Here is a 57,671-nt window from a genome sequence, read left to right as displayed (position 1 = left end):
CCACGACCACCAGCCCATTGATGGACGCCATGTCCACGATGGTTTTTAACAGCTTGTACTGCTTGGGCTGGGTCAGTATTTGCTGGGTCAGGGAACGGTCAATTTTGATAATGTCCACCGGGAGATTGGACAGGTAATTCAGGCTGCTGTATCCAACGCCGAAATCATCCAGCGCGATATGGGCGCCGGCCTGTCTCAGCTTCTCCAGCGTCTTTGACGCCCGGTCGATGGACTGGATCAGGATGCTTTCCGTGATTTCCAACGTAATCCTGTTGAGGTCCACCCCGGTAGAACGGATCAGTTCCAGCAGATGCCCGGCGCTGTTATCCAACAACAGCTGCTGCACCGAGAGATTGATACCGATACGCTGAACGCCTAATCTATCCCCCTGCTCCTTCATGAAAGCGCAGGCTTTCGTCAGCACGTAATCGCCCAGTTCTTCCACGATTCCATTGCGCTCGGCCAGTGATATAACCTGGCCCGCGGAAAAATATCCGCCCTTTCCGTCCGGCAGGCGCACCAGCGCTTCCGCCGCGCGGTACCGACCTTCTTCCAGCAGCATGATCGGCTGATACCAGACCTCCAGCGTCCCGTTCCCAATGGCTTCTTTCATCCTGCGCAGAATATCGGCTTCCGTGCGTATGATCTCCTCCAGCCGCTCATTATAGATGGCGATCAACTGATCCGACTCCTTGGCAAAGCGCAGGGCCGACTGGATATGGTCCAGAAGAGTCCCCGGCGTTTCCCCGTGTTCCGGATAAAGGCAGGCCGCGATGCGCACCTGCAGAGGGAAGGACAGACTCCCCACCATAATGGGAACGGCAAACAATTTTTGCAGCCGCAGGACAAAGGACTCCGCGCCTTCATTGGATAGTGACACGCCCAGGAACACGTCTCCGTTGATACGATAGACGTACGCTCCAAAAGGACGCGACAGCCGGCGCAGCACCTCATGCAGAATCTCATCCCCTATGTTGGCGCTGAACAGTTCGTTATACTGGCTGAAGGAACAGATATCCAGGCAATACAGGCTGAACCGCCTCTTCTTATCATAGGAAATCAGCATATTGGCATCCCGGAGAAACTTCGGCCTGTTACCCACATGGAACATGGGATCGGTATAGGCCAGCTGTTCCACTTGTTTGCGGTACTGGTTAAAGGTCTTGGACAGCTCCATCATATCCATGTCCGTATACTCGTCAAACGTCACATCGTTCTTTCCCTCAATGAGCTGCCGGCACTTCTCTGTCAGCTTACGGATAGGAGATTCCTGATCCACCCGGTGATAGTATGCGCAGATCAGTTTGGACAGCTCCTCTTCCGCCCCGCCGCTGCCCGGCCGGCAGACGGCGTATTGGTAACGCGCCATCAAAAAGCTCTTTTCCCCGTCGATCCGCACCTGCATCAAAAGCTCCAGCGACAGTCCTTTCGCAAAGTCTTCCCGCTGCTGCTCCTCCATTTTCTCCTGCACCGCTACGACATAACCGCCGGCATCCAGCCTCCCCGCTATATAGGGGCTGTGGATATAATCGTCCATCCGGGGCCGGATGTTTTTGAGAAAAGCGGCCTCCTCCTCCGGTCCGATCAGCCGGATCGCCTGCGTATATCCCTCGATGGAAAAATAGAATAGCATCACATCGGTGCCTGTATCGCTCAGCCAGCCGTCCAGAGCGGCGGTAAATCCTTTCCGGTTATATAGTCCGGTATCTTTGTCCTCATAGTCTGTCTTCCGCATGGTGCGGTTCAGCACGGTATTTCTGTATATCAGGCGCGCCATGAGAAGCAGGAAAGCGGCAAGCAGCACGCACAACAGGCTCAGGCCCAGCCGCTGGCCCGAACTGAGCCAGCCGTCCGCCGGCTGGATGCTGAGCGTCCATTCGGTGGGCAGATAGAAATTGGTCTTTTGTGCCTGTGAAAAATCCGTGTCTGTGCGGGACCCCGCAATAACCTCCTTATTCCCGTTCTGCGGTTCCACACGCCAGAGTTCGTAGTCATACCCCTTCGCATATAACTCATCCAGTCCCATCTGCCCAAACACATAGTCTTTATCCAGCGCCACGGCCACCAGGCCCATATACGCGTCTTCCATAAGAATGGGCTGCAGGAACAAAAATACCTCCTCCTGTCCGGTGCCATTCTCCAACAGAACCGGGCCTTCCACCACGAGATCTTTGACTACCTTGGCCAAGGTATATATATAGGAGAACTCCTGCAGGTCCCGCCCCACCAGATTGCCAAATTTGTCCTGGGGCAGGGCGCTTGCCATGACATCCCCCTTAAACAGGCACACCAGGCGTACCTCTTCTCTCTTAAGCAGAGGCTCCGCCGCGGTATGGAACCAGTCGGAAGGATCTATTTGTTTTTTCTCCATTACATACGCTGTCCGGGCCAGAGCGTTGGCTTCGTTCATAGTTCCCTGCATCTGCAGCAAAATCTTTTCTCTGTAGTAAAAGAGGATATTTTCCGCCTCTTTTTCACGAGTGTCCCGGATGGACTGGCGAAGCAAAAGCCCCGAAGAGGCAGTAATGGCGAGAATCAGCAATATTGCCATAAGGTATTTGAACCGCTGTTTCATCAATCTTTTCATACATTCCTCAATTCCTATGGATGTGATAATATCCTTTTCCATTCTGTTTCACATAATAAAGGGCTTCGTCGGCATCGGCGATCAACTGTTCCAGCTCCGTCCCCGGCCGATATACGGCCACGCCGATGCTGCACTGAACCTGGATGCTCTGTCCGCCCGATTGCACGCTGGTCTGGAACCGAAGTACGAGTTCGTTCAGAACACTGCGCAGTTCCTTTTCATCATCCAGACTGGTCAGCAGCATGACAAATTCGTCCCCGCCGTACCGTCCCACCACGCCGTCATATTTTTTCTCGTATTCCCGGAGTATGTACCCGATGCTTTTTAACGCGATATCGCCGCCCGCATGTCCGCAGCTGTCGTTGATATATTTCAGATTATCCATATCCGCAAAGCACAGGGCCTGGACCTTATTGCGGTCCGCCTTCCTAAGCAGGGCGTCCGCCTGGTTCATGAATACGGAGCGGGTCACCACGCCGGTCAGGCTGTCGGATAATCCGTTGCTCGTCAGACGCAGAACCTCCTGGAAGTCCACATCCTCCGGCCTTTCGTTTTGATAAATACTGTTTTCCAGTTCCTCCACGGAATGCACCAGCATATCCACGACCTGCATCTGGCCGGCAATATACCGCCGCACAAACAACAGCAGGCCGATACAGATCAGAACCGTCAGTCCGGCCACCAGGATCAGCGCCGGAAGCGTCTCTGCGAACGTGGTCCAGAAATTAACCGCGCATAAAATATCCCAGCCTGTATTCTCCACCCGCTGATAGGTGGTATAGTAAAGGCTTCCATCCTGAAAACTCCAGAACGAACCGGGCTCGGCGGCCAATAGCTGTTCCTGCAGGCGGTCCGTTGTGGTGCCGAACAGCATGCCCTTTCGCAGCCCATCCATGATGGAATCCCCGTAGGGAAGTCCGGCCGTGGAAGACATAATCTGACCCTGGGAACCGATCAGCGTCACTTCAGAACTGCTGGCCTGCGCCGACTGGCTCAGAATATCAACCACCTCGTCGAAATAGATCGCACTGAACAGGCACCCCGTGATCTTATTTTCAGCATCAAACAGCGGCACCGCCACCGTATAATTTAACGTAACTCCATCCGCTCCCGCGGCAAAGCTGTCCGTCACCTGCCTCTGCCCGGTGGAAAACAGCCGCTGCATGTAGTCCCGGCTGGCCAGGCTCGCCGGCTCGGAGCCGTCGGAATACACGATAATCTGGGAGTCCACATAGCATATCATCAGATATCCAAAATAAGGGCTCATCTGGTCCAGCTTTTTTACCTTATCGATGGGCGGGATATCCGGATCATAGAATTCAGGCAGGCTCGCCAGGGATTCCAGCAATTCAATGGTGCCTGTGACCCGCTGGGATATCTGCGCATGGCTTGCAACCAGGGACGCCCTGGCGTCCGTTTTCATCCGTCTGACGGAAAGGACGCCTCCGCCCAGCAGGACAATCACAAATATAGCTGCGCAGAACACTACGCTATACCGGGTGATGGGCGCAAAGGAAATTTCCCATTTTCCATTTTTATTATTATTCTTTTTCTTTCTTTTCATATATCTGCCTTCCTTTCGGCGGGGCTTTATCTCCATAGCGATTTCCCGTCATACACCAGCATGGCTGCATCCCAATAACCCAGCCGCCTGCACTCCTCCATAATCAGCCTGCGGATCTGTTCAAACACATTTACCGCTGCCATTGCAAACCGTTCCGCGTCGCCGCTTTTTAACAAATCAGCCGCGTTCATACATTGGCGGTAAATAAGAATATTCTGAGGATTCTTATCCGGGCTGATCAGCTTGGGTATGCTTCTGCCGATACTGAGATTCCATGCCAGCATCCGGTAGATAGACTGCAGCGCATGGTACCCGGCATGCTCCGCGATAAAATCAAGCAGGGTACGCGGAATGAGCTGATGCTCATATGGCTGCTCCCACTGTCTGTTAATATCCTTCCGAAGCTGCTCCACCTCTTCGGGACGGGCTTGGACCGCCGCGTGAGAGGCGACTCTCTCCACTGTCAGGGACAATAATTCCAGGCTGTCCAGATAGCGCCTTACATGACATGCGATAGATTCCGGGGAAATCCGTATTTTTTTGAGCCCCTCCAGATCCATCTCCACGCAGATCCCCCGGCGGGGCGCCGTCGTCACTACGCCCCAGTCCTGCAGCATCCGTACCGCTTTCACAGTGGTATCGCGGCTGACTCCATAGATCTCCTGCAGCCGGTCATGGGTTGGCAGCCGGTCACCGGGCTGATAGCGGCCTATGGCGATCAGTCCCAGCAGGTCCAGGCAGACCGTGGAATACCGCTCCTGCACCAGACTGAACCTTCGTTCCAGTGTATCCGTCTTGGCCAGCAGAGGGCAGGGCGAAACCATCTGTAAAAATTGGCGGTCTTCCCCCTGGCCCGCCGCCCTCTTGTAGGGACCAAATATCTGCTCCAGTTCTGTTTCCTGGGGTTCTCCGCCGCTTTTTACCGTCTGAAAAAGGTTCTTAATATGGGAACAGTACCGTATCCGGTCTTCCGGCGAACTCTGCGGAGGTTCTTTTTCCTGAAAACCCAGACTGTCCACCGTCCGCAGAAGAAGTTCATTTTCATTTCTGGCAATGAAAAAGCGCCAAAGCCGGTTGCAGAGCTGCCAAAATTCATCCGGCTGTTCCGGGTCCATATGCGCAAACAGCGCTTCCGGCGTCTCCCAGTCACTGCCGCTACACAGACGCATCCCACGCAGATAGATGGGATAGCACAAAAGCCTGCCCGTCTGAATCAGATCATTCACCTGTGTAGCGTCCGCCTTCCTGGCGTTTAACAGCGCCCGGCCCTGGGGCGCGGCAAAGGCAGAGATCACGGTGGGTCTTTTCCTCGCCGTAATTTCCAGGTATCCGTCCTGTGCCAGCAGTTCCAGCGCACGTCGGATCGTCCGCTCCGACGTATTGTATTCCTTGCACAGAACGGAACGTCCGGGCAGCCTGGTTCCAACCGGGAGGATACCGCATTCAATTTTGTTTTTCAGCCGATGATACGTCCGCTCATACTGTATTACGTCATTTTTCATATAAGTACCCACCCAGCTCCAAAGCTTCGTTACAGCTCCCGTCAATGGCCGCAGCCGCTTCTTCCGGAGATTTTTTGCCGCTAAGCAACTCTTGTATTTGAATATAAAACACATCCCGCACACCCTGCCAGTTCAGATTGTCCTGTACATTGTACACGGCATTGGACATATTATCCCCGTATGCCTTCAGCATCCAGATCTCATCCTGATGCTCATCGATAATGGAATGCCGCACCGGCAGCGTCCCCAGGGTGTACTGCATGATCTCTTCGTCTGAATAGAGAAAACGCAGGAAATCCTTGGCCACGCGGATCTTATTCTCGTCCCCGTTGTCAAGCAAACATAATCCGTTGGAGGAGGCGGTACAGTATCCCTCCCCGGACAGGCTGGGGAAATTGGCAATAAATACATCTATCCCGCGGTTCCTGCTATCCCAAAGGTTCGTCAGATTACCCATACAGATGGCAAGCTGTTCGTTATAAAACAGGTTTACGCAGTCCAGCAGCTCCAGGTTCTCGGCTCCAAGGGGCGTAATCCCCTGTGCATCCAGCTCCTTGATCCACGTAAGGGCCCGGATGCCTTCCGGCGTATTCACGGCAAAACGGCCGTTTTCGTCAAACAGCCGGCAGCCGTAAGCGCGAAGCAGCGTCATGATATGGCTGTCACCCTGATTATTAGCGGCATACATCATAAACGCAAATGTATTTCCATCGGTAATAGAGTCCTTAAGCTCCCCGCATATGTTGTTGAAATCCTCCGTGGACCAATGCGCGACCTGATCCCCCTCGGGTAAATATTCCTGCAGCCCGGCGGCCTGCATCATGCTCCGGTTCACCATCAGCGTGTTTTGAAGCTGGTGAAACGGTATCGTATACACATGTCCCCCAATGGTATTCTGCTTCCAGATCGATGCGTCGATATCCGCGCGCAGTTCCTCGTCAACCACATCCTCCAACGGTAACAGCCAGCCTTTCTCCGCATACATCGGTATGTTATAGGAACCGGCAAAGAACAGATCGGCGGCCTCCGGCGTGCCGTATTTGTCGGCAATCTGTTCTTTTTCGTCCAGATAGTTATAGCGGCTGATCTTAAATTCCACGTCGTACTGATCATACTGCTCCCGGAAACGTTCCGACGCAGCCACGAGCATATCGTAAGCTTCTGCCTCGCCCACGCCAGGCACTTTGCCCAAGCTGATGGGCGGAGTCTTGATGGTGAGCGGCACTTTCTCCGTTTTCACTTCCCCGCGCATCTGGCAGCCGGTTAAAGTGAAGCATAAGAAAACGGCAAGCAGAGCGCACAGCAGACGGTTTCTTCTCATGTCACATCCTCCCTTTTCCTTATATGTTTCATCTTATTAAGCAGCAGTTTGATATCCAGCGGTTTCGTGGCCACATCATCGATCCCTGCAGCCAGCGCCATCTCGATATCCTCGCGGAACGCGTTGGCGGTCATGGCAATGATCGGAATCCGCGCCGCATCGGGCCGGTTCAGGGACCGTATGCGCCGTGTGGCCTCATACCCGTTCATCACCGGCATCTGGATATCCATCAGGATCAGGTCGAAATAATCCGGCGTACTGTTCTCAAAGGCGGTCAGCGCCTGTTGGCCGTCACAGGCCTCCGTCAGCTCACAGCCCTGGTCTTCCAGAATAGATACGATGATCATCCGGTTGATCTCATTATCTTCCGCCGCCAGAATACGTTTCCCGCTCAGGGACCACTCCGTTTCTTCCGCCGTCTCGCCGGTTAATTCCGCTTCACCGGAAGGCTTCGCCACGGGGAAGGGTATGTGAAAGGTGAACACCGTCCCCTCTCCCAGCTTGCTTTCCACTGAAATGGCGCCGCCCATCTTCTCCACCAATGTCTTGCTCAGGGTAGTGCCAAGCCCCGTCCCCTTTTGGGAGGCGATCCGCCTTTCCTGCTCAAAGGGAAGCCATATCCGTTCCAAAAATTCCTGGCTCATACCGCAGCCGGTATCCGCCACCTGGAACATAGTGTCCGCCGTTTCCCCGGATATCTCCTGGCTGACGCTCAGGGTGATCTCCCCTCCATCCGGTGTAAATTTTACCGCGTTGCCTAGCAGATTGGTCAGGATCTGCTTGATCCGCAGCGCATCCCCGCGCACAAAAGGTTCCGGCAGCTTCCGGTAGTCTATGTGAAACTTAAGCCCTTTTTGGTCGGTCTGGTTCTCCAGCAGAATCTTCACCTCTTCTATGACTGCGGTCAGATCCATCTCTTTTGCGTAGATTTCCAGCTGTCCGCTCTCGATCTTAGACATATCCAGCACATCGGTAATTACACTTTGAAGAAAGGAAGTGGAAACCTCCGCTTTTTTCAAATAGGATTTTAACTTCTCTTTGTCGTCCAGATTCTGGCGCATCAAATATTGCAGCCCCACGATCCCGTTGAGGGGCGTGCGGATCTCATGGCTCATATTTGCCAAAAACGCGGACTTAGCCTGCTCGGAAGCCCGGGCAACCTTCACCGAGTTCATACTGCGGTAGAAAAAATAGGTAATGGACAAAATCAAGATCCCCAGTACAAAGAAAAACGGAAGGGAACGGTTGATCAGTGTCCTCACCTGTTCCACCGTCACCTGCGTAGAGACACGGACCACCAGGTACCAGTCGTTGCCTCCGTGATGGTCCAGGGATTGGAACAGCGTGTAATACGAGCTGCCGTCCAGGCTGTACTCGGCGAACAGGCTTTCCCCCCGTTCCACCGCCTGGCGGCATGCCTCAAAAGAACCTCCGTTTTTAAATTTCGCATCCTTCAATGGATTCAGAAAATTATTATCTGTTGTGTTATATTGCTGGCTGGCCGTGATGATATCGCCGGACTTCTGCATGACAACGGCGGCGCCCTTCCCGTCGAAGCTTTCCAGCTTCATTTGATCCCCTATCTCTTCGATGGATACCAGTCCCACCGCTCCGATTATCTTTTTACTCCCGCAGGAGACAGGTTCCGCCAGTTGAACGCCATAGACCAGATACTCTCCCCACCGTTCCCGGCTGACTTCATCATACCTGGTCACAAAATCACCTCCAGTCTGTTGAAATTCGTCTGCCCACGGCATATCCTGCATGGTGGACATCAGATAGGAGCTGCTGTAAACCATGCCGTCCGATGTGATCAGATAAAGTATATCAAAGGAAGTCGTGCTGGCCTCCACTCCAAGAGTATATATAACATCTTCTATCTGACTATCCCTGGCCGCCTCGATTCGTTTTAGCAAGGATCGGAGATATTCCCTCTTACTATCGATCTGATTCACAATGTTCAAATGATCGTGATCCGCAATCTGTTCCATAAAAGAGAGCGTCGTGGAATAAACCGCCCGCTCGATACTTTGATAGTACAGCCAGTAACCGCCGCCCAGGACTGTAAAGGATATAAGCAGAATCAAAGCCCACGCCCACCAGCGCCGCACGATTTTCTCCATCCTCTTGTGCATCTTTCTATCTCCTTTTAAGTTTTCCTTTGTACTGGGCTGTGGGATAGCTTTGCGCCCATTTATTTAAGCCGGAAACTGGGAACCTATGCAGTCTAATATATGTAAAATAAAAAAAAGAAACTGATTTTCGTTAAATTATAATCGTATGTAAAACTGGGTACCTCTACAGTATATTGAATAATTATAACATCACTTTATTGGGAATGCAAGATGACTTACTCCTTTCAAATCCCCTTTCAAAATGTTATGGTAAATACCGCGCCTTCGTACGCGCGCAGAAAATGAGGGCTTACCTGTCCGCTGTAATTTCCAATCAGAAGCGGCCCGCTGTTAAGTTCCGGGTCCGGAATCCTCAACTCTTTATCCGAATAATTACATAAGATCAGGTATCCCTTTGTTCCGTAAGTTCTTGTATATGCGAATATAGCTTCATCCTCCGGACACAGCAGCCTGAAATCCCCGTGCAGAATCACCGGATTGTTCTTGCGCAGCCGCAGCACTTTCTGATAAAAATAAAATACGGAATCGGGATTGGAAAGTTCTCTTTCGGCATTCACCGCTCTCCAATTGGCGCCAACACTGATCCATGGCGTTCCCTGTGTAAATCCGGCGCCCGCGTTATTCTCCCACTGCATCGGAGTCCGGGCATTGTCCCTGCTTACATGCGCCAGGCAGTCCAGCATGGCACGTTTATCCAAAGTCCCGGAGTCCACAAAGCTGTGATACGCATTCAGGCTCTCCACATCCTTGTACTGCCCGATATCAAAGAAACCCGCATTTGCCATCCCAAGCTCTTCCCCCTGGTAAATATAGGGGGTCCCCTGCATAAAATACAGACACAGGCATAACATCTTGGCGGAAAGATCCCTGTATTCCGGGAGATCGCACCCGAATTTGGATACCGCCCTGGGCTGGTCATGATTTCCCCAGAACAGGCAGTTCCAGGCCTCTCCCCTCATTTGTGTCTGCCATTTTTCAAATACCGCCTTTAAGTCCGGCAGACAGGGGGACTGCGTGGTCCATTTCCCATAGATACCATCCGTCAGGCCGGTATGTTCAAACTGAAATACCATATGCAGCTCCCCGCGGTCATAACCGGCATATTTTTTTGCGGTTTCCACCGTAAGGCCCGGACATTCGCCTACTGTCATAATGTCATAGCGGGCGCTCACTTGCCGGTTCATTTCCCTCAGATACCGATGTACGTTAGGCCCGTTTACGCAATAGGGCGACAGATCACCGTTTATTCCATCCGGCATCTGTTCCGGCTTCGATATTAGATTGATCACGTCCATGCGGAAGCCATCCACCCCTTTGTTTAACCACCACTCCATCATCTTGTATATTTCTGCCCGCACGGAAGGATTCTCCCAATTCAAGTCCGGCTGCTTTTTGTGGAAGATATGCAGATAATACATTCCCGTGGCAGGGTCCATTTCCCAGGCGGAACCCCCAAACCAGGAACTCCAGTTGTTGGGCTCATGGCCGTCTTTGGCTTCCCTCCAGATATAATAATCCCTGTATGGGTTATCCTTAGCTTTTCTGCTCTCCTGAAACCATGGATGCTCATCCGACGTATGATTTACCACCAGATCCATGATCAATTTCATATCCCGCTGATGAACCTCCTTAAGCAGTAGGTCAAAATCCTCCATTGTCCCGTAATCCGCGTGAATCGAGTAGTAGTCCCTGATATCGTATCCATTGTCAGCGTTGGGGGAATCGTAAACCGGGCACAGCCAGATCACATCCGCCCCCAATGTCTTAATATAATCTAACCGGCGGATAATCCCCCGCAGATCACCGATTCCGTCCCCGTTGCTGTCCTGAAAGCTTTTCGGGTAAATCTGATATACAACCGCATCTTTCCACCATTCTACCTTATCCAATCTGTTTATCCCCCTTAAAATATTTATGATATGCCGTGCTGAAATAATAGACATTTTGATATCCGACCATGGACGCAGCATCTTTCTCATCAAAGTGATACTCTTCGATTAAAGTCCTGGCCTTTTCCATACGCGTTTTCTGCAGGAAATCTGTAAAAGTATATCCCGTGGCCGACTTAAACTGCCTGCTCAAATATATATAGTTAATAAAATATTTTTGTGAAAAGTTCATCAGGCTCAATTCTTCCATATATTTGTCATTGACCATGGAAATAATTTCCTCAATGATCTCTTTCGTCGTAAGGCTTCTCTGGGCATTTACGATATTCCACGCGAAATCCAACAGACGGATTAAAAAGCGCTCCATTTCCCCAAACCATTCCAGATTAGGAATTATTTCATTGCAGTCTCCCTGAAGCGCCTCATTGATGTTGATGACCATCCCGTTATCCTGGCAGCAGCGTTCCAGACAGAAGGTAAAATCCCGAATCGCATTTTGCAGGGCGGGAATATATGCATATTCCATATCCTGAACCGGCCGGCAGAAAGCGGCCAGGATCTGGTCTCTTAAATCCCTTTTCGATACGATCATATCCTGCAGGCCTATTTTACAAGCGGACAGGTCCATATCCGAATGGGCCGTCCGTTCGATATTTTCATACCACACGATCTCTCCCCTTCCATGTACCAGATATTCCACCGATCGCACCGCATGATGGAGCGTTTGGGCAAACGTCCCGATCTCTGTGCTAAAGTGCCCGGTTCCGATTCTCACCTGTTCCCCGAATTCTTTTTTTATTTTTCTGAAATACTCTTTTAACCATTCGTTATAGACGTGGGTCACTCCCGCTTTTACCGGCAGCGGTATCAGGATCAATAAGCCAAACATGCCCCGGCCTTCATTGTAGGGGCGGATACGGGCCTTAAAGGGAGCCTCAAAACACAGATCATTCAGCCTTTTCTGGATCCCGCCGTCATATAGCTCCCCCTGGTCCTTCCCGACGCAGATCATGGAAACCCATAACCCGTTTTGGGGAAACAGGCGGCGATACATTTCGAAAAGCTCCCCCATTTGGCCGGCCGGCGTTTTCTTGATTGCCCCTACAAAGATTCTGTCGATGGGGTCTTTGATATTTATCTCCAGACGTCTTTTTTCATCCACCCGCCTGCAGGTCTTTCTTAAGATCTCTTCTAATTTGGAAGGGTCAATCGGCTTCAACAGATAATCCGCCACATGGGCGTGGATGGCCTGCTGCATATACTCAAAATTGGTATATTCACTAAGAACTATAATCTCACATTCATATCCTTTCTCCTCGATCAGCCTCAATAATTCCCTTCCGTCGCACACCGGCATTCTCATATCCGTTATCACGATATCCACCGGCTTGTCTTTCAAGATAGGAATGGCCTCTTTTCCGTTCCCGGCTTCCCCGGCAAGCACGAGTCCGAATGGCAGCCTATGTATCTCTTCCACGATACTTTGGCGAATAATCTCCTCATCCTCCACCACCAAGATCTGATACATCCTTATTCCTCCGTTCGAATGATAACTCTGATCACAGTTCCTTCATGGACATCACTGTCTATCTCCAGCCTCGCTTTTTTAAACAGCAGCTTAAGCCGCGCATTCAGGTTGGACAATCCGATATGCTCCGCAGGCGTGATCATCGTAATATCCGGCATAGATAATTCCTCCTGAAGCTTTATCAGGCTTTCTTTCTCTATTCCGTTTCCGTCGTCCGTCACTTCTATCATCAGGCAGCCTTCACGCATATAGGCGGTCACATAAATATGCCCCGTCTCCGTCTTATCCGCAAACCCGTGAACGATCGCGTTCTCTACCATCGGCTGGAGCGTCACCCTGGGTATCTGTTCGTTCATTAAATATTCCGGAATAAAGATCTGATAATCAAGCCTGCTGCCAAACCGGATCTTTTGTATGGCCAGATAATTTTCCACATGCGCAGCCTCTTCCCTTAAAGACGCCCGGAAATCAGACCCCCGGATATTGTACCGGAGGATATTCCCCAGAGCGTTTGCCATCGTAACCACATCGGAGACGCCGTGCAAAGCGGCCATACTGCTGATTGACTGGAGGACATTATAAAGGAAATGAGGATTAATCTGTTCCTGTAACGCTTTAATGATCGTGTCCCGCTGCTTGATCGCCATCAGATATTCTTTTTCTATGGAATCCTTTAAGTGATCCATTAACGAGTTAAATGCCTGCCCCATTTGGGCCGTTTCGTCCTGCCCGCTTATCTCAACCCGGTTGCTTAAGTTTTTAATTCCGGACGTATTCATCACGGTGGCCAGCTGCTCGATCGGCCTGCTTATGGTTCCCGATACATAGACCGTTATGGCCACAGACACTAAAATGATAATCACCGCCCCCAGCATAATGCCCGATGATACCGAAAGCGCGTCCGCTGTGTATACCGACTCCGGAATGAGCATGATAATCGAGCAATCCATGGCCTCGGCCCTTGCGAAAAGCCCCACATAGCGTTCTTTATCCCAATCCAGATCCCACGTGGAATTCTCTGTCCCCTCCGGCGGCTTCAGATCTTCCGGGAGCTGAAGGCCCGTTAACTGATTAGCCGTATCATATATGACACGGTTTTTAGCGTCACAGATCACCGTTCTGGCTGAGGGGTCCGGCTTCATCATTTCCGCCAAATGCTCCATTCTTGACAGATCCACGGTGATAAACATAGTTCCTTCCTCTTCAAAATGATACTGGGTGTTGATAATATTTCTTGCAATCGCGTATACCTCGGATGGGTGCGCGTTGTTGCGCAGCGGCATATGTTTATGGGTCGGAATCAGAATCTGGTTTTTCTCCCAGTCGCTGCCGTTTTGGATCAGATCTGCATATTCTTCGGGAAGTAATGCGTCCTCATAGGAAAGATAGTGCCCCGCCTCGTCTCTGGTCGTGTAGGTCAGGTATCCTTTTTTATCCACATAGATCATACTGTATACATCCGAACGGCTGCTGATGCAGGATAAAAATACGCTTTTTAATACGTCAAAATAGCTTCTGCTGCCCGCGAAGGCATCGTTTGACCGCTGCTGCAGGAAGTACTGAAAATTCTCGTTTAAGTAAATGGATAGATACAGATCGCTTAACTGTTCATACGAGGCCTCCATATTTTCAACCCCCACCTGCATCAGGCTCACATTTGTCCGCAGGGATTGTTCCCGTATTTTCTTCTGCGCCTGATACTGCGCGATCACCGCAACGAAGCTCAAGGACAGTATCATGAGAATCAGAACGGCGAACAGCATTTTATATCTTATTTTTTTAAACTTGATCCTTTTTAAAGTCATGGGGCCGATCCCTTCCTGCTCTGGTACCTTTGATATTATAATGGTATTATAACAAAACGCTGCCGTTTTTTGGGCATTTTGTATAACAAAGCTAAACCATTTCACAGCAAGGCTAAATGATTTTATTGTATACCGGATATCGGGCTCCTATAATGAAGTCATATTAGACAAAGGAGGTTCAGAAATGAAAAAGAAATTTGCCGCTTTTTTATCAATCTTATTGGTTGTTGGGTGCCTGGCAGGCTGCGGAAACGCCAAAAGCACGGAGGATACCTCACAAGCAAAGCCAAACGAACAGGACGCTTCCACGCCGGAGCCGGCGGCTAAAGAAGACGCAGACGCTCAAGCTTCCAAGGAGCCTGTGCCGATCCATCTCTTCCACCAGAAACAGGAGGCTCAGGAAACCTTTGCTCAAATCATCGAAGCTTTTCAAAAGGAATATCCTTACATCACGGTTGAACAGGAAATAGTAACGAATGACCCGGCTTCTATCCTGCGGGCGCGTGTCGCCACCGATGAAACGCCGGATATCTTTCAGGGAGCCCTCGACACCATGGACATCGCGAGCGGCGGCTATATCATGGATCTGGCCGGAGAACCTTTTCTGAATAACATCAATGAGGAGGTGTTAAGCGACTCTTCCTTTACAGACGGGGACGGTCATGTCTGGGCACTGCCCATAGACGGCAGCTGTGAAGGGATTTTTTACAATAAAGAGATTTTCCAGAAGTTGGATCTCACCCCTCCCACCACCTTATCTGAACTGGATCATGTCATTGAGGTATTGGAAAAGAACAAAATTACGCCCTTCGCTCTCGGTTTCAAGGATTCCTGGACCATCAAGCCAATCACGCTTGTGGTTGTATCACCGGCTATCTATGCCAAACAGGATGATTGGAACGAGTTAAAGACAAGCGGACAGTCATCCTTTGCGGATACGCCGGAATGGAAAACCACCTTTGATATCCTGAAAAAAATATACGACCACGGCAACACAAAAACTGCCTTTGATACGGATTACAACGGCGCCTGCAATATGATCGCCCAAGGCGAGGCCGCAATGATGGTGCAGGGTCTCTGGGCCCTTGAGCCGATCAAAAGTATTAATTCGGATATCAATCTGGGTATGATGGCCATGCCTGTTTCTGAAAACCCCGAGGATACGAAGCTGTTCCAATTCCCGGATTTTGGGCTGTCCATCTCAGCCAACACCAAGAATCCCGAAGAGTGCAAGCTGTTTCTGGAGTATCTGACCCGGCAGGATACCGCCTCCTTATGGTGCAGTTCCTCTATGCTCTTCTCCGCCATTAAAAATGTGTCGGTGGACTTCGATCCGTTAGCGGCCGATGTAAACGCATATATCGACTCCGGCATGATCTGTACGCAGGCGGACCGGGGATGGCCGACTGCTTTTCAGACGGAATATGAAGCTTCCTTATCGGAATATATCTTAGGGCACGATAGCTTAGAAAACATATTGGCAAGATTGGATACTGCATGGGACACCGCAGTGAAAGCCGCTCAATAAACAGGTTTCGCCTGCGAACCTCATCGCCTGCGGCGGGCCGCGTCGCAGGCGATTGCTATGAGCACGAAGCGGCCGTATTTTGGCCGCTTCGTGCGGTATTGCGCACACATGGAGGAGCTTATGAAATATATTAAATGGAAAAATAGCATCCTGTATTTTTTATTTATATTACCCGCTTTATTTTTCTTTTTCCTTTTTTTCTTATATCCTTTTTTCAGAAGCCTTTGGATCTCCTTAACGGACGCATACGGCTTCAACCCGGAAATACATTTTATCGGCCTGGCAAACTATTGGGAAGCCCTGTCGAACAAAGGGTTCCTGAATTCCATATGGGTAACGGTGAAATATACCGCTTTCGTCACTATTTTTGCCAATGTCTGCGCTCTTTTTTTCGCTTTGCTCCTCGATGGCAGGTGTGCGTTCAAAAAGTTTTTTCGGGCCGTATTCTTTCTGCCAAACCTGATGAGCCTTATCATCGTCAGCTTTGTCTGGGTATTTATCTATGGAAGCGTATACCGCTCTTTTGTTTCCGCTTTTTCTATACCGGAAGCGTGGCAGATCAGCTGGCTGGGCAATGAAAAAATGGCTCTGATCTCCATGGGTATTACCGCCATATGGCAATGCGCCGGTTACTATATGCTGATCTATATCGCGTCCCTGCAAAATATCTCTCCCGAGCTGATTGAAGCGGCCGCCATTGACGGCGCTTCCAAATTCCAGATTATCCGCAAGATTAAGCTTCCGCTTTTAGTACCTACCATTGACATAAACACGATTTTATTGATCACGGCCGGATTTAAAACCTTTGATATCCCTCTGGCCATGACATCGGGAGGGCCGGCAGGCGCTACTACCACAATTACCCTGCAAATATACAATACCGGCTTTCGTTCCAACCGTACGGGATATGCCGCCGCTCAATCGGTCGTTTTGTTTCTGATTATTTCTGTCATTACCGCTGTTTTGTACTTATTTCAAAACCGGAAAGGGGGCAGTGATTCATAATGAAGAAAAAAGTACCCAAAAATATATGTGTTACACTTGTCACTTCCTTCGCCGCTTTGATTTATTTTCTGCCGGTTTTTATAGCGGTTCTCAATTCCTTCAAGACAAAGGGAGAGATCCTTGCTTCCGCCATTTCTCTTCCCACATCTCTTCGGTTGGATAATTATATGACGGTTATGGAAACGGCCGACTTCATACATGTATTTTTTAACTCATGCCTCGTAACCGGAGGCAGTATTTTTCTGAATCTTCTGGTAAGCAGCCTTGCCGGGTACGCGCTGGCGCGCTGGAACTCTAAATGGTCGAAATTTTTAACTTTGCTGTTCCTCTCTTCCATGTTCGTGCCTTTTCATACCATTATGATTACGCTGCTGACAACCGCTAAAACGCTGAATCTGGCGGGGCATATTTACGGGTTGATTTTCATTTACTGCGGATTGCAATGTTCCATCCCTATTTTTCTTATTCAGGGCTTTGTCCGGGCGCTGCCCATTGAACTGGAAGAGGCGGCCAAAATAGACGGCTGCGGAATGATAAAGCTTTTTGGCATTATCGTCATCCCCTTAATCAAACCGATTCTTGCCACGATCTCTATTTTAAATGCCCTCTGGACATGGAATGATTATCTATTGCCCTATTTGATCCTGGGAAAGCCAATAACCATTCCGTTGAGCCAGATGTATTTTTACGGTCAGTATAATCAGCAATGGCACTTGATCATGGCAGGTTTCGTGGTATCCACCACACCGGTGATCATTTTCTTTGTCATCATGCAAAAACATATTGTAAACGGCATATCCGCCGGCGCTGTCAAGGGATAAAGGAGAGGCTGTATGAAGACATACGACAAAATGGAATACGCGGACTTTTCCATCCGGGAAAGCGACCGGATTTATATGATCGTCACCGACCGTTTCTATGACGGCGATCCCGATAATAACGGTATCTTGGGCCAGGAGTACCGTCCGGGTAATCTTTCTTTTTATCAGGGCGGGGACTGGAAAGGAATGATACAAAAACTTCCGTATATTAAAAAGATGGGCTTTACCGCCATATGGATATCGGCGCCCCAAGACAACGAATTATTCAGCCGTTCCGGAGACGAAGCCGGTTATCACGGCTATTATACGCGGGATTTTAACCAGGTAAACCCGCATTTTGGAACAGCCTGCGACCTTGCCGCCTTAGTTCAGGCATCCGCAGAGCTGGATATCAAAGTGATCCTGGATGTGCAGCTAAATCATACGGCCGATTATCTGCAATACCCGTCACGGACCTATGATCCCCCGGAATATCATCCGGCCCCTCCCTTCAATAATCCGGATTGGTATCACAACTCGCCGAACATTGTGGATTTTACGAATCCGGAAGAGAGGCAGAATTATAGTCTCGGGGGCTTGGACGATCTTGCCCAGGAAAATTCCGAATGTTTCCGGGCTTTAAAAGAGGCTTATTGGAATCCGGCCACTCAGGAGGGATGGTTTAGTTATGGTTTTGCAGGCTCCAGAATCGACGCCGTTTTAGAAATCCCCGCCAAATACCTGGAGGAATTCCAGAATTATACCGGCAAACCTGCCTTTGGGGAAGCTTTAACCGGATCTGTGGATGAAAATGCCGCGTTGGCAAAAACTTTATGGGGCATGCTGGATTATCCCCTCTATTTTCAAATGAATTATGTGTTTTGCCTGGGTCATTCCTGGGAAGGTATTCACCATATCTTTTCACAGGATCACAAATACCCCTGTCCCAACCGCCTCTTTACCTTTTTGGATAACCACGACCGGGCCCGGTTTCTGGCCAATGCCGGGGACAGCTTTGCGAAAATACGCCTGGCCCTTGCATTTATTTATGCCGCCCGGGGAATCCCGATCGTTTATTACGGCACGGAACAAAATATGGCGGGAGACTATCGATATTCCGAAGAAAATCTGAATAGGGTAAACCGGGAATCTATGACCGGCTTCTCAACAGAAACTACAACCTTTTTATATCTGGAACATTTGAATCATATACGGGAGGTGTTTACCGATTTATTTTCCAACGGCCGGCAAATCGAACAATATTTTTGTACCGATGACCATGTATATGCTTTCAGCCGGGAACTTCCCGAACAGGCGGAAGCGGTCCTTTGCATTTTTAATAATTCTCCCGTCAGACAGGAGCGGGTCCTGTTTATAAAGGGTGATGCAAAGGCATTTACTCCGGACAGCATATTGGCCGATCTGCTAAATTCCAATAACCGGGTGAGAATCCAAAGCTCCGGCCGGTATCCCTGCATTAGCATTTCCATACCCGCTTACGGCGCTATGCTCTTAAGCAGCAAATGTATTGAGAACTATATTCCCCCCGTATACCGCCAAACCATAATCCGAATCCATTACGACGCCGGATGGGGCAACCGTTTGACGATTCGCGGGAACTGCGCCCCTCTGCATTGGGATTTGGGGCAGCCGTGCGATAACATCAGCAATAACCTTTGGCAGTATGTTCTGGAAAGGCCGATTGAAGATCCTTTCCTGTTTAAAATACTGCTCAATGACTCCGTATGGGAAAATGGAGAAAACCATTGTGTTCGGGAAGGGGAGATAAAAGATATTTATGTGTCTTTTTATGATATCGGGTAGGTACGGATGCTAAATCTCACTCATATTTTTTCAAAACACGTGATTCTATATATTCTACAGAAGGCATTGTATCTTGTAACTTATTTAGTTAATCATCAAACAGGTACTTTAGCGGGGAAAAGTACCTGTTTCTTAACCGGCAAATATCTGCTGATTGAGTGGAATCTTTTTCTTCATATCTTTTCGCAAAGCAAACTTATTTTTCAATCCATTGACCAGATTTACGACTGCCAATACGTTCAATAATGCCTTTTTCTCTCAGCTCTTTTATAATTCTTCTTATCTGTCTTTCAGAATGATTCAGTTTTGAGGCAAGCTGTGCCTGCGTTATATGAGAATTTTCCCTTATTGCTTCTAATACGATTTTCTCTAAAGAGTCACCTAATAGGACATTTAATGGGTCATTTAATAGGACATTTTGATCTTTTAAAACTTCTGACTGTCTTAAAGGCGTAAATCTTACCATAATATCTTCTAAATGAATTTTATATTCCGGTAAAGGAACTCCATGTTTTTTGCATGCTTCACATATCTTTTCTATCCCGCGTCCCCATGTTTCCACGTATCCTGCCCGAAAAAATCCATTGGCAATATTTGGGTTATAAGGCTGTGAGCGATGGCGCTCCATCAATGTTTCAACTGTCCATCCTACTGGAAATACACAGTCATTACTGATATACACCGCATCTTCATGAATCCGGATCTGTATCGGAACTAACGCTGCATAATTAGCATGAATGATCGCATTATATACTGCTTCCCTAACCGCTGCCTTAGGAAGAGGATAAGTCTCAATTCTAGTAACATTGTCATAGGATATCATTGCTTTCATGTACTTCAGATAAATCAATTCGATGACCCTGTCTGCCTGTATAAATAATGAACCATGAATTTCGTCCTGATAACGCAGGTCAGAGCCCTCCCCAAAATATCCGATTTTGATATACGCACCTGTAACCCATTTTTCCGGGTTGCGATGAAACAAAAGAATTGCCGCACGTTTCAGCCTTCCTTGTTCAAAAAGGCCAAGGCTGTCCAAAAGCTGTCCATTACTCATATTCAGATCTTCTTCTGTCATACGTCCGCTCCGCAAAGCCTCCCGTCGAAAAATGTCAAAACTCTCTTTATCCAAATCCTCGACAGTAATGCCATCTACTGGGACCGCATCCCATTTATATCCCGTTTTAGACAATAAAAACTCTGTCAAAGCTGCGCCTCTGAGTAGCTGCTTTGTACTGCCGCTCCGATAGTGATATTCTCCTTTATAATTTACCGGATAACTGCTGGGATTCACACAAATTTCAATATAATCCTTCCCATCTTGTGTCAGCAGATTCACATCCACAATGATGCCAAGAATATCCCGCACTTTATTGGGTATATCTTCGAGCAGCTTTTTGCTGTCCGGCACTCCGATAACAACGCCGTTGTCATCAGTTCCAATATAAATCTTGCCCCCCTGAGCATTTCCAAAACCGCAAATCCATTTTAAATACTCATCTCGCCAGGATTCTTTCCATTCTATGTTTTGGTTTTCCGCCATGCATTTTCCTCCCATCACAGATCAGAAATCTTAATGCTTTGAACATTATACCACAGCCCCTCTAAGTTTTGAATCTCTGCTGCACCTTTGAGAAAAAACATTTGTCTTTAGAGGGAACCCCGATAATATACCCATAATCCAGTAGGAGGATATCTGCCTTAATAATACTATTTTAAAGAACTTCCAAAGTTCCTGATCTCATTTAACTTTTCTTTTGATCCATTTTCATATCCATGAGCAGTAAAAACGCCCATATTTTCAAGACCCAAATAATCCAGAAAATCTCCCTGATAGGAGAACATAGCTCCGTCGTACATCTTGTCGTCTCCGGAACTTAAAAACATAGCTGCTTTCTTCAAATGCGGCGGCTTCAGCGGATATGCCGCCGCATAGAAACGATCAATGGCACATTTTAACTGTCCGGAGATTCCGTGATAATAAATAGGTGAGGCCACGACAAGCATTTCCGCCTCTTTCAGCAGGTCGTAGATTTCCTGCATATCATCCTTTTGGATACACGCACCGTTTCCTTTCGTATGACAGTATTCACAGGCGAGACATCCTGTAATTTTCTTTTTGCAGACATCTACAATATCCACCTGATGTCCTGCGGACGCCGCACCCTCTGAAAAGGCGGTAATCATTTTCATGGTATTTCCCTGTGGCCTTGGGCTGCCGTTTAACACTAAAATCTTCATCTCGTTACAATCTCAACCGGCACATCGAATATCTTTGCGACCTTTAATATGGTGTCAATATGTCTGCCCGCTGCGGCTGCGAAATGATGCGTCGGGCCGCATTCGCTCCAGCGGGTAACGAATTCCCGCGCGCCGCAGGTGAAGCGGGTTCTCATATTTGTATCTCCGAAAGACAGTATCTTGCCCTCTTCATTGACACCCTCCGCGGCAATGAATTTGAAATGACCGTCGCCGTCCTGGGTAATAGCCAGATAGGTAACGGGGCCTGTAAACGGATAGAACTGCGTCAGGTATCCGCCGCCGCTTTTGCCATGAAATACCTCAACAATCTTCATCGTCGGTTTCTTTTCTGAAATATCCGCGTCCCCGGAACCGCTGTGTCCGATAATGGCAATATCATCGTTGAAATCAATGGAATACATTTCCGCCAGCTGGCCTGTTCCAGATATGGTTTTCAGGATGCTCATTGCCATCGCCACCTTTATATCTCCCTCCACAGCGCAGGCAACACCCTGTTTAATCAGCATGGAGAAGGCAGGAATCAGCATACTGTCAAGGACGCCCGCCTGGCCTTTCGCAAATCCGTCATAATGCGATGCGATCAGCCCCAGTTTTTCACGTTCGCACCACTGCTCAAAGGCTATGACATATCTTGCCATATCCCATACCATTTCGACGCTGCCGCCGCCCTCGATATCAAAGGTGTCAAGAATCTCCTGTGCTTTCCCGCGGATTGCCTCTTCATCGGTGACAGAATCGGCAATTACCCACATCTTCTCCCAATCGAACTGCTTGGTATACAGGTTCATCCGTCTGTACAGATTGGATTCATCAATATATAAATCCATCATGCCGGGGTATGGTCTGCCGATCTGCGCGATGTTGGTATCCCGGAATCTGCGCCTCGTCTGTGCGGCGCGGCACCAAGCTTCCATTTCCGCCTGAACTGCCGGATCGCCGCTCTCGACAACACCGGTGATAACCGCGTGTCTCTTTCCGAAGCGTTCCAGATCCGCCACCATTTCACCGACAGCGCCGCAGGCGTAGCCCTCTCCAAGCCATGAGGCAATATCCGTGTGGTCGTAGTCGAGCGCTCTGAGCTTCTGAACATTGACAAGCACCACGGGGACATCCAGATCCTTTACCGCCGGAAGCATATTATACGATGTGGCATAAGTGAGCAGCTGTAAAAACACCAAATCCACATCAGCCGCACGAAACAAGTTTCCGGCCGCTTGTGACTGCTCTTTCGTTGTAACGATACCGCCGTCAATGATTTCCACCGCGCTAGGAATTGAGTCCTTGAATGACGCATTCTGGCTTTCAAATTCCAGAACGAGCGAAGGAAACTGCGGCAGATATGCCCCAAGAGCTATAGAAAAAACGCCTATTCTAGCTTTTGTGTCTACTAACATATTTTTAGCCTCCTTACCGATAAGATTTTTCAAATACACCGGCGCAGTCCTCGTCGGTCATTTCGCAGGGGTTCGCGTCAAACAGGCCGCCCTGCATGGAGCGGGCGCCCTTGGCCAGCGTCATACACTCGGACTTCTCAAAGCCAAAATCGCTCATTTTCAGGTCGGAAACGCCGCAAGCCTCCTGCAGTTTAACAAGAGCCGTGATGAAATCCTCCGGCTGATCGGCGTCCGGCATACCCATCGCGCGTGCCATCTTAATAAATTGGCCGTCACAGGCGTGCTTTTCAATGAAAAATTCTGCAAAGGCTTTGGAAATCATGATAAGCCCCGCGCCATGGGGAAGGTTGTGGTGATAGGCGCTCATGGAATGCTCCATGCTGTGCTGGGCTGTGGTGGAGGTGAGCTGCATGGTGACGCCCGCCATTGTGCTGCCGTAGGCGATATGCTCGCGGGCTTCCAAATTCGCGCCGTCCCTGACCGCAACAGGCAGATACTTTGCGATGCTCTCAATCGCGGAAAGCGCGATTGTCTCGCTTAGGATATTGACGCCTTTTGACATCATCACCTCGGTGTTGTGGAACAGTGCGTCAAAGCCCTGATAGGCCGTATATTTCGGCGGGACAGTCAACATCAGCTCAGGATCTACAATGGCGAGTACCGGGGTAAGGGACGGCTCGCCAAACCCAATTTTTTCATGGGTTTCCAGATTGGAGATAACGCCAAAACCGTTCATTTCAGAGCCGGTTCCCGATGTGGTGGCAATCGCAACAATCGGAAGCCCCTTATGGACAAGCGGCCTGCAGCCTCCTGTTCCACCATACACGTAATCCCACAGATCGCCTTCGTTGGCCGCCATGGCTGCGATTGCCGCCGATGCGTCGATGACGGCGCCGCCGCCCAGCGCTACTATAAAGTCGCAGGCATTCTCTCTTGCAAACGCCGCTCCCTCCATGATGGCTTCCTTGACCGGATTTTCCATGATGCCCGCAAAGATAGCATAGTCGACGCCCGCCCTTTTCAGCTGTGCTTCCGTGCGCTCCAGATAGCCGTTCGCCTTAGTGGATTTGCCGTTGGATATCAACAGCAGCGCCTTTTTCCCGGGAAGCTGCTGCTCCCCCAGTTCGTTCAATGCTCCGGCGCCAAATATCAGGTTGGTGGGGTTGTTAAAATTGAAATTCATGTTCATCGTCGTTTCCTCCTTATTTCGTTCCACTTATTGTTTGCTCCTTCTTAATCTGGTTTACAAGATAGTCAAGACAATCCACTTTTTGTTGTCCTGCGTGTACGCCATCCAGCAGTTTCTTTCGCTGCCTCTGGAGTGTAATGAGCAATTCCTGCAGCCGGTACTCCTCTTTCAGCCGTATACAATACTGAATCATTGCTTCCTCACAGCCGATATCTACCAGATTTTGATAAAACCGCTGCGCCGCATCTGTTGCTTTAGGCATATCCCGTTACCTCCTATGCCAATATCTTAATATCGGATACGAGATTTATCAAATATTTGTTTTCTATTTCTAATTATTCTTGTATGGAATATCTGCTTGCGGTATAATAAAACCATAATAACAGTGAACCAAGCCGGTACACTGTGATGTTTCGTATAGGAGGCGCGTTATGGAATTACGGGTATTGAATTATTTTTTGGAGGTTGCCCGCGAGGGCAGTATTACCGGGGCCGCTAAGGTTTTACACATTTCCCAGCCCACGCTTTCCAAACAGTTAAAGGATCTGGAATATGAACTTGGAAGCAAATTGTTTGTCCGAAGTAATTACAGCGTGAAGCTGACCGACGAGGGAATTTTGCTCCGCAAGAGGGCGGAAGATATATTGGAAATGGCCAATAAGACTTTAGAGGAATTCAGTAATCTGAATGACATCACCGGCGGAGATGTACGGATCGGCTGTGCGGAGTCCTGCCATATAAAATATCTTGCCGATGTCATCAAGGATTTCCGGGTCCGATATCCCGGACTGCGTTTCCATATCAAAAGCGGGGACACCAGACAGGTTACGGAAGATATGGAACGTGGATTATCGGATTTTGCTGTCATTGTGGAACCGCCTGATCTTTCCAAATACAATTATCTCACCCTGCCCGAAGCGGACGTCTGGGGCCTTCTGATGCCAAGCGACAGCCCGCTTGCAAAAAAAAGCGCCATTCAGGTGGAAGATTTGAGCGGTCTGCCGCTTATCGTCTCCAGGCAGGCGTTAAAAGTTGATTTGCCCAGATGGTGCGGTGAAAAATTGGATGACTTGAATGTGATTGGCTCTACCAATTTGTTCTACAATGGTTCTGTCTGTGTAAAGACTGGGCTTTGCTATATGCTGACCTTTGACCGTCTCGCCGATGTAAGCGCTGAAAGCGGGTTGTGCTTTCGCCCATTAAGTCCGGTATTAAAAACCCAGATGTTTATCATCTGGAAAAAATATCAGGTATTCACACCGATTGCGGAAAAGCTGGTCGAAGAATTGAAAAACCGTTTTGCCAATGTCTGAATAAGCAAGCGGTCCGATGTGCGCCGTCCACGGGAGGCATTCCCGTCAATTGCTTCCGGGCAAACCACACAGTAATTTATTAAACTTTTCACTCTCGCTCCATTGTGGGAAGTGGCAGGATTTTTCAAACCAATAAAACTGTTTTTCCGTTTCGATCCGTTCAAAATATTCCTTCGCCAGAGCAGAGGACACATGGCTGTCATATCTGCCCTCGATCAATAAGATAGGCGCTCCGTATTTCGTTTGCGCTTCAAAGTCTGCCTGCATGACTTCCTGCCACAAATATTGTATGGCTTGCAGGCTTCCCTTCTGACGCCGGATCAAATCGGGAACTGTGTAATACGGCGAGAATAAAAAAGGAAGAATCAAATCCAGATAGTTCCTCTTTCCATAGAGGGAGCCTTTATGTTTGACCACCTGCTTTGTAACAAAAAGCAGATCGTTCAGCCAGCTATCCGCTTGATAGGAACAATCGATCTCCCTCAATTTTTCCAAACTCTTTTTATCCACGTGGGCTAACGCATAATCATAAGCTGCTCTGCTGGATTTTCTCATGTTGACGACTTGTCCGCAGCCAATATAAGTACGCACTAATTCCGGATATGCCTCCACAAAGCGAAGCCCCAGAATGCTCCCCCATGAATGGCCCACCAAATACAAGGAGCTTTGGTGAAACCGGGATAGCAATTGATCTACAAGGGTGTGGAGATCATTCAAAAAAATATCAATCGTAACTGGGCCTTCAAATTTATAATAGGATTTTCCTGCGCCGCGCTGCTCCCAGACAACCACCGTAAACTGCTGTTCCAGCATTTTATTGTATTTCATCACTAAGGGGAGCGCAGCATCACCGGGGCCGCCGTGCAGATAGACCAGCAGGGGGGAATTTTCTTTTTCCGCCCGTATGGAAACAAACTGCGGCACACCGTTTAAATTCATTTTAGACTGTTCATCTATATACAATCGTGTTTCCTCCTTAACTGCCACCCTATGGTTTCTTTCCGCCTTCGCTCGACAAATCACTGTTCCTGATGTCTAATCCGGTCAATGTCCCCTGGGAATCTCTGATCGCTACAGTCTTTTTGATTTATCCCGGCCGCCACGGGAACGCCCTCCGATTATTATCTTAGCAGAGGCAGGCTCCCGGTCAGCTTGTTTACAAGCTTTTTCTCTCCGCAAATTCCGATTCCGAAGTATTGAAAGCTGCTTTCCTCCGCCACGGCCGCCTTCCGGATGTAATCGTCATATACATTACAGCTCTGCGCCACATCGGAAAAGTCAACCACAGTGAGGGCGGCGAATTCCGGCTCGTAGAGCCGCTGCCGGAGCTCCTTGATTTTTTCTCTGTCCGCCTTGAGGACCGGTACCGGAATCTGGATGATTCCCAGGTGGGAACAGCCGCTCTTATCCAGCACTTCCGGACCAATGGTTTCCGGCATGTGCTTCCCCAGCGTCAGGCCCATAATGCCGGCGGTATTGGCAATCATACCTAGAGGCAGCGCCTCGTCGATCACCATCACACATTTATTCGCATTCGGTTCCATGGCTAAAATCCTCCCTGTTCTGAACTCTCTTTTCTGATAGAAATAAACCCGCCAGGGTCAGCACAATGCCGCACACCGCTGCGGCCGTAATCCTTTCGTGCAAAATCAGGGCGGAGGTGACGGCAGTGATTACCGGCACCATATAGATATACACACTGGTTTTGACAGAACCCAGGTGCTTCACCGCTGTGTTCCAGGTCACAAAGCAGAGCGCGGATGCGCCAAGGCCCAAAAACAGGAGGTTAAAAATCATGCCCATGTCCGCGAAATCCCGAAGTTCCACATGAACCCCCATGGCGCATGAGATGGGCGCCATAAAAACAAGTCCGTAAAAGAAAATCCGGCGCGTGGTCAGAATCGTGTGATAACCGAATCCGCTGATTTTCTTAGTCAGGATCGAGTAAGCCGCCCAGATCACCGCCGCAGCGACCCCCAAAAGGTCTCCAACGGGATTGATCTGCAGGCTGGCATCCTTGCCGAAGCTCAACAGCAGAATGCCGGCCATCGCCATGAGAAAGCCTAAGAAGAAGCGGCCCCCAGGTCTTCTGTCCCTCAGAAACAGCCAGGCGAAAATCGCGGTAAAAAAGGGCGCGATGGAGATAATGACGCCTACGTTGGAGGCCAGGGTATATGTTAACGCGATGTTCTCCAGCAGATAATACAGCGTGATGCCGCACAGGCCCGCAGCCGCAAAATACCACTCCTGCTTTTTGTCCGCCACCTTAAGCCTGTGAGGCCGGACGCACCACAGGGCGGCGTAGCCGATGAGAAATCGGATGAGCAGAATCTCTATCGGTGCAAAGACACGCAGAAGCACCTTTGTGGAAATAAAGGTAGTCCCCCAAATCAAAATGGTCACAAAAGCGGCCAGATGGCCGCGGGCTGTGTCAGTCTTCATGCTCCGCACCCTCCTCGCCCGGGACAGCCGGCGACGGCCCGTCGGTAAAGATCTTTTGATACTGCTTGGGAGTCAGCCCAATAAAGGATTTGAAAAAGTTGGTGAAATGGCTCTGGTCGGAAAAACCCGTCCTGCCCGCCGCTTCAATGGGTTCAACTCCCTGCTCCAAGAGCTTTTTCGCCTTGTCAATGCGGATTGTCTGCAGATAGCGGTAGGGCGAAACACCCAGCTGCCTGGTAAAAGACCGGAGCAGGTAGGTTTTGCCAAAGCTGGTCATAGAGAGCAGGGTATCCAGCGAAATGTTTTCCGCATAATGATGCTCCATGTAGGCGCAGAGTTTTTGAATCTGCTCGTCCGGCTCCGGTGGTTCAGGACTTTCAAAGGGCGCCGCATATTCCTGCAGAACCTGTTCCAGCAGGCAGAAAAACGCCTCCTCCTTCTGCAGCTTAGGGGCATCCGAAAGAATGGCGTCGTACACATCTCCCACCGAGGCGGCGGCTTCGCTTTGGTACACGACGTTTTGTGCAAAGCGGGGAGCGCAGTCCTCTCCCGTGATCTCCCTGGCCGCGCCAAGCATGATCTCCGGGCTGATATTTACGGCGCGGTAATCAAGCGGCTCCCCTCCGATCGGCGAACAATAATGGTTATCCCTGGGGTTAAACAAGACCAGGTCGCCGGCGCTCAGGTCGTATTCCCGGCCTTTGCACCAAAGATGGCGTTTCCCGCCCTCGATAAAGCCTATCACATAGAAATCATGAAAATGATTGGGGAACTTCTGGACGACGCCGCTCAGCTGATAGGCTTCGATCCCTATATCATGGTCGTAATAAACATGCCGCTGTTCTTGGTTTCTGGACATGGGTTTGTATCCTCCTTGCGTTGATATACAGCCATTTTACCATCCCAGCGCAATTTTTTCTTGCAAGATATGTCACCAATGCCGGTCCCATTTTAACGGCTGCCTAAAACTTTCCCGGCTGTTATTGAGTAAGATTACCGAATGTTTCTATTATACCGTGTTATCTAACGCCGCACAAGTGGGGGGATGCAGGTGCAAAACGCCCTGGCAAGATAGTGGGCGATGAAGACAAAAAGTCCCATCATGGCAAGGTAATCCAGATAAAACAGAAGCTTTGGTTCAGCAAAATCCATAAACACAAATTCATTCTGCAATAGCATGTAAGACGGCAGATCACGGCGCAGGAATACCGCCAGCCCATAGACGGCAACCGTAAGCCCCGCAAGAAAAAGCACAATGGCCCTGCCTTTCGATGGTTTAACCAGCCCGAGCCGTTTTTTTGCCATTCCCATCAGCATGTTCCAGTGCAGCCCAAGATGCAGGCTCAGCAGCGCAAATCCCCAATAAGCGCCGAGAATATGCAGCCGCCTTGCCAGCATCATGCCTCCCTTAATTTTAACAAAGGAGAACACATAGCGGCTCATCACAATACCGCTGTACATTTCCAAAATCATAGCGATAAAAACAAGAACGTCAATGCAAAGCATCAGCACACGCATGGGCGTGTATTTGCCGCGCAGCAGGTTTTTGTGCCAGCCTCCGTTTAGGAGGTGGTGGATGAGAAAGAGCACGAACATGCCGCTGCCTACCCACTCGTGCGGCGCGTCACCCCAGAACTGATAGCCCATCAGAAAAAGCAGCGCCAACGTCATGATGACATCCAGGGTTATTTTAAAGATCGCTTTTGGTTTCATTTCTTCACCTGTCAATCATATACTTCTTTTGCCATTTTAAAGGCTGCCCAGGCATTGGGCCAGCCCGCGTAAAAAGCCGCGTGAGTCAGGATTTCCGCCATTTCTTCAGCCGTGACGCCATGTTTTTTCGCGTTGCCGATGTGGTATTGCAGGGAACTGTCCAAAATCCCCTTCGCCATCAGCGCGGTCACGGTCACGATGGAGCGGTCACGGGTGGATAGCTGCTCCTCTCTTCCCCATACCTGGCCAAACAGCACATCGTCGTTCAGCTCCGCAAATTTGGGAGCAAAGGTCCCAAGGGCATCGCGCCCTGCAGTTTGTTTTTCCATATGATGATTCAACCTTTCATTTTTATTTTGCCGTTAATTCGTTTGAATCCCGTTCGTTTCCAGCCACGCGCTCACATCGCTGGAAAGGCTGGAACCGCCGGAATAGTGGATATCCAATGCGTCGCCCATCACGGCTTCGGGCGCAAGCTTTGTAATGGCGGTCAAGCTTTGGCCGAAGCGGCCTCCGCCGTGGCTGCAAAACGGAAGTATCGTCTTGCCGCTAAAGTCGTATTCCTCCAGGAAGGAAGCAATGGGCATGGGGATCGACGCCCACCAGTTGGGATAACCCAGCAGAACGGTGTCATACTGCTCCATATTTTCCACTTGACCTGCAAGCTCTGGCCGCGCCTGCTCATTCTGATCCCGCTGCGCCTCCTCCAAAACGGTGTTATAGTCGCTGGAATAAGGATTCACCAGCGTTATTTCAAACAAATCCGCTCCGGTCTGGCGCTCGATCTCCTCGGCAACGCCTTTGGTATTGCCTCCCCAGGAGAAATAGGCGATCAACACCTTCCCACCGCCCGTGCCGGTTTGGTTCTGTGTGCCGGCTGTGCTGACGCTGCCCGCTCCCGCCGCAGCATTGAGTACAAGGCGCAGCCCGATATTGAAGCTGCCTTTTTCCTGGTCCAGTGTGGCCCGGTAGGCGCTGCGCATATTTTTGGCGAAGTCGTTCCACCCGCCGCCGCGGTAGATTCTCAGCACACCGCTAACCGGTCCGGTGGGGTCGGTCTGTTCCTCCGTGCTGTAGGGGCCATAATAATCCCACACCCATTCGCTCACATTGCCGTGCATATCGTACAGGCCCCAGGGATTAGGCCCAAAGCTGCCCACCTCTACGGTGGTTTCCCGATATTGGCCCGGCTTGGTATCGAGATTCCCCTGGGAAAAGTAATTGTCCTCAATCTGGTAGGGGTAATGGCCGTAGTAGTTCACCTCGTCCGCGCTGGGGGAGTTCTCGGTGTTGAAGGGCGTTTGGGTGCCCGCTCGGCAGGCATATTCCCATTCAGCCTCGGTGGGAAGCCGATAGCCGTCCGCGCTGCGGTTCCAACTGACATTTTGACCGTCAATGGTGTATACCGGCGTGCGGCCTTCGCTTTCGCTGCGGGCATTGCAATAAGCGGCTGCATCCAGCCAGCTGATATTTTCCACCGGCAAATTTTCCCCGGAGAAGCTGCTGGGGTTGCTTCCCATAACGGATTCATATTCCGCCTGCGTCAGTTCATAGGCGCTGATATAAAAATCGCTCACTGTTACCGTATGCTGTGTCTCGTCCTCGCTGCGCCATGCCTCTGTGTCAGGGCTGCCCATTTGAAAGTTCCCGCCTTTCACCAAAACGAAATTGTCAGGGACATCCACCGAAGGAGTTTCGGGATCTGACACCTCAAAGGTTTGCGGAGCAGCGGCGGCGGGGGTAGGAGCGGATGAGGAGATGTTGTCTCCCTCTTGGCTGCATGCCGTGAACGAGATCAGCATCGGCAGAGAGAGAAATAATACCATACTTTTTTTCATCACAAGCACTCCTTATTCTGCAAGGCCGATCTCGGCAAGCCAATCCGCCACAGCATTGCCGGGATCTTTTGAGGCTTCACTGGAAAGGGAAAGGCCGTCGGTAACCGTTGCGTCTGGCTCCGCGCCCGCTATTTCACCAAGCGTTCCCGAAAAACCGCTGCCGCCGCTGGAGACAAAGGGTGCAATGGTTTTGCCGGAGAGATCATATTCGTCCAGGAAGCTGTAGAGGATCATCGGCATATCGCCCCACCAGTTGGGGAAACCGAGATAGATCACATCATAGCTGTCCATATTTTCAATACTGCCCGAAATCTCCGGGCGGGCGTCGGTGCGCTGCTCTTCCTGAGCTTCTTCTAAGACGGTATTATAATCGGTGGAATACGCTGTCGTCGGTTCCAGTTCAAACGTGTCTGCGCCGGTCTGGGAGGCAATTTCACCCGCGATGGTTTCGGTGTTGCCGGACCAGGAGAAATACACCACCAGCGCGGTTGCGCCAGCCTCCGGTTCCGGCATGTCTTCGGGCGTGTCTTCCGGTGTGTTATCCGGGATGTTTTCCGGTGTATTTTCCGGAGCGCCGGATTCTGTGGAAGATTCCTCCAAAGGCTGTGACGGCTGCCCGCTTGCCTGTAGCTCGGCGGATTCTTTATTGGGTGTGGGATTTGTGCTGCCGCAAGCCGCCAGTGTGGGGATCAGCGCACAGCTTAAAATCAATGCAATAAATTTTTTCATTTTAATGAACTCCTTTCTGTGGTTTTACAAACTTTCGATCTGTTTCTTAAAGAGCTTTGCCAAGATTCATGTCTTTTGCGAGTGTTTCTCCGGTCTTCCTTTCTTTTTCATCTTAAACCGAAGATAGTCCAGCCGGTCCAACTGTCTTTCCCGGAAATGGATCTCGTCCAGCGTATCGCTTCGCTTGTCGCTCAGCATCCGCAGCCGCTCCTGTTCGGTGGAGTCTCCCTCCAGCATCAGCCGCATATAGGTTTCAATCTCCTTGTTACTGAAACCGATGTCATGCAGGGTCATGATCATGCTGAGGCGCTCGATGTCCCTGTCGTCATATTGCCATGCGCCCATGACTTTTATGACTTCACCGCAGAGACCCCAGCTTTCATATTCATCCAATACCTCTACGGGGATGTTGTAACATTCACTTGCTTCCGTTTTTGTCATTTCGTGTTAGGCTCCTCTCCTAGCGGAATAAATGAAAAGAATTTCGCTTACGAAACTCTCCGCCTGCGGCGGGCCGCGTAAGGGGCATCTTCCTTCCCGCCGCAGTGCGATCCCCCGGAGGCTGCTTTATTCCATAGTCGCATTTTCCTATAGAATAAAATAAAGGCGCTCCTTTTCGGGTACGCCTTTAGTATAGAACTCGTTTTTTGGAATGTCTAATACCTATATTGTATTCAAAGAAATGCTTTTAACGCATTTTGCGAATAATCAAGAAATGCAGCCATGGTGGGAGATGTCATCTGATCTTTCTTCCATACCAAAACAGATCCGCTCTTTATGGACGGCGAAAACGGAATAAAGCAGGTGTCGTCATAGCTGCAATCAAGCTTGATACAGACGGCTGCGCCAATTTTGTTGCGAACCAGGATCGCCGCGTTGTATAGCAGGTTATAGCGGCATACGATATGCAGATCGTCAAAATCAACGCCAAACCAGTTGGCAATCAGCCCCTGTATCAGATCGCGGTTGGAGATCATCAAGGGGACATCCAACAGGTCGGACGGACAGACGGCTTGCTTCCCGGCTAGTTCAGAATCCTTGTGGACCAGCACGCCCCAGGTTTCCTTTTGCGGCACATGCAGGAACGCATATTTTGTTATGTCCACGGGTTCGGTTAAAAGCCCCATATCCAGGAGTCCGTTTTCGATGCGCTCCTTGATGCTGTCCGCGTTGCCGCTGAAAATGTTAAACCGGACAAGGGGATTCTCTGCTTGGAATTGGGCCAGGAGCTTCGCAAGAAAGTCCACGCTTTGCAGCTCACCACAGCCAATCGAGATTTCGCCCGTCAGCTCCGTATCCTTCTGCATCAGATCCTGCCTTGTTTTTTCCGCCAGACTGATCATTTCCTGCGCCCGCCGCTTTAAGAGCATCCCTTCCTCGGTGAGGATGATGCAGTGGTTGCTCCGCTGGAACAGCTTCACACCCAATTCTTCCTCCAACTGCATGAGCTGGCGGGATAAGGTAGGCTGGGTCACATGCAAAAGCTGGGCCGCCTTTGTGATGTTTTCCTCCCGGGCCACCATCAAAAAATAGTTTAATACACGCAGTTCCATAGTCTCACCTCTTCGCTCATAGTATAGCACAGAGGATCATGGGCATTCAACATATCTCATATTAAGAAATGCCATACATCTATAGCTGCTTCCGTCACTTAGGCATACCTCATTTGTACTTTCGGTAAAAAGCCATAGAAACCAGTGCAATAACCATAGGTACACAAGCATACCCTGCATTAACTTTACCACCGTTGTAGAGAATATATCCGGCTCCGGCAAATGTTAGAATTAGAAATATGATACTTAATATTAAAGCCAATTTACTTATCATAGTCTCCTCCAGCAATCCCTATTTATCGCTCTGAACCTTCATCGTCTAATGCAGCTTTCTTTCCGTAAACGTAATGAATCAGCATAAAAGCCAGAAATATTTTACTTGATTTTCTCTTTGATAATCCGCATCACTATAAATATTACTATCACAATAACTACTGTAAACATTCCTCGTATCTCAATACTTAAATACCACGGAGCAGATTGCATTTCATATAAACCGGGGTGTCTTTTATAGTCATAGTATTGATAAATGCTGCTTCCTACAAAAACACCTATAAAGCACCATAAGGCTGTTCTTAATATATTGTATAGCCGTTTCACCGTAAGATCTCCCTATTTTCATTTCTATCACGACGAGTTCGGAATTTATATCTTTTTTAATTCAGCAACAGCGCCATAATGCAAAACACTGAATTCGGCAGGGGCGATCTCTGTGAGCAGTTCCATATGCTCCTGTTCCCATGCCGCAATTTCTATGTCAGTAAGGGAAGCGCCAATACCCCGGCAGGCTTTCATTCTTCCATTCCAGCTCTCACGGGTAAAAGGAACGTCCAGCGGATATTCCTCATGATAAACCAGTTCGAACTTTTCATGATAGCAATCAGGTATCCCTATAGGGTGAATTGTTTCTCCCGCACCGCTCCACTTAGGGCTGTACCGCAGCACAAGTTCTTCACTCGCTCCTGCAATTTTATCTTCAAAAGGCAGCCAAGCCATATATAATACAAGAATGTGTCCATTTGGCTTCAACATACGGTAAAGTTTTGGCATAACCTGCTCGTGATTAAAATACCAGAAGCACTGACAAGCAGTGATTACATCAAAGGATTGATCGGGAAAATTTATATTTTCTGCGGGTAATGCGTAATAGTCAATGTCCATGCCTTCTGAAAGAATTTTTGCCTGTTCGATCTGACTTTCAGAAATATCTGTACCCGTCCATTTTGCCCCGTAACGGTACATATTTCTTGGCAATACTCCCGTGCCCGTACCCATATCGAGTACATGTTGACCGTCTATACATAATTTACGGCCTATGATTTTGTTATAAAATTCCTGCGGATAAATATCGCGGTATTTTGCGTAGTCCGCCGAAGTTTTCCCCCAGTCAAATGCCTTTCCGTCATCTATATTTTGATTTGTGATATTCATAATTCTGCACCTCCAGCATTCCGTATATCCATATGAACTCGGTTACAGCTCCTGCCATACTGTAAGATTACCTCACTCTTCCTTATTATAAGCCAATTTCTCTTGCTATTCAACGCAAAACCAAAGGCATGAGGATATATCTGATCATGCTGAAATACATGAAGAGCCCGATCAGCAGGGACAATAGATAGGCCGCGCCGCCATGTTCTCAGCCGGGTATTCAAGTCTTTATGGATAAATCTTCATGGAATCTTCAAAATTGTCCGGTATTCTGTGGCTATCAACCACAAGAAAGGATTTTGATACCATGGATATGATTTTAGAAACCGCGGATCTCTGCAAGAGTTTCAAAAGCCAGATAGCCGTGAACAAAGTATCGCTTCACATCAAAAAAAATTCCGTCTACGGTCTGCTTGGCCCGAACGGGGCGGGAAAGTCTACCATTTTGAAAATGGTCACAGGAATTATGCACCCCACCTCCGGGCGCATTGTATTTAACGGTCACTCATGGAGCCGGGGGGATCTGAAAGAGATCGGCGCCCTCATTGAAACCCCGCCGCTGTATGAGAATTTGACCGCGCACGAAAATTTGAAGGCAAGAACGCTGGCGTTAGGTCTTGCGTCCTCCCGCATTGATGAAGTACTGGAAGTTGTGCATCTTAGGAATACAGGAAAAAAGAAAGCCGGGCATTTTTCCCTGGGCATGAAACAGCGGCTTGGTATCGCCCTTGCTTTGCTATCGAACCCGAAGCTGCTGATCCTGGATGAACCGACCAATGGGTTGGACCCTATCGGGATTCAGGATCTGCGCGGGCTGATCCGCTCTTTCCCGGCGCAGGGGATCACAGTAATCCTGTCCAGCCATATCTTGTCCGAGGTGGAACAGACCGCCGATGATATCGGCATTATTTCTAATGGGAAACTGGGCTATGAAAGCGAAATAAATAAAGATACCGATTTGGAACGCATTTTTATGAAGGCCGTGGCGGGGCCGGTAAGGGGGAATGACTGATGTCCGGTATCATCCAATCCGAATTACTGAAAATGCGTCATACATTTTCCATGAAGCTGGTTTTTACGGCCCCTCTGACTGCGGCACTGCTGGGATATCTGTTAAGCGGCAGCTTTGCACAGCTTTCCACCTATAACTGGTGGTACACCATCCTCCTGCCGGTGGTCGTTGCGATGTGGGCGGCCGGCATGATCGTCCGCGAAAAAAATACCGGCATGCAGAATGTAGTCTGCCTCCCGGTTCGATTTGATAAAATATGGCTGGGAAAGACACTTACCCTGGCCATCATGCTCTTTGGTATGCATCTGCTTCTTTGGCTTATCACCACGGTTATGGGACTTCTCGCGGGAACGGCGGTGTCACCGCCGGATGGCCTCATTGGCTGCATGCTTCTTTTCCTGACCTATTTATGGCAGATCCCTTTTATCATGCTGTTGGCTGGTTTTATGGGATACCTTCCGGCCGTATTTGGAGCAGCCGCGGCCAGTGTGCTTTTGTCTGCTTTCGGTACGGAAAAAGCCTGGTTCCTGCTGAACCCCTATGCGATCCCTGCCCGCATCGTATGTCCGTTCTTCAAGATACACCATAACGGTCTCCCGCTTAATAATAGCTCTCCTTTGCTCTTTAAAGGCCCTGTATTACCGGCTCTGGCAGTCAGCCTCTTGCTGGCGCTGCTGGTTTACCTTTGCAGTTCCAAACTGTTTCGAAAAGGAGGCGGAGGATGTGCATGAGTATTTCCGTTATTTCAGAAGCGACCTTTATAAACTGAGGCATTCCTGGTTCTTTCCGGTACATTTTATTTTTCCAGTCTGCGGCGCGGTCCTCATGCTGCTCTACGCGAAGATCTCCAATAGCAAAGATCTGTACAAACTGGCAGCCTTTTTGCAGATCATCGCCCTGGCTTATCCTTTTGTCGTTTCGGTTGTATGCCAGATGACCGCGGAGCAGGAAAAGCATGCCGGACATTCGCAGAATATGCTGACTCTGCCCAGCCGCGGAAAGGCTATCTTTTCAAAATTTACCGTTTTGATTTCGTCCGGTCTGCTATCCACAGCTCTGAGCACCGTGCTGTTTGGGAACCTATTTCCCTTACTTACAGGGGCACGGCTTCCGTCGGAATTTTTCATTACCGTCCCCGCCGTCCTATGGAGCAGCAATCTCCTTTTATATGGGCTGCATCTGATCCTGGCCTTTCGCTTTGGACCAAATCTTGGAATCAGTGTCGGCGTGGTTGGAAGTCTATTGTCCGCTCTGCTCCAGACCGGATTGGGGACCGGTGTTTGGTATCTGATCCCTTATGGACTGGGCATCCGGTTTGCAGAAAGCACTTTAACTAAGATGTTCCAGCTGCCGGCGGGAAGCAGTTTCGAACTACATATCGGGATTATTTTCTGTATTTCTGCTACCTGTGTTATGATAGGTATCATGATGCTTTGGTTTTTCCGCTACAGCGGTACAAGCACAGATTAAAGGCCGGAGGTAATTACCAATATTATAGACGGGGGTGGAACAATGGCACGTATTCTGGTAGTGGACGATGATCAGGCTATGCTTCAGCTGATCCGGCGGGTGTTGGAAAAGGACCGGCATCTGGTGAAGCTGGTCTTTGATGCAAACACTGTGCCTGACATGGATTTTTCTAAATATGATCTGATCCTGTTGGATATTATGATGCCCGGACTGGACGGATTTGAGCTTTGCCGCAGGATTCGTTCCCGTGCGGATTGTCCTATTATCTTTTTAACGGCAAAAACACAGGAAAATGATATCGTGCGGGGCCTGGGCCTTGGAGCTGACGATTATATGAGCAAGTCGTTTGGCACAGCAGAACTCCGTGCCAGAGTAAACGCCCACCTGCGGCGTGATACAAGGGAAAAGAAAAATGCCTTTACCGTTTCCGGCATTGTGTTTCAGCTCAATGCCAAAGAAGCAGAGGCGCAGGGTAAAAAGCTGCTGTTCACTAAAAGCGAATACGAAATATGCGAATATCTTGCGCTCCACCACGGGCAGACCTTCACAAGGGAGCAGATTTACGAAGCTGTTTTCGGTTTTGACGGCGAAAGCGACAGCAGCGTGATTTCTACTCATATTAAAAATATTCGGGGAAAACTGGCTGCCTGCAATATGGCTCCGATCGAAACGGTATGGGGGGTGGGTTATAAATGGGTGTAAAAAAGCTGCATTCGGTATTTATGCGTTATGTTCTGCTTCTTGCTCTGGCGGTCCTGCTTGTGATCGGCGTCAATGTGGCGGTTTATCTCTTTGGTGTGGAAACAGGCGCAGTGGTTCCCTTGAACCGGATCAGCGCCGCAATAGAAAGCTCAAAAGATATGCTGCAATCCACCCGGCAGATCCTTCCCTCCGATATTCCGCTTCTCTGCGATTATGCCTTATTCACAGCCGACGGACAGCGTTTGAGCGGTTCGATTGAACCGGAGGACAACAGCTTTCTTTGGAAAATCTGCATGGAAAACGGGCAGACCGGCGATCCCCCGTACCTTTACTCTGTTATCAATCGGGAACTTCATGGTGAAATCTTGATTTTGAGATACCGCACGGCGGCACAATTCAGCAATCCCTCCCTGCGAAGCATCTTCCCGCTTGCAGATTTAGTCCTGATTGCCGTGATTTTTCTGGAAATCCTGTTTATCCTGGTCGCCGTCTCTTTTATGTTTGGAAAATATCTCAGCAAAAGGATTGATAAACTACTGGCTGCCGTACAAAAAATTGAGCAGCAGGATTTGGATTTTGAAATCGAAAAAAGCAAGCTGTTTGAAATTGACCGGGCGTTGGACGCACTCGATCATATGAAGCTTGCCCTGAAGCGCTCACTCATGAAGCAATGGCAGGCCGACAAGGCGCGCCAGGACCAGCTCTCTGCGCTGGCGCATGATTTGAAAACGCCTCTCACCATCATTCGCGGCAATGCGGAATTGCTGTTGGACGCCCCCCTTTCCGCCGAACAAAAGGAATGTGCGGACTATATTGAAAGCAGCTCCTTGCAGATGCAGAGTTATGTGCAAACCCTGATCGAAGTCACAAAGTCAACTGACAGTGAACCGCTTTGTATCCGGCAGGTTTTCGTTGACCGCTTTTTGCAGGAGCTCAAGAATCAAATTGACGGGTTGTGCATGATGAATCATATCACGCTGCATTGGGATTGCGGGCGGCATCCCCGGTCTATCACGGCAAATCACGATTTATTGATGAGGGCGCTGGTCAATGTACTCTCAAATGCGGTAGAACATACGCCGCGGGGCGAAACTGTCCGCCTGGAGACAAAAGAAGAAAATGAAAACCTCGTTTTTGTTATCACAGACAGCGGAAATGGATTTACCCGTCAGGCGTTAAAGCACGCAACGGAACAGTTTTTTATGGATGATGGCAGCCGGAGCACCCAGTCCCATTATGGGATCGGCCTGTATGTAGCCGCTTGTATTGTTCAGAAACACCATGGGCAACTTATTTTAGAGAATTCAGAGCTTACGGGCGGCGCCATGGTAACGATACAAATTCCTTGTGTTTCGTGATTTATCTAATATCCAATTCCATTCCAAAAAGACAGAAAAATCAGCACACATCCCTATGCATTACCGGTGTAACGGTCAGACATGACAAGTTTTAAATTATTAATTTACACCAAATTATAATGTGTGGATAAAAGCTGGCTGCTTTCCCGTAATTCACGGGTAAAATGATTAGGGAGATATAACTGCGGCTTGTTCTTCAGTTTAACAGCACCGGAAACCGCCAACATTTCTGCTACAAACTGGGAACAGAAATAGTGCTTTTTCCATTTAAACGGTATTCTTAATGCGCAGAAAGCCACGCCTATTCTTGTGTATTGATATTCTGTCCTATGAGATTTGAATTGTTCAATGTTCTTTTTCATTTCTTCATAGGTTTCGTCAGAAACACTTAACTGGTAACTTAAACTTTTTTTTACTCCACGATGGCGATGCTTTTCTAATGTCTCCACACAAAATCCACGGTAATTAAAGCTGTAATATGTATTCTCATATTCGTCCAACGACAACGATGCATGGGTATAGCCGTGGCCTCCAATATGATAAACAAGTGTGGAAATCCAATCCGAATATTTTGTTAGTAAAACCGTAATCGTCCTCATGCTATCTCACCCCCGTAATCGATACTCCAATTCCAAGATTGGGAGACTGTAATGCAACAAAGGTATCCATACAAAAAGCAATGACCAGAAAAGTAACAAGAATTACTTTTATTTGAGGTCGGATACGCACGATCCGGGAACGCATCCACGGTTCTATGATATAGACGGCAATCATGCCAGCCAAACCAAAAAGCAGCAGTCCTCCAACATAAATACGCCCATTAAGATTCAGAAACTTTGTACTGTAATCCCACCACCGAGCATGAAAAATCAATTCCAGAGCAAAGGAGGTGACATATTCTAAAAGACCACAGACCACAACATTCCCTAAGAAAAGCACAGCAGGCCGTTTTTTCAATTTCTGCCCAAGTAAAACGAGTAATACAAAACCAAAGCCGTAAATAGGCACCCAAGGGCCGTGCAAAACACCACGTAGATTCAAGATAATCTCAACCCAAGTAAAATTACTATGTGAGCTTTTGAAAGCAATTATTTCCAAAAACCAACCAATCATACTTCCGGTAAAAAATAAGATTATCAAATAACAAATATTGTTGTTAATCTTTTTCATTTTATTTTCCTCTTTCTCTATTTGATCTGAGAAAAGGATAACATTTCAATATTTGAGTTTTGCTTATATTCTGTTTATGTATTATTAATTGGCTATTGTACGCAAAAAAAGACAGTCGGTTCGCACCGACTGTCCAAGGCTTATGTCTCACTGTCAGTAATGAATCACCACATTAAGCGCTTCATTGACACAGGATGCTTTTTCAATCGCCTTCGGCAAATCCTCCCATGAAAAATCATGTGTGATGATACTTTCTATGTCCCACTTATGGCTGACCATCATTGTAATCACGTCATCCACATCCACCGGAAAATAGCCGCCGGAACCGATGAGTGCGTGTTGTGCAAAGGTCATATTCAAAATATCCACCAGGCGCTTTCCAGCCAAAACGGCAACCACAACCATGCGGCTCTCGAACTTCCCCATAGATTGATACAGTTCCAGGATCGATTCGGCGCCCGCCGCATCAATATAAATATCCACATCAGCGGTGGCTCCCGTCAAACAGGGAGCCTCTCCAAAATACGCTTTTGCTGTTTCCCGCAAGTCCTCTGTCCCATTATTGCAGACGGTAAAACCCAATGCCTTTGCTTTTTCAAGGCGGAAATCCGAATAGTCACAGACCATCACCTGACTGCATCCGAAGCTTTTAAGCGCAATAGCTGCGGCAATACCAATGGTTCCCGCACCAAAAACAACAGCACTTTCACCGCTTTTCGGTTCCGAGCGCCGTGCCGCGCGCCAGCCCACAGTAAAAGGCTCAATCAGGCAGGCCGTTTTAGAGGAAATCTGATCCGGTATATCGTAAACCTGTTTATTCAATTTTGCATTTGGAATCAACACATACTCCGAGAAACCGCCTACCGTACCCGCGCGCTTTGTATCGCCTTTTGCAAGGCGGGGGTAGGGATATACCCGATCCCCCAAATGAAGCCCTTTTACATTCTTGCCGACTTCCACTACCTCTGACACCATTTCATGCCCAAATTCACCGCCCAGTGTCACACGATGTCCGGTGTTAGGGCCGTGCTGGTACACTGCCACATCCGTTCCGCAGATGCTGGAAAAGATATTGCGTACAACAATATCATTATCACCCGCAACAGGGGTTGGAAGCTCCGATAATAAAATGTTTTTTTGACCATTATAAATTGCAGCTCTCATAAATCGTCCTTTCCATGTATTCACTCTTTGTATCTATCACACATCATTCTTTTTCAAAGCAACCACACTCAAAACAGAGCATACGGAAAGTGGATTGCTTCAAACGCCCATGCGACACCTATTACCAATCCACCCGTTTTGGTAAAGAAATTTATTGACACCCTTTCTCCTGTTTTATTTTTGCTTAGAATATTGTCGATACTCTAGTAATCAGTCTTGTGTTTACGATGTACCAGAAGCGCTATGCCTGCAGCGATCAATGCGCCTGCGGCAGCAATAGAAATCATCACTTTATTCATCTATATCTCCGTCCTTTCTTAATTTGTCAGTGCCGTCCAAAAGGCCATTTGCTTTTTCACATACCGCGTAAAGTTCATCGTACTTTTGGTCAATCAGCGGTGTAACCTGCGATGCTTTTTTCTTCATAATGCCCCGGTAGAGGAAATAGGGAAGCACCCAACCTGTAAAAGCGGGAATAGCAAGGATAATGCATGGAATGAGCATATTGGCGGTAATGGAAAACACGGAGCCTGCCATAAAAGCTGTACCAATAATCCCCACAGCATAAGCTACCACAGAGGCCATAATATATTTGGAGGATTCCAGCGTTAAAATTTCCGATACGCATGAATCGAAATTGCGTTGAAGTCTTGTAAGTTCCGCCTTGTTGCGGATTTTACGGTCACGCTTAAACTTCATAGAAATAGAATCCATTTTACCTGGCTGCTCTGTCGTACCATCCATCTGCCAGCCAAAATTACTATATCCATCAGCATATACGGAGGCCATGCTGCGTTTGACAGATACCTCCTGATATTCATAACCGATAAAACTGTTTTCTTGCATAATTTTGCCCTCCTTATTGGTGCATCAGGCTGTCGCTCAGCCGCATAATTTCAAATGCATATTTCTTTTTACGGCTGGCTGTAATCAGGGCATAAATCGGAATTGCCAGCAGTGCCACAATTAGGCCGGGGATGCTTAAAGCCAGCCCCATTGTCATGTTGCCCCATACCATGACTAGTGCCATTCCTGCCCCCATGACCAAGGCGCCAATGATACCGAGGATGCCGGCAATTACCTTACCCGGTGCTTTCACTTTGTTATCCAGTTTTTGGAGCTGTTCCATTTTGTTGTCCTCACGGGAAATGTACTGGCGGCGGATGCTTTCCGCTTTCTTTTGATCCTGCTCGTTTGCGTTAAAGTTACTCATAATTTTATTCTCCTTTTTTTGATTTTTTATCTCTGACTATGCCTTTAGTATATCTGGCTTTTGTTTCGGTATTGCTTGAGTATTGTTTGCATAATATTAATCTGAAATAAAAAAAGCACCGACACTCCAATCGGAGCATCGGCACATCTATCAAGCATTTTCATAAAAGAGAATGTCCTTTCTCACATATTTCGTATATTTCCTCCCGCTTTGCTTCGATGAGAGGGAACACTTTTTTCGTCCGTTTCCGGATCATGAAACGGTATAGAAAATAAGGAAGCAGCCACCCTGCAAAACCAGGCACGGCAAGCACGGCACACAGCCATATAACGGGCGGTTCATGTGTTACGGCAAAGGTGGAACCAGCCATAAATCCAGTGCCAATCACTCCAACAACGAGCGCACACACAGCCGCAGTGGAAGTCTTAGATTTTTCCAGAGTTTCTATCTCGTTTGCACAAGCCTCAAAATGTTTCTGCAAGCGTGTCAGCTCCACTCTGTTTATGAGCTTCCGATCTCGCTTCATCTGTACCGTTATCTGAGAATTTCCACTTTCATTTGCTACATTTTCATCGGTGAACCAGCCGAAGTTTTTGTAACAGTCCAGATACATAGACACCGCATTTTTATTTACCGTAATTTTTTTATATTCATATCCGACAAAGGGTTTTTTTCCTTTTTCAACCTGCATGATTCTTCATCAAACCTCCTTGCGATAGGATACCGGCAATCGGACAGTAAAGGTCGAGCCTTTCCCCTCTGTGCTGTCTACTGTGATACTGCCATCAGATAACTGTAAAATACGCTGAACAAGAGCAAGGCCAAGACCGTTGCCCTCCGTAGAGTGGGAGGTATCTCCCTGATAAAACTTATCAAAAATATGGCGCAGGGTTTCCTCATCTATGCCACATCCGGTATCTTTTATAGATATCATAACTTCCTCCGGCTCTGAGGTTTGGAGCAGCGTAATGGTTCCTCCCTTTGGAGTAAATTTAAGTGCGTTGGAGAGCAGATTCGTCCATACTAAATCCATCAGTTCCGCATCCGCTTCTATTTTGGCGCAATCTTCTATTTCTGCTATAAATTCTATCCCTTTATCCTCCCACATATCCTCAAATTGGAGGGCGCAGGAGCAAAGCTGTTCGCAGACATCATAAATTTGTGGCTGCGGCTGTATTGCCTGCTTTTCCAGCTTGTTCAGCTTCAGCATATTTGTAATGAGATTAGAAAGCCGCTTTGTCGCATGGCGGATTGTTTCTGCATATTCCTTGCGCTGTTCATCTGTCAGGCTGTCTTTTTGCAGGAGCTCTGCATTATTCTGGATTACCGCAAGGGGAGTTTTTATTTCATGCGACACATTCGAGAAAAAATCCGTTTTCAGTGTTTCAATACTTCCCAGTTCTTCCACCATTTTATCAAAATCCGCAAATAGTACATCCAGATGCGTGGATTTATCGGCCGTGTGGTGCGGGGCAAGATAAACTGAGAAATCACCTGATGCCACTTTACGGGCAGCCTCCGAAAATTCCTCAATAGGTTTTTGATAATGCCTTGTAATCTGGATATTTGTCCACAGCGTAAAAGCTGCCGCTGATAAAAGCCAAACCACAAAAATAGCAATTTCATTTGATTTTGGTATATTGGTAGCATCAATAGACTTTCCCAATATTTTCATTTGAATGGTAGTAAACACAGCAAAAGCGAAGAAAACGGAAATAAAGGTTGAAATCGGAAAGAGTTTTTTCTTCACACGCCGGTCTGCAAACTGTTTCTTTTCCCTCATAATAGTACCGCCTTATAACCAAGTCCGCGCACGGTTTTAATTTCAAAGCCATCACAGACAGAAAATTTATCCCGCAGCTTTGTGATGTAAACATCCACCGCTCTTAGGCTGGTTTCACTTTCCAGTCCCCAAAATTCATCCATAAGCTGGGCGCGGGAAAATGTCTTTTTGGGATAAGAGAGCAGCTTATATAAGATATTAAATTCCCTTGTAGTTACCATGATTTCCTCGCCGCCGACTTCCGCTGTCATGCCATCTGCATCCAGTTCCAGATTGCCCACCACCAGCCTGCGCTCCATTTCTATATTCGCCCGCCTTAAGAGCGCCCGCACTCGCATTTCCAGTTCAGCCAGTTCAATCGGCTTCACCATGTAATCATCAATGCCTAACTGAAAACCTTTCTGCTTGGAGGGTATATCATCCTTGGCAGACATGAATAAAATGGGGATGTTTTTATTGAGCTGCCGCACTGTCTGTGCAAACTCAAACCCATCAATTTCGGGCATCATAATATCCGATATAATAAGCTCGTATAAATTGTTATACATTTCATCATAAGCAGCCTCAGCGTCCAAAACGCCTTTTGCTTGAAAGCCGCAGTCATTTAAATAATTACAGACTGTTTGGTTCAGCTTACAGTCATCATCAACCACCAGAATGTGTATCATTCGTTTTTCTCCGTTTCCTGTTTTCGTTTTATTCTTTGGACACGCCACAACATGATGCAGCCAATCAAAGTTGCTGCTATTCCCATTAAAATCCCCATCAGCCCATTTGAGACAGACGGATCATAATCCGGCATAGTATCATGGGTAAAAGATAGTATGGCTGTCTGTGTCAATACAAGGCAGATCAGAGAGGAAGCCAGATTTATCATTCTGATTGCGTGGAACAGTAACGTATGGTTATGACGCTCCACGATAACCCCTCGAATGTTTAATCCAAGCTCTGTAAAGGCAAAGGCGGCAATCCCAAGTCCAATATATATGTCATAATGGCTGACCATTGGATGCCATAAAAGCCGGGTGGAATAAATCACATACAGCACACTCGCCACAATCAATATCATACCAGATAATTTGTAATATCGGTATTGCTTTTCCTGTGCATTTTCCTGAATCAAGCCTTTAAGCAGACAGATTTTTGCAACCACCATTCCAAATGTATAAAAAGCACTGACACAGGTAAAAAAAGACAGGGACATGATTCCCATGACTAATTTCCCCATACCTACAAAAAGATTTCCCATGCAGGATGCACCGGTAATGTGCAGAGACCAGCTTTTATTTTTCCCGACCTTTTCAATGACGAATTTATGGGTATCACGGATTGACCGTATCCTTTTTGGCATATATCCACCCCCAATCTGCCATTTTTTATATAACATATCAGATATTTGTTTGCCTCGTGTTTGAGTTTTGTTTCAAAATTATTAATTACAAAGTACCGTGAATGGTAAGATAGCTTCCCGCCATAAATAAATATGTGGCGTTGACCTCATTGTGATTTAGTTCAGCCGTTCTCCCTCCGTCCAGAAACAAAAAAGCCGAAACCCCTGATAAATCAAGGCTTTCGGCGTTGCTTACTGGCGTTCCCGAGGTGATTCGAACACCCGACCTACCGCTTAGGAGTGACCTCGAAACTCGGTTGTAGAGTCACTTCCTGTACCCGATAATCCCGTATTTTCAAGGCTTTTTCGCACTTTGAGTGTTAAGCTGTGTTATGGAATTACTGCTAATTTTACCCCGTTTTCGACCGTTTCATTAGATGGGAATTAGCAAGGGGGTCGGATTTAGGGAAACGGTTATATTCCCACAAGATGCCTTTATTTAATCGCTTGTACCTCGGTCTGTTACCGAGTTTTATTTATTTTACTCACTTCGCTAAATTGGAATTTGTCAATACCTATTACCATAAAGATATTTATTTGAAATTCTCTTTTGTGTTTCCAAATATTTTGTAACGTTTTCATCATAATCAGGATAATTATAACCAAGTGAATCTGCCACTTTTTTAGATATTTTTTTGAACAAACATAGACACAAATCAAACGATTTCCACATTTCTTCATACGAACTCATTGAATATGTATTTAGTAAGTTATCCCACAATTCTTTTGAAATATGCTTATCTAAAAATTTATAGTTTTTACCCAAACTGAAATTAAATCCTTTTTCAGTACCGACATACCAACTAATCATCCTAAGAAGCTCATGACGTAATACTTCATTCATATGGTCTATTGCAAATAGTATTTCACCACGAAGTAAGCCCTTGGATACATATGTTGCAACATTCCAAAATTCGTTACAACAGTCATCAAACTTTCTTTCTGTTGGACACTTAATGTAATAATCTTCATCTGTGGGAACTATTTCTGTTTTAATCATATTATCTTTATCTAACATGATTTTTACAAGTTTATCGCGAGTAAGATACTCCTCAAGCATTGAAACAGGTAACAAAGTTAAATCAATCTTTACACCATCATCAAAAAGCATTATATAAGAAAATCCTTTTTCTTCTGGAGGAAATAATTCCATATCTTCAGGTTTTTGCATCATAATTCTGTTACCAAAAACACTAAGCCAGTCATCGCTTTTCAAAAATTCTCCCATATCTATAACAAAAAAAGTAATATCATAATCTTGAAGATTGTCTTTTGGTATATTAACATTAGTGCGAGACCCCTCAAGAGTTACAATTCTAATTCTCTCATCTTGAAAAGCAAAATTCAAAACTAAATCGTATATTTCTTTTTCAGTCCTCATTTCATTCACCTCAATAAAATTATATCACAAAAAAAAGATTGATTCTAACTGTTCTTATAATTTGATAACCGCATCAAGGCAGAGCGTAAGTGCATATTCGTATGCATTACCGCCCCAGTTTCTTTCGTCGTATTTGTCAACATCTGCAAGACTGTCTGCGGTATAAAGTATCATACCCCAGGTTGCCCCTCTGAAATCAGCACAGGCCGCCAGAGCAGAACATTCCATTTCTACAACTGCACAGCCTTCACTTTTGCGATAAGCCACCTTTTCTTTGGTTTCACGGAAAAATCCATCCGTTGACCAGGTTATAACCTCCTGATATTTCATACTATGCTCAAGAATGGTTTCTTCAATTGCTTTTCTTGCCTTCTCGCTGATTTCCACAAATCGAGAAGGGGGCGCATAGTGATAAGATGTTCCCTCATCACGCAGAGCCTTGTTTGGTACGAGGAATGTACTTTCGGGGAACTTTTCCAGAGCACCGCAACTACCTGCCGAGATTACCTCTCTTACACCATAACCAATCAGCCAATCAAGTATCTGTGTGGCTGCTGCCGCACCAACGGGTGCTTGACAAAGCACAATGTCCTCACCCTTGTATTTGGTGATGTAAATGGGATAATGCTTCGTTGCACTCTCAAAAGTGGATACCTGTTTGGTATCACTTTTACTGGCATATTCATCTATGTAAGCACCAAGAAATGCGAACACACATTTCTTGGGTAAGTTCAAACCAAGATTTTCATGAGTGGGATTAAGAACTGCTGTCTGCTCTGTATCAAACTCCAAAATCGGTATTTCGTTTTTAATAATAGCCATACTATCTCTCCGTCAAATTCTTATTTAGCTAATTGATTATACCACATAAATATGAAAAATTCTACACATTAAAGCGAAAAGAAAACGGCAAGACCATTTTGTGATCTTGCCGTTATGCTTTGTATTTAGTTTCCAACACCGAGCAGGACTTTGAACTTCTGTAAGAAGTCAGGGTTCTGAACCATATAGTTAAGCATTGCTTCTTCGGTTATGCCTTGCGGCTCTTTCTTCGGCTCTACGGTCGCTCCATTGACCTCTGACGGGTTTTTCTTTTGGTAGAAGGTTTCTTCAAACCTTTGTGCATTGAGCCGTCTGTCCTCGTCTATGATGTGAGAATACACATCAGTAACCATCTTTACTTGTGCGTGACCGGAATCGCCCTGAACAGACTTTATATCACCGCCGTTGAGCTTCAACTTGTAGGTAATACTTGAATGTCGCAAGCTATGGAAAACTACGGGCGGTAGGTCGTTGTCTTTGATTAGTTTCTGCAAGGCACGGGTGATGATTTGGCTCTCCATCGGTCTGCCATTTGCATTACAGAATACGAGATTGAAATCTTGGAACTCGTCACCGAACAATTCCTTGTATTCCTGAATTTCCTGATAACGTTCTTTGAGCATTTCTGCCACCGTCTTAGGTAGGAATACTTTTCGGGTACTTGTCTTTGTTTTAGGCTCTTTGAGAACTAAGGCGGTGTTTGTCCTTGCAAAGAAAGCCGGAAACTTGAGTATGATCCCTTTCTCATTCAATTTCTCAAGTGCATCACGGTTTACTCGTTGAAGTTCTTTATTGACGAATATAAACGCCGTGCCGTTTGTTATGCTTGCATCGGAGATCTCAACACAGTCCCAAGTCAGTCCAAGCATTTCACCAACTCGCAAGGAACAAGAGAAAGCAAGGTTAATAGCAAGTCTTAATATATCGTCATCGCAAAGCTCAAGAGCCTTAAAGAGAGTGGGAACATCCCAAATATCACGAGCCTTGTGTTCCTCTTGTGGGAGCGTTGCATTGACACAAGGGTTCTTTGTCATCAGCTCCCATTTAACCGCCTGATTAAAAGCACTACGGAGCAGTTTGTGAACCTCTCGAACTGTGTGGCAAGACAGATACTCCGTATTCGGCTTGCGGTTGTTTACCACCCTCGATTTAACCTTGAGCAAGTTCTGATAATACTTTTCCATCATTCGGGTGTTCAGGTCGGAGAGCTTCACATCTCCTAAAATCGGGTTAATGTAATTGAAAATCAGGCTTCGTCTTGCTTCATAGGTAGACATTGCCCAAGTGTTCACTCCGTAAATCGAAGTGTAATCTTCAAGCAATTCCTTTACGGTCTTTGCTTCAGGAATAACAAGAGTACCTGACTCTTGTTGGAACTCGACTTCCGCTTTACGTCTTTTGGCTTCAGCGTTGGTCGCAAAGGTTTCCCATTTTTGTCGCTTATCGCCCTTGTCATCCGTGTAGGTATAAACGACAGAGAATTTGTTTTTTCTTTTTACTATGGATGCCATACTGCACTTCCTCCTTACTTCGTATTACTGTCAAGCCAAGCATCAAAGTCTGACTTGAGAACTCTAACCTCTCTACCGATACGCACACTACGAAACTGATTTGTCCTGATAAGTTTTGTAGCAGAAGAACGACAGATACCGAGAATAGCCATTATCTCCGAGAGGTTATAACTCTTTTTGCCTTTGGGAACGCCGTTCTTCTCATTGAGCTTCTGACAATTCTTCTCTATCATAGAAGTTCTCCTTTCCCTCGACTATCTTGTAGTGAGTTTGATTTTCAAGCCATTCATAGAAAGTGGCTTTGTCGATCAGCAACCTTTGGCTGCTGTATTCGGTCTTAACAGACCTGAAATGTAATCTGTGTATCAGTTCATAAGCGGTCGCTTCTCTGATACCCAAGAGCGATGCCATTGTCGGAACGGTCATAGTCCTTTTGAGTAGTTCCGTACCGGGCATTTCGCCGTTGACCTTCTTATAATGAAGTTGGTTTGCATACCATTTCTCGAAGCTCTCTATCATTACTCGCATTTTGCCTGCGACAAGCCGTGTTTCAAACTGTTCCTTATGAACAAGCCAATACGACTCTGTTTTGCATAAGCCGAGAGATCTGCCCATCTCCATTACAGACATACTTGTTTTGCTCATCATTGAACCTCCTTTTTCTGAGCCATATAGCCAAGCTGCTTTGCTTGGCTATATGGTACTCAAAATCGGAAGTTTTGTTAATGATGCGATTAGGTGTCATCGCATACTTGACAAGATTTACTCTTTTCATCAAGCCAAGCATCAAAACTCCTTTTTGAAATACGGATAATGCCACCGATACGGACCGTGCTGAAATAACCTTTTTTTACGATAGCGTATGCGGCGTTTCTACCTATACCGAGAATATCCTGAATTTCCGAAACGGTGTAGGTTCGCTTCTCATAGGAAGGGGGATGTGTCGTAGTCTGTCGATTTAAGTCGGCAACTTTATCTTCAAACATCTAAACCACCTCCACCATTGTTAGGTCGTTTGGTACGCTTCGTGATTAAGTAATCGTATCCGTAGCCAACCTGACACTTATCGCAAGGCTCTTTTTCGACCTGCAAAGGATCTACTCGTCTAAGAATGTTCTCCGGTACGCTGAAGAACTCTGCACGGCACTTCGGACAAAGGCTGAGAATATATCCCGTGCGGATAGGCTTTCTCTTTCTCATAAGTTGGAACTGATAACGGATACCGTCTTTGATTTTGGCGATCGTTTCGCCGTCCTCAATTCTTCCGATAAAAGAAATCAGTTCTTCTGCTTTGTCGATAGTTCTTATCTGCTCAAGCATTACCATTGACGGCTCGTTGAGTCCACAATCCGTTTCCAACGGAATATGAGAAGCAATATCTTCTCTTTTACGAACCGATGTAATAACTGCCACTACGACCGTAGGACTGCTACCGTTCAGTTTATTGGTCTGCACCACCAATATGGGGCGTACACCGCATTGAACTGAACCCTTCATTTTGCCGAGATCACAAGTGTAAATCTCGCCCCATTTGATTTTGGATAAATCTTTTTTCTGCATTTGTAATACCTCTCAATGATTTATTAGAAGGGATTACAATAATCAGTCCCTTCACTAATTCCCACTGAGAGCAGGCGTGTGGCAAGTCTATTTCAAAATATTTTTCAATTTTTTCAGAGCAACAGCAATCGACTGTGATACCGCTTGGTGTGATACACCTTCCTCCAGTGCTATTTCGTGTGTGCTTTTACCATCGAAAAAGTATTTAATCACTCGTTCCTTTTGCACCTCCTGAAGTGTTGCCAATGCAGAACGAACCTTCTGACAGGTTTCATTGCGCAGGAAGGTTTCTTCAAAATTATCTACAACAAGTTCCGGGTGGTGTGCTGTCAGCAATTCATCATCATAATCAAATGGTTCTATGCTCCTGACTCCCCGCATATAGTGCTTATTTTCGTTGTTAATAAACTTTGTACGAGCTTTTCCGAAAGCGAGATCAAGAACGATAAACGGTCTAAGAGAAGCTGTTTTTTCTGCGTATTTTTCGTTCAGTTCTTCTTCGGTTAGTCCGGTTATAATTGCCCACTTTTCCTCGCCTGTATATCCGGGATATTCGTATTTCAACTTGATAATTTTGCAATCCTTATCGAACTGCTCATCAAGTGTAAGGTTTGTGCTGTTATTCATTATCGTAATCTCCTTTGAATTTTGAATTTTTGGTTGACAACTCAAAATTCGGAGATCACGGGTATTCAGCTATGTAACAAAGCCAGTTGTTCAACATAAAAAGAGCTTCCTTTCTGATTTCTCAGCCGGAAGTTCCTCGCTGTTCAGTCATCTGCCGAAAACAAAAAGCCACCGGCAAGACAGAATTAGCCTGTGGCTATCTGTCCTGTCGGCAGCCTCTCATGTTTGCTTTTCGCAGGTCTGGATTAACTGACCGAAGTGTTATCAAAGCAAGTGACCTGATAAGGAATTACGCAGCCTGTTTCATCTCAACCTTACCGTCGTTTCGCCGTTATTCAGTTTTGAATTATTTAAGCGACGGGCGGCAACTGTATCGCCCAATCGTGCAGAGCTTTTGCCGCCTTTGCCCGTTCCGCAAGAAAAGCATAAAACTCATAGTTGTTGTAAGTGTATCTTATGGTTCTTTCATCGTCCCACTCAAAGCCGTCCGGCAGAGCAAGGACGATAGCTTTTTGCTCATTTTCTTCAAAAGTTATATAGAAGTCATTATCCTGCGTAACATATAAAGCCCTGACCGGTACTCTTGGATTTTCTGTTCTTTCTGTGCCGATCAAGCCTACAAACGCTTTTGCCGTTTCTTCGGAATCGACCATAGCTTCGCATAAAGAATAGAAGGGATGTCCTGAACAGCAGAACTTTGTTTTGTAGCCCTTAATGTTCAATTCTCGGATTAACGGAGCTATCACTTCGTCAATCTCAATATGTTCGTCGTGGAATCTGTCAATGTTCGACTCCGCCCAAATCTCATTCGTTTTCAAATCATAGTAAGCCATTTTTTCTACCTCACTCATATCGTACTTGCCCTACGGGAGCATATAAGTCTATTGTATCGTGCCTTCGACCTTTCTGCTTTCTGACTGAAACTGCTTTACAGTTCTTGCACTCATATTTGATTATTCCGTTTTCATTCCGGTATCCATAGTTTAGATGTCCGCAGTTTGCGCAAAACATAGGAACCGGAGTCCAAGTATCATATTTCAATTACATCACCTCATCAAGTTGCTTTGTACCTTTGCTGAGGTTTTGTAAAATCAGAGTATTAAGCTATTATCAAGTGGCAACTCTGCTTTTACCCTCAACAAACCACTTCCCGTTTTCTTCATCAAAGAGATAGGTTTCCTTACCGCAAATCATCACAGTATACCGAAGTCCCGTACCGCCGACTTTAGTAGAAGCAGCTCGACAGCATTGCTTCACACGGTCGATTTCGTAAACCTCGTCATTTTCAAACTTAATGGTTTCAGGTCGGCAAGTTCCATCAATCAAATGTCTTGCTCTTACCTCCACATATACTTTTCTGCGTTCTTCCATTGCCTAATTATCCTAACTCAACATTCCGGTCGGCATTGTGATTTCCGCCCTTTCAGGCGGCATCCTAAGATTTTGAAATAGGACACCGTTTTTAATGCTGTCCTTGCCGAACCTCTGTCGGATTGTTTCAATACACAAATCGAGCTTTTCCAATTTCTCAATTCTCTCCACATTCATAAACAAATCAATCTGTCGGGGCGTGTCCTGTGGCACCAAATTGATAGCCTGAATCGTGACAGAGCGAATTGGATTTTTCCAGTCGTATCTTTTCTCAAATAAGCTGAAAGCAGCCTTTGCAATGAGCATCGGGGACTGTGTAGGCATATCCAACTTCGTTTGCCATTGTTTTGAGAAAAGCGTGTTGTCCCGTATGTGAATAGCGACTCCATCCGCACACTTCTGATGGACACGGAGCTTGTGTCCGATGTCTTGGGTTAATTCGAGAAAAACGGGCCACACCTGCTCATTTTTCTCTAAATCTTTTACGGTGGTAATTCCGTGTCCTACACTTTTAATTGGCGAAACAAAATCAGTTTTGGTAACACGGGAGTGGTCATTACCGTTTGCATATTGCCACAAGGCGGTTCCGTTCTTACCGAGCTTCCGCTTCAAGAAATCGGGATCGGTCTTTGCTAAATCACCAATGGTCTTTATGCAGTAGCTATCTAATACACGCTGCGTTGCTCGACCTACACCGAGCAAATCCGCTGCGGGGAGTCCCCAAATCTTTTCCCTGAAGGTGTCCGGTGGGATTACTGTTACGGCATCAGGTTTTTTCATATCCGAGCCTAATTTGGCAAATATCTTATTGAAAGACACTCCGACAGAGATAGTCAAGCCGAGTTCAAACTTAATCGTTTCCCGTATCTCGTTTGCCACCTTTTCAGGTGAGCCAAAGATATGCTCTGTGCCGCTAATATCAAGCCAGCACTCGTCCATACCATACGGTTCCACTTGGTCTGTATATCGGCTGTAAACATTCCGTGCCAGTTTTGAATACTTAATGTATTCTTCGTAATGAGGAGGAACGACCACCAAATCTTTGCATTTTTGCTTTGCCTGCCATACGGCATCGCCTGTTTTCACATCAAAAGATTTTGCCGCATAGTTCTTTGCAAGGACAATGCCGTGTCGTTCTTCGACAGAACCGCAAACTGCAACCGGATATTTTCTTAAAGAAGGATCAAGCATACATTCGACGCTTGCATAAAAATTGTTCATATCACAATGCAATATGGAACGGTTCAACTTTTTTCGCCTCACTTCCTGAATTTTTTGCAAAACCACTTGACAAACGAAATGTCGTGTTGTAATATATAGACACGACACTAATGTCGTTTCTGTGTTTTAGATTATAGCACGCCACTAATGTCGTGTCAATATGAAATTACGAAATAAATGTCGTGTTTCAAAATTTTCAAATTTTAAGACGAAGGGGTATGATTATGAAATTCAACGAGAGACTTAAAGAATTGAGAGAAAAAAGCAAATTAACACAAGAGCAGCTCGCAAAGATTTCAGGTGTTTCCTCTCGTATGATACAGAGATATGAGTACGGAACATCTCGTCCTCGTTTAGATGCGGCAGAAAAGCTCGCAAAAGCTCTCAATGTAACAACAGATCAGCTTCTTGGAAATGGCGATATGCTTGTTGCACAAGCCGCAGAGAAATACGGCTCCAGAGGTGCAAAGCAGGCTCAGCAGCTCACCGAGGAAGTAACCGGCTTGTTTGCAGGCGGTGAAATGGCACAGGAAGATATGGATGTGATGATGAAAGCAATCCAGGATGCTTATTGGATTGCGAAAGAAAAAAATAAAAAATACACCCCAAAGAAATACCGTTCCGAAGAGTAAGTCCGTTTTATGGGACATATCTTTTGATAGGATTAGTGTAGGAAGGTAGTGTAGGAAGGTATGAAAGGGGTGAGAATCAATGTATGTTTGTAATTCCGAAATAGTGCAAAAGGCAAATCGGATTGTTGCTCAATGCGGCACCCGTGATCCAAAGCGCATTGCGAGAGAACTCGGAATAGAGGTAATGTATTTGCCGTTTTCCAAACAGCGAGGCGCATATAAGGTTATCATGCGAAATCGCTTTATGTTCATCAAAGACAATCTGCATCCGGTTATGGAGAACATTGTCCTGCTGCACGAACTCGGACACGACACGCTGCACAGAGAAGAAGCCACCCGGACAGGCGGCTTTGAAGAATTTAATATCTTTGAAATGCAGGACAACCGTATGGAATATGAAGCAAACATTTTTGCTTCTCAAGTTGCTTTACCCGACGATGATTTTCTTGAGCTGGCTGAGAGAGGTTACGACACTCAGCAGATTGCAAGAGCATTGAACTCGGATATAAACCTTGTGGCTTTGAAGGCGGATACGCTCATATCACAAGGATATAGGCTCAGACCGCAAGAACACTGTAATGACTTTCTCAAATACAATAGATAAGACCGCCTGCTCAAAAAGAGAGTAGACGGTCTTATTATCTTTTCACATATAATATAGTTTGTTATCGATTGATTGTGATATATTCTTTTACTTCGCAAGCATATTCTGCTTTAAGATCATCCAAACCAAGAAGATTTTGAGACGGCATATTGTCTAGTATTATTATATCAAGAATTTGAAATCTCAATTCAATTACATATTTAATGTTTGCCAATAATGTTTTATTAAATTGATCAACAAGAGCAGAAGAATTCTCATCATCATATAAATCAGAAAGATTTTCGTCAATTAGAGATGTGATTCCAGTTATATTCTCTTTTGCATCTTCTTCATTAGAATCTGTAATTATCGTATCATCCTGTAATGTTTCCAAAGAAGTAAGTAAAGCAGAAACAACCCAGTTGACTTCATTTACTTTTTCTTTTAGCTCTGACGCTTGCTCGTTCAAATTATCTGATGACAATATTCTTAATATATCATTCGTATCTTGTTTGAAATAATAGTAAAGCGAATAGATTACATCGGTATATTCGTAATTTTCAGAATTGTTTGATTCATTTTTTATGCTGCAAGCGCACAATGAATGCTCATGTACGGTAAGGAAGCAAGCAACCGAAAACAAGAGATAGACCGCCAGCACTACACTATTCCGAACCAAAGACCAAAAGATAAGCATTGTGGGAAAATCTAAACTTTTGGATTTTCCTACAATGCCAACTACGGCGGAATCCCTCCCACTCCTTATATCTTTCTGTATACATTGAATTTGTATTTAGTAAAATGCAGACAACACCCCGGATCAGCTTTTGGTTGGACAATTCCAACCAAACACCACAGCAAACAGCAGAAACTATTCTGAACGCCAAGAAGCCGGTATGATTGTTAACATATAAGAGGAAGAAAAATTTCTTTTAGGTACTTGCTTTCCTAAAGCTGATGTGATATAATAGTTTCATTCCAGAAAAGGAGTAAAAAAATATGCGGCAAGGTATTCTTAAATAAAACTATAATCAAATAGTGGGAACAAAGAATTATGATAGTCCCTTTCACGGGGGCTTGGTTTTTGTACCCAATTTAAGAATACTTTTGCCTTATCAATTTTGACATATCCCAAAAAACAGCAATCACAAATAGGTGTATGCTGTATATGTGTATGTCCGCAAATTATAATCCCCAGTGGTAAAAGTATTTTACTGCTGGGGATTTTTATGCCCTTTAGGGCTGTAAAAGGAGGACAATCACATGAAAATAATCAATATTGGAATTCTTGCCCATGTAGACGCTGGAAAGACGACCTTGACGGAGAGCCTGCTATATGCCAGCGGAGC

60 protein-coding genes (1 of these 60 running past the window's edge) are annotated in these 57,671 nt (G+C 46.9%); 13 read left to right on the top strand and 47 right to left on the bottom strand.

Annotated features, from left to right (window positions below):
• The 8 genes from KTH89_RS16390 to KTH89_RS16355 form a co-directional block, all read right to left on the bottom strand.
• Positions 1–2,587, bottom strand: partial view of a bifunctional diguanylate cyclase/phosphodiesterase gene (locus tag KTH89_RS16390; protein ID WP_238722415.1) — the 5' portion only. The gene continues 125 nt to the left of window position 1, outside the view; the window shows 2,587 of its 2,712 coding nt (coding positions 1–2,587); the start codon lies at positions 2,585–2,587; the stop codon falls past the left edge of the window.
• Between the two features lie 7 nt (positions 2,588–2,594).
• Positions 2,595–4,151, bottom strand: coding sequence for a sensor domain-containing diguanylate cyclase (locus tag KTH89_RS16385; protein ID WP_238722414.1), 1,557 nt, complete (start codon positions 4,149–4,151; stop codon positions 2,595–2,597).
• Positions 4,152–4,177: 26 nt separating this feature from the next.
• A complete protein-coding gene (locus tag KTH89_RS16380) occupies positions 4,178–5,653 on the bottom strand; it encodes a GntR family transcriptional regulator (RefSeq protein WP_238722413.1) in 1,476 nt (491 codons plus the stop codon).
• The gene (locus KTH89_RS16375) at positions 5,643–6,974 is read right to left on the bottom strand and encodes an ABC transporter substrate-binding protein (RefSeq protein WP_238722412.1); all 1,332 of its coding nucleotides are present in this window, start codon (positions 6,972–6,974) and stop codon (positions 5,643–5,645) included. Before KTH89_RS16375 ends, KTH89_RS16380 begins: the two co-directional genes overlap by 11 nt.
• Complete coding sequence (locus KTH89_RS16370; RefSeq protein ID WP_238722411.1) at positions 6,971–9,109, bottom strand: ATP-binding protein; 2,139 nt, start codon at positions 9,107–9,109, stop codon at positions 6,971–6,973. The genes KTH89_RS16375 and KTH89_RS16370 overlap by 4 nt, the downstream gene beginning before the upstream one ends.
• Before the next feature lie 236 nt (positions 9,110–9,345).
• The gene (locus tag KTH89_RS16365; RefSeq protein WP_238722410.1) at positions 9,346–10,998 is read right to left on the bottom strand and encodes a glycoside hydrolase family 13 protein; all 1,653 of its coding nucleotides are present in this window, start codon (positions 10,996–10,998) and stop codon (positions 9,346–9,348) included.
• Complete coding sequence (locus KTH89_RS16360) at positions 10,991–12,526, bottom strand: response regulator (protein ID WP_238722409.1); 1,536 nt, start codon at positions 12,524–12,526, stop codon at positions 10,991–10,993. Before KTH89_RS16360 ends, KTH89_RS16365 begins: the two co-directional genes overlap by 8 nt.
• A gap of 2 nt (positions 12,527–12,528) precedes the next feature.
• On the bottom strand, positions 12,529–14,331 hold the full coding sequence (locus KTH89_RS16355) for a cache domain-containing sensor histidine kinase (RefSeq protein WP_238722408.1): 1,803 nt from the start codon (positions 14,329–14,331) through the stop codon (positions 12,529–12,531).
• 184 nt (positions 14,332–14,515) lie between these two features.
• Between KTH89_RS16355 and KTH89_RS16350 the strand changes: the two genes are divergently transcribed.
• The 4 genes from KTH89_RS16350 (at position 14,516) to KTH89_RS16335 (ending at position 19,488) form a co-directional block, all read left to right on the top strand.
• Positions 14,516–15,859, top strand: a complete 1,344-nt coding sequence (locus KTH89_RS16350; protein ID WP_238722407.1) for an ABC transporter substrate-binding protein — start codon at positions 14,516–14,518, stop codon at positions 15,857–15,859.
• Between the two features lie 120 nt (positions 15,860–15,979).
• On the top strand, positions 15,980–16,864 hold the full coding sequence (locus KTH89_RS16345) for a carbohydrate ABC transporter permease (RefSeq protein WP_238722406.1): 885 nt from the start codon (positions 15,980–15,982) through the stop codon (positions 16,862–16,864).
• A complete protein-coding gene (locus KTH89_RS16340) occupies positions 16,864–17,685 on the top strand; it encodes a carbohydrate ABC transporter permease (RefSeq protein WP_238722405.1) in 822 nt (273 codons plus the stop codon). Before KTH89_RS16345 ends, KTH89_RS16340 begins: the two co-directional genes overlap by 1 nt.
• A 12-nt stretch (positions 17,686–17,697) precedes the next feature.
• The gene (locus KTH89_RS16335) at positions 17,698–19,488 is read left to right on the top strand and encodes an alpha-amylase family glycosyl hydrolase (RefSeq protein ID WP_238722404.1); all 1,791 of its coding nucleotides are present in this window, start codon (positions 17,698–17,700) and stop codon (positions 19,486–19,488) included.
• A 196-nt stretch (positions 19,489–19,684) separates the two neighbouring features.
• Here the strand turns inward: KTH89_RS16335 and KTH89_RS16330 are convergent, their stop codons facing one another.
• The 5 genes from KTH89_RS16330 to KTH89_RS16310 form a co-directional block, all read right to left on the bottom strand.
• On the bottom strand, positions 19,685–21,031 hold the full coding sequence (locus KTH89_RS16330; protein ID WP_238722403.1) for an ATP-binding protein: 1,347 nt from the start codon (positions 21,029–21,031) through the stop codon (positions 19,685–19,687).
• Between the two features lie 167 nt (positions 21,032–21,198).
• Complete coding sequence (locus KTH89_RS16325; protein WP_238722402.1) at positions 21,199–21,729, bottom strand: flavodoxin family protein; 531 nt, start codon at positions 21,727–21,729, stop codon at positions 21,199–21,201.
• Entirely contained in the window at positions 21,726–23,144 is a 1,419-nt protein-coding gene (locus KTH89_RS16320; protein WP_238722401.1) for an arabinose isomerase, read from the bottom strand. The genes KTH89_RS16325 and KTH89_RS16320 overlap by 4 nt, the downstream gene beginning before the upstream one ends.
• A gap of 13 nt (positions 23,145–23,157) precedes the next feature.
• Positions 23,158–24,360: an iron-containing alcohol dehydrogenase gene (locus KTH89_RS16315; protein WP_330656706.1), complete on the bottom strand. Its 1,203-nt coding sequence runs from the start codon at positions 24,358–24,360 to the stop codon at positions 23,158–23,160.
• The gene (locus KTH89_RS16310; protein ID WP_158345313.1) at positions 24,347–24,595 is read right to left on the bottom strand and encodes a hypothetical protein; all 249 of its coding nucleotides are present in this window, start codon (positions 24,593–24,595) and stop codon (positions 24,347–24,349) included. The genes KTH89_RS16315 and KTH89_RS16310 overlap by 14 nt, the downstream gene beginning before the upstream one ends.
• Positions 24,596–24,764: 169 nt before the next feature.
• On the opposite strand from KTH89_RS16310, the gene KTH89_RS16305 reads away from it, so the two are divergent.
• Complete coding sequence (locus tag KTH89_RS16305; RefSeq protein WP_158345312.1) at positions 24,765–25,646, top strand: LysR family transcriptional regulator; 882 nt, start codon at positions 24,765–24,767, stop codon at positions 25,644–25,646.
• 45 nt (positions 25,647–25,691) lie between these two features.
• Here the strand turns inward: KTH89_RS16305 and KTH89_RS16300 are convergent, their stop codons facing one another.
• The 12 genes from KTH89_RS16300 to KTH89_RS16245 form a co-directional block, all read right to left on the bottom strand.
• Positions 25,692–26,609 (bottom strand): alpha/beta fold hydrolase, encoded by a 918-nt coding sequence (locus tag KTH89_RS16300; protein ID WP_238722400.1) that lies wholly within the window; start codon positions 26,607–26,609, stop codon positions 25,692–25,694.
• A 158-nt stretch (positions 26,610–26,767) separates the two neighbouring features.
• The gene (locus tag KTH89_RS16295) at positions 26,768–27,190 is read right to left on the bottom strand and encodes a DUF2000 domain-containing protein (protein WP_158345309.1); all 423 of its coding nucleotides are present in this window, start codon (positions 27,188–27,190) and stop codon (positions 26,768–26,770) included.
• On the bottom strand, positions 27,171–28,088 hold the full coding sequence (locus KTH89_RS16290; protein ID WP_238722399.1) for a DMT family transporter: 918 nt from the start codon (positions 28,086–28,088) through the stop codon (positions 27,171–27,173). Before KTH89_RS16290 ends, KTH89_RS16295 begins: the two co-directional genes overlap by 20 nt.
• Positions 28,078–28,947 (bottom strand): AraC family ligand binding domain-containing protein, encoded by an 870-nt coding sequence (locus KTH89_RS16285; RefSeq protein WP_238722398.1) that lies wholly within the window; start codon positions 28,945–28,947, stop codon positions 28,078–28,080. Before KTH89_RS16285 ends, KTH89_RS16290 begins: the two co-directional genes overlap by 11 nt.
• Positions 28,948–29,111: 164 nt before the next feature.
• Positions 29,112–29,801 (bottom strand): DUF4405 domain-containing protein, encoded by a 690-nt coding sequence (locus tag KTH89_RS16280; RefSeq protein WP_238722397.1) that lies wholly within the window; start codon positions 29,799–29,801, stop codon positions 29,112–29,114.
• A gap of 11 nt (positions 29,802–29,812) precedes the next feature.
• Positions 29,813–30,130, bottom strand: a complete 318-nt coding sequence (locus KTH89_RS16275; RefSeq protein ID WP_238722396.1) for a carboxymuconolactone decarboxylase family protein — start codon at positions 30,128–30,130, stop codon at positions 29,813–29,815.
• 33 nt (positions 30,131–30,163) lie between these two features.
• Positions 30,164–31,639 carry a flavodoxin gene (locus tag KTH89_RS16270; RefSeq protein ID WP_238722395.1) on the bottom strand — a complete coding sequence of 492 codons (1,476 nt, stop codon included), beginning with the start codon at positions 31,637–31,639 and terminating at the stop codon, positions 30,164–30,166.
• A 12-nt stretch (positions 31,640–31,651) separates the two neighbouring features.
• Positions 31,652–32,368 carry a flavodoxin gene (locus tag KTH89_RS16265; RefSeq protein ID WP_238722394.1) on the bottom strand — a complete coding sequence of 239 codons (717 nt, stop codon included), beginning with the start codon at positions 32,366–32,368 and terminating at the stop codon, positions 31,652–31,654.
• Positions 32,369–32,434: 66 nt separating this feature from the next.
• Positions 32,435–32,809 carry a MerR family transcriptional regulator gene (locus KTH89_RS16260; RefSeq protein WP_158345297.1) on the bottom strand — a complete coding sequence of 125 codons (375 nt, stop codon included), beginning with the start codon at positions 32,807–32,809 and terminating at the stop codon, positions 32,435–32,437.
• Positions 32,810–33,042: 233 nt separating this feature from the next.
• Entirely contained in the window at positions 33,043–33,921 is an 879-nt protein-coding gene (locus tag KTH89_RS16255) for a LysR family transcriptional regulator (protein ID WP_158345295.1), read from the bottom strand.
• A 109-nt stretch (positions 33,922–34,030) separates the two neighbouring features.
• Positions 34,031–34,195 (bottom strand): hypothetical protein, encoded by a 165-nt coding sequence (locus tag KTH89_RS16250; protein WP_238722428.1) that lies wholly within the window; start codon positions 34,193–34,195, stop codon positions 34,031–34,033.
• A 371-nt stretch (positions 34,196–34,566) separates the two neighbouring features.
• Positions 34,567–35,352: a class I SAM-dependent methyltransferase gene (locus KTH89_RS16245; protein ID WP_238722393.1), complete on the bottom strand. Its 786-nt coding sequence runs from the start codon at positions 35,350–35,352 to the stop codon at positions 34,567–34,569.
• Between the two features lie 307 nt (positions 35,353–35,659).
• Between KTH89_RS16245 and KTH89_RS16240 the strand changes: the two genes are divergently transcribed.
• Genes KTH89_RS16240 through KTH89_RS16220 form a run of 5 tightly spaced genes read left to right on the top strand, consistent with a single transcriptional unit; the run spans position 35,660 to position 39,894 of the window.
• Positions 35,660–36,364 carry a lantibiotic protection ABC transporter ATP-binding protein gene (locus KTH89_RS16240; RefSeq protein WP_238722425.1) on the top strand — a complete coding sequence of 235 codons (705 nt, stop codon included), beginning with the start codon at positions 35,660–35,662 and terminating at the stop codon, positions 36,362–36,364.
• Positions 36,364–37,095 (top strand): lantibiotic immunity ABC transporter MutE/EpiE family permease subunit, encoded by a 732-nt coding sequence (locus KTH89_RS16235; RefSeq protein WP_238722392.1) that lies wholly within the window; start codon positions 36,364–36,366, stop codon positions 37,093–37,095. Before KTH89_RS16240 ends, KTH89_RS16235 begins: the two co-directional genes overlap by 1 nt.
• Positions 37,088–37,834 carry a lantibiotic immunity ABC transporter MutG family permease subunit gene (locus KTH89_RS16230; protein ID WP_238722391.1) on the top strand — a complete coding sequence of 249 codons (747 nt, stop codon included), beginning with the start codon at positions 37,088–37,090 and terminating at the stop codon, positions 37,832–37,834. Before KTH89_RS16235 ends, KTH89_RS16230 begins: the two co-directional genes overlap by 8 nt.
• Positions 37,835–37,876: 42 nt before the next feature.
• Positions 37,877–38,536 (top strand): response regulator transcription factor, encoded by a 660-nt coding sequence (locus KTH89_RS16225; RefSeq protein ID WP_158345281.1) that lies wholly within the window; start codon positions 37,877–37,879, stop codon positions 38,534–38,536.
• Complete coding sequence (locus KTH89_RS16220) at positions 38,527–39,894, top strand: sensor histidine kinase (protein WP_238722390.1); 1,368 nt, start codon at positions 38,527–38,529, stop codon at positions 39,892–39,894. The genes KTH89_RS16225 and KTH89_RS16220 overlap by 10 nt, the downstream gene beginning before the upstream one ends.
• A gap of 104 nt (positions 39,895–39,998) precedes the next feature.
• Here the strand turns inward: KTH89_RS16220 and KTH89_RS16215 are convergent, their stop codons facing one another.
• The 21 genes from KTH89_RS16215 to dinB form a co-directional block, all read right to left on the bottom strand.
• The gene (locus KTH89_RS16215) at positions 39,999–40,493 is read right to left on the bottom strand and encodes a hypothetical protein (RefSeq protein WP_158345277.1); all 495 of its coding nucleotides are present in this window, start codon (positions 40,491–40,493) and stop codon (positions 39,999–40,001) included.
• 1 nt (position 40,494) lies between these two features.
• Positions 40,495–41,064, bottom strand: a complete 570-nt coding sequence (locus KTH89_RS16210; protein ID WP_158345275.1) for a putative ABC transporter permease — start codon at positions 41,062–41,064, stop codon at positions 40,495–40,497.
• Between the two features lie 153 nt (positions 41,065–41,217).
• Complete coding sequence (locus tag KTH89_RS16205) at positions 41,218–42,228, bottom strand: zinc-dependent alcohol dehydrogenase (protein ID WP_238722389.1); 1,011 nt, start codon at positions 42,226–42,228, stop codon at positions 41,218–41,220.
• Between the two features lie 203 nt (positions 42,229–42,431).
• Positions 42,432–42,527: an LPXTG cell wall anchor domain-containing protein gene (locus KTH89_RS16200; protein WP_158345271.1), complete on the bottom strand. Its 96-nt coding sequence runs from the start codon at positions 42,525–42,527 to the stop codon at positions 42,432–42,434.
• On the bottom strand, positions 42,520–43,074 hold the full coding sequence (locus KTH89_RS16195; RefSeq protein ID WP_158345268.1) for a hypothetical protein: 555 nt from the start codon (positions 43,072–43,074) through the stop codon (positions 42,520–42,522). The genes KTH89_RS16200 and KTH89_RS16195 overlap by 8 nt, the downstream gene beginning before the upstream one ends.
• A gap of 13 nt (positions 43,075–43,087) precedes the next feature.
• Positions 43,088–43,441 (bottom strand): hypothetical protein, encoded by a 354-nt coding sequence (locus tag KTH89_RS16190; RefSeq protein ID WP_238722388.1) that lies wholly within the window; start codon positions 43,439–43,441, stop codon positions 43,088–43,090.
• Between the two features lie 160 nt (positions 43,442–43,601).
• Positions 43,602–44,132, bottom strand: coding sequence for a hypothetical protein (locus KTH89_RS16185; protein ID WP_238722387.1), 531 nt, complete (start codon positions 44,130–44,132; stop codon positions 43,602–43,604).
• A gap of 9 nt (positions 44,133–44,141) precedes the next feature.
• A complete protein-coding gene (locus KTH89_RS16180) occupies positions 44,142–45,224 on the bottom strand; it encodes a HAMP domain-containing sensor histidine kinase (protein WP_238722386.1) in 1,083 nt (360 codons plus the stop codon).
• Complete coding sequence (locus KTH89_RS16175) at positions 45,221–45,892, bottom strand: response regulator transcription factor (RefSeq protein WP_238722385.1); 672 nt, start codon at positions 45,890–45,892, stop codon at positions 45,221–45,223. The genes KTH89_RS16180 and KTH89_RS16175 overlap by 4 nt, the downstream gene beginning before the upstream one ends.
• Positions 45,889–46,575 carry a hypothetical protein gene (locus KTH89_RS16170; protein WP_238722384.1) on the bottom strand — a complete coding sequence of 229 codons (687 nt, stop codon included), beginning with the start codon at positions 46,573–46,575 and terminating at the stop codon, positions 45,889–45,891. The genes KTH89_RS16175 and KTH89_RS16170 overlap by 4 nt, the downstream gene beginning before the upstream one ends.
• A 547-nt stretch (positions 46,576–47,122) precedes the next feature.
• Positions 47,123–47,995: an aminoglycoside 6-adenylyltransferase gene (gene ant(6), locus KTH89_RS16165; protein WP_002582178.1), complete on the bottom strand. Its 873-nt coding sequence runs from the start codon at positions 47,993–47,995 to the stop codon at positions 47,123–47,125.
• Between the two features lie 54 nt (positions 47,996–48,049).
• Complete coding sequence (locus KTH89_RS16160) at positions 48,050–48,817, bottom strand: nucleoside phosphorylase (RefSeq protein WP_002582179.1); 768 nt, start codon at positions 48,815–48,817, stop codon at positions 48,050–48,052.
• Positions 48,818–48,942: 125 nt separating this feature from the next.
• Positions 48,943–50,328, bottom strand: coding sequence for a site-specific integrase (locus KTH89_RS16155; RefSeq protein ID WP_238722383.1), 1,386 nt, complete (start codon positions 50,326–50,328; stop codon positions 48,943–48,945).
• Between the two features lie 14 nt (positions 50,329–50,342).
• A complete protein-coding gene (locus tag KTH89_RS25240; RefSeq protein ID WP_408639967.1) occupies positions 50,343–50,561 on the bottom strand; it encodes a helix-turn-helix domain-containing protein in 219 nt (72 codons plus the stop codon).
• Positions 50,530–50,976 (bottom strand): helix-turn-helix domain-containing protein, encoded by a 447-nt coding sequence (locus KTH89_RS16150; protein ID WP_238722382.1) that lies wholly within the window; start codon positions 50,974–50,976, stop codon positions 50,530–50,532. The genes KTH89_RS25240 and KTH89_RS16150 overlap by 32 nt, the downstream gene beginning before the upstream one ends.
• Positions 50,977–51,062: 86 nt before the next feature.
• Positions 51,063–51,314: a helix-turn-helix domain-containing protein gene (locus tag KTH89_RS16145; protein ID WP_238722381.1), complete on the bottom strand. Its 252-nt coding sequence runs from the start codon at positions 51,312–51,314 to the stop codon at positions 51,063–51,065.
• A complete protein-coding gene (locus tag KTH89_RS16140; protein WP_238722380.1) occupies positions 51,307–51,888 on the bottom strand; it encodes a type II toxin-antitoxin system PemK/MazF family toxin in 582 nt (193 codons plus the stop codon). The genes KTH89_RS16145 and KTH89_RS16140 overlap by 8 nt, the downstream gene beginning before the upstream one ends.
• Before the next feature lie 87 nt (positions 51,889–51,975).
• The gene (locus KTH89_RS16135; RefSeq protein ID WP_238722379.1) at positions 51,976–52,515 is read right to left on the bottom strand and encodes an RNA polymerase sigma factor; all 540 of its coding nucleotides are present in this window, start codon (positions 52,513–52,515) and stop codon (positions 51,976–51,978) included.
• A gap of 350 nt (positions 52,516–52,865) precedes the next feature.
• Positions 52,866–53,366 (bottom strand): hypothetical protein, encoded by a 501-nt coding sequence (locus KTH89_RS16130; protein ID WP_238722378.1) that lies wholly within the window; start codon positions 53,364–53,366, stop codon positions 52,866–52,868.
• A 259-nt stretch (positions 53,367–53,625) separates the two neighbouring features.
• Entirely contained in the window at positions 53,626–53,886 is a 261-nt protein-coding gene (locus KTH89_RS16125; RefSeq protein ID WP_131779396.1) for a hypothetical protein, read from the bottom strand.
• Between the two features lie 12 nt (positions 53,887–53,898).
• Positions 53,899–55,134 carry a DNA polymerase IV gene (gene dinB, locus KTH89_RS16120; protein WP_238722377.1) on the bottom strand — a complete coding sequence of 412 codons (1,236 nt, stop codon included), beginning with the start codon at positions 55,132–55,134 and terminating at the stop codon, positions 53,899–53,901.
• Positions 55,135–55,331: 197 nt separating this feature from the next.
• On the opposite strand from dinB, the gene KTH89_RS16115 reads away from it, so the two are divergent.
• Both KTH89_RS16115 and KTH89_RS16110 read left to right on the top strand, forming a co-directional pair.
• On the top strand, positions 55,332–55,739 hold the full coding sequence (locus KTH89_RS16115) for a helix-turn-helix domain-containing protein (protein ID WP_238722376.1): 408 nt from the start codon (positions 55,332–55,334) through the stop codon (positions 55,737–55,739).
• Positions 55,740–55,818: 79 nt separating this feature from the next.
• Complete coding sequence (locus tag KTH89_RS16110) at positions 55,819–56,343, top strand: ImmA/IrrE family metallo-endopeptidase (RefSeq protein ID WP_238722375.1); 525 nt, start codon at positions 55,819–55,821, stop codon at positions 56,341–56,343.
• Between the two features lie 61 nt (positions 56,344–56,404).
• Here the strand turns inward: KTH89_RS16110 and KTH89_RS16105 are convergent, their stop codons facing one another.
• On the bottom strand, positions 56,405–56,983 hold the full coding sequence (locus KTH89_RS16105; RefSeq protein WP_238722374.1) for a hypothetical protein: 579 nt from the start codon (positions 56,981–56,983) through the stop codon (positions 56,405–56,407).
• 602 nt (positions 56,984–57,585) lie between these two features.
• On the opposite strand from KTH89_RS16105, the gene KTH89_RS16100 reads away from it, so the two are divergent.
• Positions 57,586–57,671 (top strand): GTP-binding protein (locus KTH89_RS16100; RefSeq protein ID WP_330656708.1); only part of this gene is annotated, 86 nt, incomplete at its 3' end.

Source organism: Diplocloster agilis (assembly GCF_019042275.1).
Taxonomy (GTDB): domain Bacteria; phylum Bacillota; class Clostridia; order Lachnospirales; family Lachnospiraceae; genus Diplocloster; species Diplocloster agilis.
Note: the sequence above shows the minus strand (reverse complement) of the source record. Positions and strands in the feature narration are given on the sequence as shown.

Bases quoted from the DNA above. Each gene is read 5' to 3' on its own strand.
- KTH89_RS16330 (WP_238722403.1), bottom strand. From the start codon at position 21,031: ATGGCGGAAAACCAAAACATAGAATGGAAAGAATCCTGGCGAGATGAG.
- KTH89_RS16265 (WP_238722394.1), bottom strand. From the start codon at position 32,368: ATGAAAAAATTTATTGCATTGATTTTAAGCTGTGCGCTGATCCCCACA.
- KTH89_RS16295 (WP_158345309.1), bottom strand. From the start codon at position 27,190: ATGGAACCGAATGCGAATAAATGTGTGATGGTGATCGACGAGGCGCTG.
- KTH89_RS16125 (WP_131779396.1), bottom strand. From the start codon at position 53,886: ATGGAAGAACGCAGAAAAGTATATGTGGAGGTAAGAGCAAGACATTTG.
- KTH89_RS16205 (WP_238722389.1), bottom strand. From the start codon at position 42,228: ATGAGAGCTGCAATTTATAATGGTCAAAAAAACATTTTATTATCGGAG.
- KTH89_RS16170 (WP_238722384.1), bottom strand. From the start codon at position 46,575: ATGCCAAAAAGGATACGGTCAATCCGTGATACCCATAAATTCGTCATT.
- KTH89_RS16290 (WP_238722399.1), bottom strand. From the start codon at position 28,088: ATGAAGACTGACACAGCCCGCGGCCATCTGGCCGCTTTTGTGACCATT.
- KTH89_RS16220 (WP_238722390.1), top strand. From the start codon at position 38,527: ATGGGTGTAAAAAAGCTGCATTCGGTATTTATGCGTTATGTTCTGCTT.
- KTH89_RS16320 (WP_238722401.1), bottom strand. From the start codon at position 23,144: ATGTTAGTAGACACAAAAGCTAGAATAGGCGTTTTTTCTATAGCTCTT.
- KTH89_RS16335 (WP_238722404.1), top strand. From the start codon at position 17,698: ATGAAGACATACGACAAAATGGAATACGCGGACTTTTCCATCCGGGAA.
- KTH89_RS16155 (WP_238722383.1), bottom strand. From the start codon at position 50,328: ATGGCATCCATAGTAAAAAGAAAAAACAAATTCTCTGTCGTTTATACC.
- KTH89_RS16140 (WP_238722380.1), bottom strand. From the start codon at position 51,888: ATGCAGAAAAAAGATTTATCCAAAATCAAATGGGGCGAGATTTACACT.
- KTH89_RS16260 (WP_158345297.1), bottom strand. From the start codon at position 32,809: ATGACAAAAACGGAAGCAAGTGAATGTTACAACATCCCCGTAGAGGTA.
- KTH89_RS16200 (WP_158345271.1), bottom strand. From the start codon at position 42,527: ATGAATAAAGTGATGATTTCTATTGCTGCCGCAGGCGCATTGATCGCT.
- KTH89_RS16240 (WP_238722425.1), top strand. From the start codon at position 35,660: ATGGATATGATTTTAGAAACCGCGGATCTCTGCAAGAGTTTCAAAAGC.
- KTH89_RS16255 (WP_158345295.1), bottom strand. From the start codon at position 33,921: ATGGAACTGCGTGTATTAAACTATTTTTTGATGGTGGCCCGGGAGGAA.
- KTH89_RS16180 (WP_238722386.1), bottom strand. From the start codon at position 45,224: ATGAGGGAAAAGAAACAGTTTGCAGACCGGCGTGTGAAGAAAAAACTC.
- KTH89_RS16270 (WP_238722395.1), bottom strand. From the start codon at position 31,639: ATGAAAAAAAGTATGGTATTATTTCTCTCTCTGCCGATGCTGATCTCG.
- KTH89_RS16350 (WP_238722407.1), top strand. From the start codon at position 14,516: ATGAAAAAGAAATTTGCCGCTTTTTTATCAATCTTATTGGTTGTTGGG.
- KTH89_RS16235 (WP_238722392.1), top strand. From the start codon at position 36,364: ATGTCCGGTATCATCCAATCCGAATTACTGAAAATGCGTCATACATTT.
- KTH89_RS16310 (WP_158345313.1), bottom strand. From the start codon at position 24,595: ATGCCTAAAGCAACAGATGCGGCGCAGCGGTTTTATCAAAATCTGGTA.
- KTH89_RS16135 (WP_238722379.1), bottom strand. From the start codon at position 52,515: ATGAATAACAGCACAAACCTTACACTTGATGAGCAGTTCGATAAGGAT.
- KTH89_RS16130 (WP_238722378.1), bottom strand. From the start codon at position 53,366: ATGAGTGAGGTAGAAAAAATGGCTTACTATGATTTGAAAACGAATGAG.
- KTH89_RS16355 (WP_238722408.1), bottom strand. From the start codon at position 14,331: ATGACTTTAAAAAGGATCAAGTTTAAAAAAATAAGATATAAAATGCTG.
- KTH89_RS16115 (WP_238722376.1), top strand. From the start codon at position 55,332: ATGAAATTCAACGAGAGACTTAAAGAATTGAGAGAAAAAAGCAAATTA.
- KTH89_RS16280 (WP_238722397.1), bottom strand. From the start codon at position 29,801: ATGAAACCAAAAGCGATCTTTAAAATAACCCTGGATGTCATCATGACG.
- KTH89_RS16275 (WP_238722396.1), bottom strand. From the start codon at position 30,130: ATGGAAAAACAAACTGCAGGGCGCGATGCCCTTGGGACCTTTGCTCCC.
- KTH89_RS16210 (WP_158345275.1), bottom strand. From the start codon at position 41,064: ATGAAAAAGATTAACAACAATATTTGTTATTTGATAATCTTATTTTTT.
- KTH89_RS16325 (WP_238722402.1), bottom strand. From the start codon at position 21,729: ATGAAGATTTTAGTGTTAAACGGCAGCCCAAGGCCACAGGGAAATACC.
- KTH89_RS16190 (WP_238722388.1), bottom strand. From the start codon at position 43,441: ATGAGTAACTTTAACGCAAACGAGCAGGATCAAAAGAAAGCGGAAAGC.
- KTH89_RS16250 (WP_238722428.1), bottom strand. From the start codon at position 34,195: ATGATAAGTAAATTGGCTTTAATATTAAGTATCATATTTCTAATTCTA.
- KTH89_RS16305 (WP_158345312.1), top strand. From the start codon at position 24,765: ATGGAATTACGGGTATTGAATTATTTTTTGGAGGTTGCCCGCGAGGGC.
- KTH89_RS16385 (WP_238722414.1), bottom strand. From the start codon at position 4,151: ATGAAAAGAAAGAAAAAGAATAATAATAAAAATGGAAAATGGGAAATT.
- KTH89_RS16150 (WP_238722382.1), bottom strand. From the start codon at position 50,976: ATGATGAGCAAAACAAGTATGTCTGTAATGGAGATGGGCAGATCTCTC.
- KTH89_RS16110 (WP_238722375.1), top strand. From the start codon at position 55,819: ATGTATGTTTGTAATTCCGAAATAGTGCAAAAGGCAAATCGGATTGTT.
- KTH89_RS16215 (WP_158345277.1), bottom strand. From the start codon at position 40,493: ATGAGGACGATTACGGTTTTACTAACAAAATATTCGGATTGGATTTCC.
- KTH89_RS16375 (WP_238722412.1), bottom strand. From the start codon at position 6,974: ATGAGAAGAAACCGTCTGCTGTGCGCTCTGCTTGCCGTTTTCTTATGC.
- KTH89_RS16370 (WP_238722411.1), bottom strand. From the start codon at position 9,109: ATGCACAAGAGGATGGAGAAAATCGTGCGGCGCTGGTGGGCGTGGGCT.
- KTH89_RS16340 (WP_238722405.1), top strand. From the start codon at position 16,864: ATGAAGAAAAAAGTACCCAAAAATATATGTGTTACACTTGTCACTTCC.
- KTH89_RS16380 (WP_238722413.1), bottom strand. From the start codon at position 5,653: ATGAAAAATGACGTAATACAGTATGAGCGGACGTATCATCGGCTGAAA.
- KTH89_RS25240 (WP_408639967.1), bottom strand. From the start codon at position 50,561: ATGATAGAGAAGAATTGTCAGAAGCTCAATGAGAAGAACGGCGTTCCC.
- KTH89_RS16225 (WP_158345281.1), top strand. From the start codon at position 37,877: ATGGCACGTATTCTGGTAGTGGACGATGATCAGGCTATGCTTCAGCTG.
- KTH89_RS16195 (WP_158345268.1), bottom strand. From the start codon at position 43,074: ATGCAAGAAAACAGTTTTATCGGTTATGAATATCAGGAGGTATCTGTC.
- KTH89_RS16285 (WP_238722398.1), bottom strand. From the start codon at position 28,947: ATGTCCAGAAACCAAGAACAGCGGCATGTTTATTACGACCATGATATA.
- KTH89_RS16145 (WP_238722381.1), bottom strand. From the start codon at position 51,314: ATGTTTGAAGATAAAGTTGCCGACTTAAATCGACAGACTACGACACAT.
- KTH89_RS16245 (WP_238722393.1), bottom strand. From the start codon at position 35,352: ATGAATATCACAAATCAAAATATAGATGACGGAAAGGCATTTGACTGG.
- KTH89_RS16185 (WP_238722387.1), bottom strand. From the start codon at position 44,132: ATGCAGGTTGAAAAAGGAAAAAAACCCTTTGTCGGATATGAATATAAA.
- KTH89_RS16360 (WP_238722409.1), bottom strand. From the start codon at position 12,526: ATGTATCAGATCTTGGTGGTGGAGGATGAGGAGATTATTCGCCAAAGT.
- KTH89_RS16345 (WP_238722406.1), top strand. From the start codon at position 15,980: ATGAAATATATTAAATGGAAAAATAGCATCCTGTATTTTTTATTTATA.
- KTH89_RS16160 (WP_002582179.1), bottom strand. From the start codon at position 48,817: ATGGCTATTATTAAAAACGAAATACCGATTTTGGAGTTTGATACAGAG.
- KTH89_RS16175 (WP_238722385.1), bottom strand. From the start codon at position 45,892: ATGATACACATTCTGGTGGTTGATGATGACTGTAAGCTGAACCAAACA.